51 protein-coding genes and 1 tRNA gene (1 of these 52 only partly in view) are annotated in these 54954 nt (G+C 66.8%); 22 read left to right on the top strand and 30 right to left on the bottom strand.

Going from position 1 to position 54954, the window contains the following annotated elements; genetic code table 11:
* Positions 1-230: 230 nt before the first annotated feature.
* From AC6RIC_RS21905 to AC6RIC_RS21895, 3 genes are read left to right on the top strand one after another with little or no spacing between them, the layout of a single operon-like run.
* Positions 231-824 (top strand): ankyrin repeat domain-containing protein, encoded by a 594-nt coding sequence (locus tag AC6RIC_RS21905; RefSeq protein ID WP_499733902.1) that lies wholly within the window; start codon positions 231-233, stop codon positions 822-824.
* A gap of 14 nt (positions 825-838) precedes the next feature.
* Positions 839-1312, top strand: coding sequence for a nucleoside deaminase (locus AC6RIC_RS21900; RefSeq protein WP_499733901.1), 474 nt, complete (start codon positions 839-841; stop codon positions 1310-1312).
* Positions 1313-1316: 4 nt separating this feature from the next.
* Complete coding sequence (locus AC6RIC_RS21895) at positions 1317-2534, top strand: cyanate transporter (RefSeq protein ID WP_499733900.1); 1218 nt, start codon at positions 1317-1319, stop codon at positions 2532-2534.
* Here AC6RIC_RS21895 and AC6RIC_RS21890 read toward each other — a convergent pair.
* Positions 2513-2902 (bottom strand): RidA family protein, encoded by a 390-nt coding sequence (locus AC6RIC_RS21890; protein WP_499733899.1) that lies wholly within the window; start codon positions 2900-2902, stop codon positions 2513-2515. The genes AC6RIC_RS21895 and AC6RIC_RS21890 overlap by 22 nt on opposite strands.
* 263 nt (positions 2903-3165) lie before the next feature.
* Here AC6RIC_RS21890 and AC6RIC_RS21885 point away from each other — a divergent pair, with 263 nt between their 5' ends.
* Positions 3166-4290, top strand: a complete 1125-nt coding sequence (locus tag AC6RIC_RS21885; RefSeq protein ID WP_499733898.1) for a helix-turn-helix transcriptional regulator — start codon at positions 3166-3168, stop codon at positions 4288-4290.
* A 345-nt stretch (positions 4291-4635) separates the two neighbouring features.
* Here the strand turns inward: AC6RIC_RS21885 and AC6RIC_RS21880 are convergent.
* The 4 genes from AC6RIC_RS21880 to AC6RIC_RS21865 all read right to left on the bottom strand — a co-directional run bounded on the left by AC6RIC_RS21880 (position 4636) and on the right by AC6RIC_RS21865 (position 9211).
* Positions 4636-4710: transfer RNA gene (locus tag AC6RIC_RS21880), tRNA-Thr, on the bottom strand.
* 111 nt (positions 4711-4821) lie between these two features.
* Positions 4822-5484: a ligase-associated DNA damage response endonuclease PdeM gene (gene pdeM / locus AC6RIC_RS21875; RefSeq protein ID WP_499736643.1), complete on the bottom strand. Its 663-nt coding sequence runs from the start codon at positions 5482-5484 to the stop codon at positions 4822-4824.
* 53 nt (positions 5485-5537) lie between these two features.
* The gene (locus AC6RIC_RS21870; RefSeq protein ID WP_499733897.1) at positions 5538-8042 is read right to left on the bottom strand and encodes a ligase-associated DNA damage response DEXH box helicase; all 2505 of its coding nucleotides are present in this window, start codon (positions 8040-8042) and stop codon (positions 5538-5540) included.
* A 230-nt stretch (positions 8043-8272) separates the two neighbouring features.
* Entirely contained in the window at positions 8273-9211 is a 939-nt protein-coding gene (locus AC6RIC_RS21865; RefSeq protein WP_499733896.1) for a class I SAM-dependent methyltransferase, read from the bottom strand.
* A 137-nt stretch (positions 9212-9348) separates the two neighbouring features.
* On the opposite strand from AC6RIC_RS21865, the gene AC6RIC_RS21860 reads away from it, so the two are divergent.
* Positions 9349-10419: a ligase-associated DNA damage response exonuclease gene (locus tag AC6RIC_RS21860; protein WP_499733895.1), complete on the top strand. Its 1071-nt coding sequence runs from the start codon at positions 9349-9351 to the stop codon at positions 10417-10419.
* 7 nt (positions 10420-10426) lie between these two features.
* Here the strand turns inward: AC6RIC_RS21860 and AC6RIC_RS21855 are convergent, their stop codons facing one another.
* On the bottom strand, positions 10427-11197 hold the full coding sequence (locus AC6RIC_RS21855) for an SGNH/GDSL hydrolase family protein (RefSeq protein WP_499733894.1): 771 nt from the start codon (positions 11195-11197) through the stop codon (positions 10427-10429).
* Positions 11198-11310: 113 nt separating this feature from the next.
* Here AC6RIC_RS21855 and AC6RIC_RS21850 point away from each other — a divergent pair, with 113 nt between their 5' ends.
* The 3 genes from AC6RIC_RS21850 (at position 11311) to AC6RIC_RS21840 (ending at position 14312) form a co-directional block, all read left to right on the top strand.
* Positions 11311-12948, top strand: a complete 1638-nt coding sequence (locus AC6RIC_RS21850) for a cisplatin damage response ATP-dependent DNA ligase (RefSeq protein ID WP_499733893.1) — start codon at positions 11311-11313, stop codon at positions 12946-12948.
* Positions 12949-13095: 147 nt separating this feature from the next.
* Positions 13096-13776: a response regulator transcription factor gene (locus AC6RIC_RS21845; RefSeq protein WP_499733892.1), complete on the top strand. Its 681-nt coding sequence runs from the start codon at positions 13096-13098 to the stop codon at positions 13774-13776.
* Between the two features lie 281 nt (positions 13777-14057).
* Positions 14058-14312, top strand: a complete 255-nt coding sequence (locus AC6RIC_RS21840) for a DUF6460 domain-containing protein (protein ID WP_244638997.1) — start codon at positions 14058-14060, stop codon at positions 14310-14312.
* A gap of 3 nt (positions 14313-14315) precedes the next feature.
* Here AC6RIC_RS21840 and AC6RIC_RS21835 read toward each other — a convergent pair whose 3' ends face one another.
* Complete coding sequence (locus AC6RIC_RS21835; protein WP_499733891.1) at positions 14316-15404, bottom strand: quinone-dependent dihydroorotate dehydrogenase; 1089 nt, start codon at positions 15402-15404, stop codon at positions 14316-14318.
* A complete protein-coding gene (locus tag AC6RIC_RS21830) occupies positions 15401-15745 on the bottom strand; it encodes a DUF952 domain-containing protein (RefSeq protein WP_499733890.1) in 345 nt (114 codons plus the stop codon). The genes AC6RIC_RS21835 and AC6RIC_RS21830 overlap by 4 nt, the downstream gene beginning before the upstream one ends.
* Positions 15746-15911: 166 nt before the next feature.
* Between AC6RIC_RS21830 and AC6RIC_RS21825 the strand changes: the two genes are divergently transcribed.
* Positions 15912-16541, top strand: coding sequence for a S24 family peptidase (locus AC6RIC_RS21825; RefSeq protein WP_454658112.1), 630 nt, complete (start codon positions 15912-15914; stop codon positions 16539-16541).
* A 256-nt stretch (positions 16542-16797) separates the two neighbouring features.
* Here the strand turns inward: AC6RIC_RS21825 and AC6RIC_RS21820 are convergent, their stop codons facing one another.
* The 4 genes from AC6RIC_RS21820 to AC6RIC_RS21805 all read right to left on the bottom strand — a co-directional run bounded on the left by AC6RIC_RS21820 (position 16798) and on the right by AC6RIC_RS21805 (position 23240).
* Positions 16798-18246 (bottom strand): sensor histidine kinase, encoded by a 1449-nt coding sequence (locus AC6RIC_RS21820; protein WP_454658111.1) that lies wholly within the window; start codon positions 18244-18246, stop codon positions 16798-16800.
* Between the two features lie 11 nt (positions 18247-18257).
* Complete coding sequence (locus tag AC6RIC_RS21815; RefSeq protein WP_499733889.1) at positions 18258-19703, bottom strand: FAD-dependent oxidoreductase; 1446 nt, start codon at positions 19701-19703, stop codon at positions 18258-18260.
* A 105-nt stretch (positions 19704-19808) separates the two neighbouring features.
* Positions 19809-22145 carry a putative bifunctional diguanylate cyclase/phosphodiesterase gene (locus tag AC6RIC_RS21810; protein ID WP_499733888.1) on the bottom strand — a complete coding sequence of 779 codons (2337 nt, stop codon included), beginning with the start codon at positions 22143-22145 and terminating at the stop codon, positions 19809-19811.
* Between the two features lie 153 nt (positions 22146-22298).
* Positions 22299-23240 (bottom strand): enoyl-CoA hydratase-related protein, encoded by a 942-nt coding sequence (locus AC6RIC_RS21805; RefSeq protein ID WP_454658108.1) that lies wholly within the window; start codon positions 23238-23240, stop codon positions 22299-22301.
* 648 nt (positions 23241-23888) lie between these two features.
* On the opposite strand from AC6RIC_RS21805, the gene murA reads away from it, so the two are divergent.
* The 5 genes from murA (at position 23889) to AC6RIC_RS21780 (ending at position 28143) form a co-directional block, all read left to right on the top strand.
* Positions 23889-25178, top strand: a complete 1290-nt coding sequence (gene murA / locus AC6RIC_RS21800) for a UDP-N-acetylglucosamine 1-carboxyvinyltransferase (RefSeq protein ID WP_499733887.1) — start codon at positions 23889-23891, stop codon at positions 25176-25178.
* A gap of 45 nt (positions 25179-25223) precedes the next feature.
* Positions 25224-25670 carry a DUF2948 family protein gene (locus AC6RIC_RS21795; RefSeq protein WP_499733886.1) on the top strand — a complete coding sequence of 149 codons (447 nt, stop codon included), beginning with the start codon at positions 25224-25226 and terminating at the stop codon, positions 25668-25670.
* 207 nt (positions 25671-25877) lie between these two features.
* Positions 25878-27170: a histidinol dehydrogenase gene (hisD, locus tag AC6RIC_RS21790; RefSeq protein ID WP_499733885.1), complete on the top strand. Its 1293-nt coding sequence runs from the start codon at positions 25878-25880 to the stop codon at positions 27168-27170.
* A 38-nt stretch (positions 27171-27208) separates the two neighbouring features.
* Complete coding sequence (locus AC6RIC_RS21785; protein ID WP_454658104.1) at positions 27209-27697, top strand: UPF0262 family protein; 489 nt, start codon at positions 27209-27211, stop codon at positions 27695-27697.
* Positions 27698-27738: 41 nt separating this feature from the next.
* Positions 27739-28143 (top strand): arsenate-mycothiol transferase ArsC, encoded by a 405-nt coding sequence (locus tag AC6RIC_RS21780; protein WP_257733984.1) that lies wholly within the window; start codon positions 27739-27741, stop codon positions 28141-28143.
* Positions 28144-28149: 6 nt separating this feature from the next.
* Here the strand turns inward: AC6RIC_RS21780 and AC6RIC_RS21775 are convergent, their stop codons facing one another.
* Entirely contained in the window at positions 28150-28317 is a 168-nt protein-coding gene (locus AC6RIC_RS21775) for a hypothetical protein (RefSeq protein ID WP_454658103.1), read from the bottom strand.
* Positions 28318-28389: 72 nt separating this feature from the next.
* On the bottom strand, positions 28390-28776 hold the full coding sequence (locus AC6RIC_RS21770) for a TadE/TadG family type IV pilus assembly protein (RefSeq protein ID WP_499733884.1): 387 nt from the start codon (positions 28774-28776) through the stop codon (positions 28390-28392).
* Between the two features lie 177 nt (positions 28777-28953).
* Here AC6RIC_RS21770 and AC6RIC_RS21765 point away from each other — a divergent pair, with 177 nt between their 5' ends.
* The gene (locus AC6RIC_RS21765; protein WP_499733883.1) at positions 28954-29328 is read left to right on the top strand and encodes a hypothetical protein; all 375 of its coding nucleotides are present in this window, start codon (positions 28954-28956) and stop codon (positions 29326-29328) included.
* A complete protein-coding gene (locus AC6RIC_RS21760) occupies positions 29325-30782 on the top strand; it encodes a methyl-accepting chemotaxis protein (protein WP_499733882.1) in 1458 nt (485 codons plus the stop codon). Before AC6RIC_RS21765 ends, AC6RIC_RS21760 begins: the two co-directional genes overlap by 4 nt.
* A 3-nt stretch (positions 30783-30785) precedes the next feature.
* On the opposite strand, the gene AC6RIC_RS21755 is transcribed toward AC6RIC_RS21760, so the two are convergent.
* From AC6RIC_RS21755 to AC6RIC_RS21730, 6 genes are all read right to left on the bottom strand, one after another.
* The gene (locus tag AC6RIC_RS21755; protein ID WP_499733881.1) at positions 30786-32003 is read right to left on the bottom strand and encodes a phosphopentomutase; all 1218 of its coding nucleotides are present in this window, start codon (positions 32001-32003) and stop codon (positions 30786-30788) included.
* Between the two features lie 2 nt (positions 32004-32005).
* The gene (locus AC6RIC_RS21750) at positions 32006-33634 is read right to left on the bottom strand and encodes an ABC transporter ATP-binding protein (RefSeq protein WP_499733880.1); all 1629 of its coding nucleotides are present in this window, start codon (positions 33632-33634) and stop codon (positions 32006-32008) included.
* Complete coding sequence (locus AC6RIC_RS21745) at positions 33631-34803, bottom strand: ABC transporter permease (protein WP_499733879.1); 1173 nt, start codon at positions 34801-34803, stop codon at positions 33631-33633. The genes AC6RIC_RS21750 and AC6RIC_RS21745 overlap by 4 nt, the downstream gene beginning before the upstream one ends.
* 2 nt (positions 34804-34805) lie before the next feature.
* Positions 34806-35894: a microcin C ABC transporter permease YejB gene (locus AC6RIC_RS21740; RefSeq protein ID WP_499733878.1), complete on the bottom strand. Its 1089-nt coding sequence runs from the start codon at positions 35892-35894 to the stop codon at positions 34806-34808.
* A 7-nt stretch (positions 35895-35901) separates the two neighbouring features.
* Entirely contained in the window at positions 35902-37770 is a 1869-nt protein-coding gene (locus tag AC6RIC_RS21735) for an extracellular solute-binding protein (protein WP_499733877.1), read from the bottom strand.
* 177 nt (positions 37771-37947) lie between these two features.
* On the bottom strand, positions 37948-38487 hold the full coding sequence (locus tag AC6RIC_RS21730; protein ID WP_499733876.1) for a c-type cytochrome: 540 nt from the start codon (positions 38485-38487) through the stop codon (positions 37948-37950).
* Positions 38488-38690: 203 nt separating this feature from the next.
* Between AC6RIC_RS21730 and AC6RIC_RS21725 the strand changes: the two genes are divergently transcribed.
* Both AC6RIC_RS21725 and AC6RIC_RS21720 read left to right on the top strand, forming a co-directional pair.
* On the top strand, positions 38691-39425 hold the full coding sequence (locus AC6RIC_RS21725) for a 3-deoxy-manno-octulosonate cytidylyltransferase (protein WP_499733875.1): 735 nt from the start codon (positions 38691-38693) through the stop codon (positions 39423-39425).
* A 322-nt stretch (positions 39426-39747) separates the two neighbouring features.
* Complete coding sequence (locus AC6RIC_RS21720; RefSeq protein ID WP_499733874.1) at positions 39748-40602, top strand: prephenate dehydratase; 855 nt, start codon at positions 39748-39750, stop codon at positions 40600-40602.
* A 191-nt stretch (positions 40603-40793) separates the two neighbouring features.
* On the opposite strand, the gene AC6RIC_RS21715 is transcribed toward AC6RIC_RS21720, so the two are convergent.
* The 6 genes from AC6RIC_RS21715 to AC6RIC_RS21690 form a co-directional block, all read right to left on the bottom strand.
* Positions 40794-41240 (bottom strand): PaaI family thioesterase, encoded by a 447-nt coding sequence (locus AC6RIC_RS21715; RefSeq protein WP_499733873.1) that lies wholly within the window; start codon positions 41238-41240, stop codon positions 40794-40796.
* 27 nt (positions 41241-41267) lie between these two features.
* Positions 41268-42224 carry an NAD(+) diphosphatase gene (gene nudC, locus AC6RIC_RS21710; protein ID WP_499733872.1) on the bottom strand — a complete coding sequence of 319 codons (957 nt, stop codon included), beginning with the start codon at positions 42222-42224 and terminating at the stop codon, positions 41268-41270.
* A 43-nt stretch (positions 42225-42267) separates the two neighbouring features.
* Entirely contained in the window at positions 42268-43155 is an 888-nt protein-coding gene (gene mmsB, locus AC6RIC_RS21705) for a 3-hydroxyisobutyrate dehydrogenase (RefSeq protein ID WP_499733871.1), read from the bottom strand.
* A gap of 115 nt (positions 43156-43270) precedes the next feature.
* Positions 43271-44380, bottom strand: coding sequence for an isobutyryl-CoA dehydrogenase (locus AC6RIC_RS21700; protein WP_499736642.1), 1110 nt, complete (start codon positions 44378-44380; stop codon positions 43271-43273).
* Positions 44381-44421: 41 nt separating this feature from the next.
* Positions 44422-44964 (bottom strand): hypothetical protein, encoded by a 543-nt coding sequence (locus tag AC6RIC_RS21695; RefSeq protein WP_499733870.1) that lies wholly within the window; start codon positions 44962-44964, stop codon positions 44422-44424.
* A 22-nt stretch (positions 44965-44986) separates the two neighbouring features.
* Positions 44987-46483: a CoA-acylating methylmalonate-semialdehyde dehydrogenase gene (locus AC6RIC_RS21690; protein ID WP_499733869.1), complete on the bottom strand. Its 1497-nt coding sequence runs from the start codon at positions 46481-46483 to the stop codon at positions 44987-44989.
* A gap of 122 nt (positions 46484-46605) precedes the next feature.
* On the opposite strand from AC6RIC_RS21690, the gene AC6RIC_RS21685 reads away from it, so the two are divergent.
* Positions 46606-47535, top strand: a complete 930-nt coding sequence (locus tag AC6RIC_RS21685) for a LysR family transcriptional regulator (RefSeq protein WP_499733868.1) — start codon at positions 46606-46608, stop codon at positions 47533-47535.
* Positions 47536-47550: 15 nt separating this feature from the next.
* On the opposite strand, the gene AC6RIC_RS21680 is transcribed toward AC6RIC_RS21685, so the two are convergent.
* Positions 47551-48189, bottom strand: coding sequence for a MarR family winged helix-turn-helix transcriptional regulator (locus AC6RIC_RS21680; RefSeq protein ID WP_499733867.1), 639 nt, complete (start codon positions 48187-48189; stop codon positions 47551-47553).
* Here AC6RIC_RS21680 and AC6RIC_RS21675 point away from each other — a divergent pair.
* A complete protein-coding gene (locus AC6RIC_RS21675) occupies positions 48188-48985 on the top strand; it encodes an SDR family NAD(P)-dependent oxidoreductase (protein ID WP_499733866.1) in 798 nt (265 codons plus the stop codon). The two genes, AC6RIC_RS21680 and AC6RIC_RS21675, sit on opposite strands and share 2 nt — an antisense overlap.
* A 51-nt stretch (positions 48986-49036) precedes the next feature.
* Here AC6RIC_RS21675 and AC6RIC_RS21670 read toward each other — a convergent pair whose 3' ends face one another.
* From AC6RIC_RS21670 to AC6RIC_RS21660, 3 genes are all read right to left on the bottom strand, one after another.
* On the bottom strand, positions 49037-50335 hold the full coding sequence (locus AC6RIC_RS21670) for a GGDEF domain-containing response regulator (protein WP_499733865.1): 1299 nt from the start codon (positions 50333-50335) through the stop codon (positions 49037-49039).
* A 68-nt stretch (positions 50336-50403) separates the two neighbouring features.
* Positions 50404-52155 carry an ABC transporter permease gene (locus AC6RIC_RS21665; protein WP_499733864.1) on the bottom strand — a complete coding sequence of 584 codons (1752 nt, stop codon included), beginning with the start codon at positions 52153-52155 and terminating at the stop codon, positions 50404-50406.
* A 31-nt stretch (positions 52156-52186) separates the two neighbouring features.
* Positions 52187-53167, bottom strand: coding sequence for an ABC transporter substrate-binding protein (locus AC6RIC_RS21660; protein ID WP_499733863.1), 981 nt, complete (start codon positions 53165-53167; stop codon positions 52187-52189).
* 233 nt (positions 53168-53400) lie between these two features.
* Here AC6RIC_RS21660 and AC6RIC_RS21655 point away from each other — a divergent pair, with 233 nt between their 5' ends.
* Both AC6RIC_RS21655 and AC6RIC_RS21650 read left to right on the top strand, forming a co-directional pair.
* Complete coding sequence (locus AC6RIC_RS21655) at positions 53401-54783, top strand: ABC transporter substrate-binding protein (RefSeq protein WP_454658080.1); 1383 nt, start codon at positions 53401-53403, stop codon at positions 54781-54783.
* A gap of 118 nt (positions 54784-54901) precedes the next feature.
* Positions 54902-54954, top strand: the start of a protein-coding gene (locus AC6RIC_RS21650; protein ID WP_454659041.1) for a carbohydrate ABC transporter permease. 823 nt of this gene lie beyond the right edge of the window; 53 of the gene's 876 nt are visible here — the first part of the coding sequence; its start codon is at positions 54902-54904; the stop codon falls past the right edge of the window.

Below are 54954 nucleotides of genomic sequence, written 5' to 3'. Positions count from 1 at the left end.
ATATTCGCAGGGCCACTGGACGATATCCAGATATTTAATTTTCAGATGGACACCGAGACCTTTATTCAGGGACCAAGGCAAGCTTGCCTTGCCTGATCGACGGGGTGCCGCCGCGCCGGCCGATGCCGCCCGCGCGTCCCAAGGAGACGGAATTGACTCGATTTTCGCCGATCCTTGCCTTCGTTCTTCTCCTACTGGCCTTCGGCCCGCAGACAGCCTTCGGACAAGCCATGACCGACACCAGATTGCATGCCGCCGCCGCCAAGGATGATGTCGCCACGATCAAGCGGCTCCTCGTCGAGGGCGTCGCCGTCGACGGCCGCGACAGCCGGGCTCAGACCGCCCTCCTGGTCGCGACCCACGAGAACCGCGTCAATGCCGCCCGCGCCCTGATCGAGGCCGGCGCCGACGTCAACGCCAAGGACGGGATGAACGACAGCCCCTATCTCTATGCCGGGGCGCGCGGTCACCTCGCCATCCTCAAGCTGACGCTCGAACACGGCGCCGACCTGAAGAGTACCAATCGCTATGGCGGCACGGCGCTGATCCCGGCCTGCGAGCGCGGCCATGTCGAGACGGTCCGCACGCTGATCGCGGCTGGCGTCAAGGTCGATCACGTCAACAATCTCGGCTGGACCGGCCTGCTGGAGGCGATCATCCTCAGCGATGGCGGCGAGAAGCATCAGCAGATCGTCAAGGACCTGCTCGCGGCGGGCGCCGATGTGAACCTCGCCGATCGCGACGGCGTGACCCCGCTCCAGCATGCCCGCAGCCGCGGCCAGACGAAGATGCAGCAGATTCTGCAGGCTGCCGGCGGCCGTTGAACGGGGTGACGATCATGAGCCAGGCACAGCGTTTCCTTTGTGAGGCCATCGAGCTCGCTCAAACCAACATGGAGCACGGTGGCCGGCCTTTCGGCGCCGTGGTCGTCAAGGACAGCGAGGTCGTTGCGACCGGCGTCAACGAGATCGTCACGACCAACGACCCGACCGCCCATGCCGAGATGACGGCCTTGCGCGCGGCGAGCCGCAAGCTCGCTTCACCGAACCTCGCCGGCTGCGCGGTCTATGCCAGCGGCCATCCCTGCCCGATGTGCATGGCGGCGATGCGGCTCTCCGGCGTCAGCGAGGTCTATTACGCCTATTCCAACGATGACGGCGCCCCCTTCGGCCTGTCGACGGCGGCGATCTATGCCGATCTGGCGAAACCGTTCGCCGAGCAGTCGATGAAGATCGCTTATGTGCCGGTTCGCCTCGAATCCGGGCCCGATCTCTATGCCGAGTGGAAGCGACGCCAGCCTAAGTCGGCTTGAGCCTATGACACCTGAACGACCCGGCGCTTCGCGCGTGTTGCTGCTTGCGGCTGTGGTGCTGGTCGGCCTGAACCTGCGCCCGTTCCTGACCGGCATTGGCCCGCTCGCGGCGGAAATCCAGGCCGCGACGGGCTTGGGTTTTGGCAGCCTCTCGCTGTTCACGCTGGTGCCGATGCTGCTGATGGGCGTGTGCGCGTTCGCCGGGCCGTGGCTCCAGCGTGTGCTCGGCGCAAGGATGGCCGTGGTCGGCGCGCTCTGCGTCCTTTGCGCAGCCGCGGCTCTGCGGCTGGTCACGACGAGTGGCGAGGGGCTGATCGCGACGGCCGCCTTGTGCGGGCTTGGTGTTGCGGTGGTGCAGTCGGTCTTTCCCGGCATCGTCAAGGCCGAGTTTCCCGGTCGGGTCGCGGTGGTGATGGGGCTCTACTCGGCGATGCTGATGGGCGGCGGCGCCCTGGGCGCGCAGCTCTCGCCGGTGATCGCCGAACGTTTCGGGAGCTGGCATCTCGGCCTCGGCTGGATCGCGTTGCCGGCCGCCCTGGCGGCGCTGGTCTCGGCTGTGGCTCTGCCTTCAGGACGTGCGGGGCAGCGCGGCGGGCTGTCGACGTTTGCTCTGTTGCGCCGTCCGCGCAGCTGGCTCCTGATGGTCTGTTTCGGACTGGTGAATGGCGGCTATGCCTCGGTGGTCGCCTGGCTTGCGCCTGCCTATCAGGCGATGGGCTGGTCGGGGGCGCAGAGTGGCGGTTTGCTGGCTGTAATGGCCGCAAGCCAGGCCGTGGCGGCGCTCGGTATTCCCGCATTGGCGGCGCGCAATCCCGACCGCCGCTTCTGGATCTGGCTCGCGCTGGCTTGTCAGATCGCCGGCTTTGCCGGCTTGGCGTGGTGGCCGCTCGCGGCGCCGACCGGCTGGGCGGTGGCGATCGGTGTCGGGCTTGGCGCCGGCTTCGCGTTGTTCCTGATCGTGGCGCTCGACCATATCGACAATCCCGCCAATGCCGGCGCCTTGTCGGCGCTGATGCAGGGCGGCGGCTTCCTGATCTCCGCCATTCCGCCGGGGATCGTCGCGCTGCTGCGCGATGCCGGCGGCAGCTTCACCGCCGGCTGGCTGATGCATCTGACCTGCGCGGTGCTGGCCGGTTTGATGGCGCTGCGTTTCGCACCGCGCGGCTATGCCCGCGCGATGCGGCTGGCGCCGGAGGCCGATCAGGCCTTGTCGCCGAGATAGGCGGTCGCGTCGATCTCGACGATGCAGTTCGGAGAACCGAGTCCGTTGACGATGCAGGAGACGCGATGCGGCGTCGCCTCGGCGAAATTGGCGAAATAGACCTCGTTCATCGGCTCCCAATAGGCGCGGTCGGTGACGTAGACCGTGCACTTCACGACATCGTCGAGGCTGCCGCCGGCCTCTTCGAGCAGCGCCTTGATATTGTCGATGCATTGCTGGGTCTGGGCGCGGGGATCGCCGACGGCGAGCTTGCCGTCCTTGTCGGTCCCGACGCAGCAGACGAACATGAAGCCGCCGGCGACCGTCGCCTGGGCAAAGGGCAGGCGGCCCTTGTGGATGCGGTCCGAGGTGATGATGCGCTTGGGCATGGTAGGCTCCGTCAACGGGCGGTCACCCTAGCGGCCGGGCGCGCCCGGCGGAATGCGGCGTTCGGGAAACGGTGTAAGTCTCGTTGTTGCACCCGTACCCTGTCGTCACCGCAAGATTCCGCAATCTCTCTTCTCTCATGCGCTTAAATGACTAATCTGGAGGCGGGCCGGGCTGATCAACCATGGCAAGGTCACCACTGCCGAGGGCTTGGGACGCATCGGGAATGGGATGGGTATCGCTGGACGCCTATGACGAGGACCGCGTGTCGGTCATCAGCCGGAAGCTGGCGGCGGCTATCGATGCCGCGACATTCGGCGAGGGATCATGGGGCGAGGTGCCGGCGATCCTGAGCGAGGCCTTCCCCGGTTCCTGGGGTGGGCTCGCCAATGTGAGCTTCCCCGAAAACCGTCTTAACTTCCTGTCGCTCCAGAATATGGAACCGGCCTTCATGGCCGCCTACGCGGAGCATTTCGCATACGTCAATCCTTGGAATGCGTATTGGGGGCGCATCAAGGGAACCACGATTGCGGCCTCGGAGGAGGTCTCCCCGGCGCAGAACTTCATCAAGACCGAGTTTTACAACGATTGGCTGCTTCCCCAGAACCGCGCGGTGGCGGCCGCCGCCATGAAGCTCGTCGGCGAGAGCGGCGAGGTCGTGAACCTCCTTGTGCATTACCCTCTCTCGAAATCCGGCGTCTACGACAGGGCGGCGGTGAAGGTCCTGGCCGGTATCCGCGGCAATCTCGATCGTTCGCTCAATCTGGCCCGCCTCCTGCGCGCGGATCTGGAAACGGCGGTCGCCGAAGCGGCCCTTGTGGAACGCAGCCGCTGCGCGGCCTTCATCGTCGATGGCGACCGTTGCCTGCGCGAGGCAAACCGGCTTGCGGAACGTCTCTTCGCTTCGGGGCATGGCGTGACTGTTCGACATGGCCGCTGCCATCTTGCGGATGCGGCTGCGGATGCCCGCTTCGCGATGGCTCTGGGGAAGCTGTCCCGAGGAGAGCCGACGCCGATCTCGCGGATCGGTTTCCGCACCGCGGCCGGTGCATGGCAGGTATCGCTTGCCACGTTGCCGATCGCGCAGCCGCCCGGGCGATCGCGTCTTGCCTTGCTTCCGCTCCGGCGCATGGTCCTGGTGCTGGCCGTCGATCTCGGCTCAAGGGCATCGAACGCCGGCAGCCTCGAGGCGCTCGGCGGAGGCTTCGGCCTGACGCAGTCGGAGATCGCCTTCTGCAAGCGCCTGCTGCTGGGCGAAACGATCGCCGAGGCGGCAGAGAAGCTGGGCATTACCCAGGGAACCGCCCGGACGCGCTTGAAGGCGATCTTCCAGAAGACCGGCACGTCGCGGCAAGCGGAGCTGATGCTGCTGCTGGTCAGTATGAGCTGATCGGGCAGGGTGCGCTGGAGCTTCGATTTCCTCCCCGACACGACCAGCGGTGATCGTGGCTGCAAGGGGCTCGCCATCGTCGATCGTGGACGCCGGCCGACCAGTCATTGGCCGGTGCCAGGCAACTCGTCTCAGCACAGAGCGAACTCGTCTCTTTAACTTAACCGCCAAGCTATTTGGAAAATCCAGCATCGGCCTTCAGAGACAAAGGCCCTGATGGCCGCACGCTCAGCCGCTCGACGCCCCTCCAATGGGGCTTTCTGCGGGTGGGATAAACGACAAGCCGCGCCAATTGCGCACCAATTTCGTCGTCGCTGGAAATTCGCGGGTTGTCCGGGAGATGGCTGGTGCTGCGAGAGAGGATTGAACTCTCGACCTCTCCATTACCAATGGAGTGCTCTACCACTGAGCTACCGCAGCAGGTCCGGCAGCCGATGCGTTCGCGGTTGCTCTGAGGCGGTTGCGGGCGCTGGCGTCGTTCCGAAGCGGCGCCCTGATGCCACAACCTTGTGACGGACGCAACCCGCTCGATCAATCCGGCAACAATAACCGTGGATCGATCCGGAAGAGCCGGCCGTCGCCAAGCAGATGGGCGCTCAATCCTTCGCGGAACAACGGCCGGAAAGCGGCGTCGCGCAGGTTGAGGCCGCCGGCATAAGCACCCATCGCCGGCATCACACAGCGCTGCGCCGACAAGGCGAAACAGCGCCGCCGGATCGCTCGCCCGCGCATCCTGACCTTGGCGGCCGGATGCAGATGCCCGGCGATTTCGTAGCCGCCCTCGCAAGCGGCAGGCTCGTGGCGCAAGGTCACGTTGGCAATCACGATCTCCGCCATGCTCTCGCCACCCATGGCGCGGCTGATCGCCGGGTCATGATTGCCGGTGATCCAGACCCAGTCGCGGCCCTGCTGCATCGCAGTGAGTCCGGCCCGCATCTCCGGCGCGAGACGGTTTTCCGCATCGCGGTCATGAAAGGAATCGCCCAGCGCGATTACGCGGGCCGGCTGGTGGCGCCGGATCGCGGCGGCAAGCGCCGCAAGCGTCGCGGTCGAATCATAGGGCGGCAACATCACGCCGCGCGCCGCATAGGCCGAGCCTTTCTCCAGATGCAGGTCCGCGACGACGAGCGTGCGTTCCTCCGGCAGCCAGAGCGCGGCGGAGAGATCGGGCACGAGCGCGAGCCGGCCCAGCATGAAGGCCTCGCCCGTCTCCCCAGGCCCTTTGGCCGGCACTGCGGCTGCAACCGTCACGCCATCGCCTCTTCCGTCAACATCGCCTCTGCTTCTGCCAGGATCTCGTCCGCCGCTTCGCCGAAGACTGCCTCGCGCCCGATCTCGAGCATCACGGAGACGCCGAGCGGCGAGACATGGTCGAGCGGCTGATGCACGATTCGGCCGCTGATCCGTGTCAGCATCTCACCAAGTCGGCGAATGTCGAGCAGGCCCGTCGCCGCATCGGCCCGCGCCGCCTTGAGCAGGATATGGTCGGGCTCGTGCCGGCGCAGCACATCGTAGACGAGGTCGGTCGAGATCGTCACCTGTCGGCCGCTCTTCTCCTGGCCGGGGAAGCGGCGCTCGATCAGCCCGCCGATGATGGCGCAGGAGCGGAAGGTGCGCTTCATCAGCGCCGATTCCGCCATCCAGTCCTCGAGATCGTCGCCGAGCATGTCCTGCGCGAACAAGTCGTCGAGATTGAGTGCGCCGCGGGCGATCGCGGCCGTCATGTCGCCGAGCGTCCAGCAAGCCATGCCGTAATCGTTGCAGACGAAGCCGAGCGGGCGCATCCGGGCGCGCTCCAGGCGTCGCGTCAGCAGCATGCCCAGCGTCTGATGCGCGAGGCGGCCCTCGAAGGGGTAGGCGGCGAGATAGAAGCGCCCGCCGCGTGGAAAGGTCTCGACCAGGAGCTCACCGGGCTGCGGCAGACGCGATATCCGCTTCTGCGCGTGCAGCCAGGCGGAGACTTCCTCCGGAAGCGTATGCCAGAGGCTGGGCGAGGCCAGGATGGCGCGGACGCGGGCGGCGAGGAAGGTGGAGAGCGGGAACTTGCCGCCGTCATAGGACGGGATCTTCGGATCGGTGCCGGCGGCGGCGCGCGAGCAGACCGCCTCGTTCTCGACGATGCCCTCGAAGCGCAGCACCTCGCCGGCGAAGATGAAGGTGTCGCCCGACACCATCGTCTCGGCGAAATACTCCTCGATCTCGCCGAGCACGCGCCCGCCGCGCGTAATCATGCCGGCAACCTTTGGCGTTGAAGAACTGCCGGGCTTTCCGGCCCGCGCCCGGCCGAGCCGCACCTTCAGCATCGTCGCCTCGACGATGGTGCCGACATTCATGCGGTATTGCTGGATGACGCGCGCGTTGCTCGCCCGCCACAGCCCGGCCTTGTCCTGCCGAAGCTTGGCGAAGCGCTCATAGCTCTTCAGCGCATAGCCGCCGGTCGCGACGAAATTGACGACGGCGTCGAAATCCGCGCGGGTGAGATCGGCGTAAGGCGAGGCGGTCCGAATCTCCTCATAGAGCGCATCGGCCTGAAACCCGTCGGAGCAGGCGACGCCGAGGACATGCTGGGCGAGGACATCGAGCGCGCCGATGCGTGGCGGCGGCGTGTCCTGCGCGGCCTCGTGGACGGCTTCGAGCGCGGCGCGGCACTCCAGCAGCTCGAACCGGTTGGAGGGCACCAGCAGCGCCTCCGAGGGCTCGTCCATGCGGTGGTTGGAGCGGCCGATGCGCTGGATCAGCCGGCTCGCCCCCTTGGGCGCGCCGAGATTGACGACGAGATCGACATCGCCCCAGTCGATGCCGAGATCGAGTGTCGCGGTGCAGACCACGGCCTTGAGCCGGCCATCGGCCATCGCCGCCTCGACCTTGCGGCGCTGCTGGGCATCGAGCGAGCCGTGATGCAGCGCGATCGGCAGGTTGTCGTCATTGAGGTCCCACAAGGCCTGGAACGCGAATTCCGCCTGCATGCGCGTGTTGACGAAGACCAGCGTCAGTTTGTGCGTGCGGATGGCCTCATAGACTTCGGCCATCGCATGCCGCGTTGTGTGGCCGGCGATCGGCAGGCGGCGCTCGGTGTCGAGAATGCCGATGCGCGGCTTGGCCCCGCCTGCGACGGTGACGAGTCCCGCCGGTGTCCCGGCGCCGCCGAGATAGCGTTGCAGGTCGGCCGGCTCACGCACCGTGGCGGAGAGCCCAACGGCCGAGACCTGCGGCGCCAGCGCCTTCAGTCGCGCGAGACCGAGCGCCAGCAGGTCGCCGCGCTTGGAGGTCACCAGCGCATGCAGTTCGTCGAGCACGATGCGGCGCAAGGATGAGAAGAACGGCGCTGCATCGCGATGCGAGACCAGCAGCGCGAGCTGCTCCGGCGTCGTCAGCAGGATATCGGGCGGGCGCTGGATCTGGCGCGTGCGCTTGGCGGCGGAGGTATCGCCGGTACGCGTCTCGATCGTGATGGGCAGTCCCATCTCGCGTACGGGCGCTTCGAGATTGCGGGCGATATCGACGGCGAGCGCCTTCAGCGGCGAGATATAAAGGGTGTGTAACCCGTCATGCCGGCCCTTGCGCTCGGCCAGCTCGACCAGCGAGGGCAGGAAGCCGGCGAGTGTCTTGCCGGCGCCGGTCGGTGCGACCAGCAGCGTCGAGCGTCCGGCGCGGGCCTCCTCCAGCAGCGCGAGCTGATGCGGCCGCACGCTCCAGCCGCGACCAGCGAACCAGGCCTCGAAGGCAGGAGGGAGCGGGGAGGGGGCGGCCATGCCGGCCGAAGATAGGGGGAGACGGGGGAGAACGAAAGGGGAATAAAGCCATCGCTTCAATTGGTCGCCTCAAAGTGTCAGCGTGTGGCTGTCACCATGCATCCAAAGGCGCAGTCGCAGCGTATACACTGCGAGGTGTGGCCCCGCCTCAACGCCGCATCTGGGGCTGGCCCGGTCGCGACCCCCCCTTGCGGCCGGGTCTTATTTTTCGTTGCCGAGGCGGATGGTTTTCACCGCTTCTCCGCCACGACCAGCAGCCCCGGCACGGGGGCGCCCCGATCCTGCCGCGTACTGGCGGGCTCGACGAGTACGGGGGTGAGCCCGGCTTCGACCAGCCGCTCCCTCAGCCAGCCCTCCGCATGTGCGAACCGCCTGTCTTCTCCGACCACCACGCCTTCGGCGTCATGGCTCTGCACCGTGAAGGCCAGCAGCCCATCCGGCTCCAGCACGCGCGCGCTCTGGGCGAAGCAGGGGGCGAGATCGCCGAGATAGACGAAGACATCGGCCGCGACGACGAGATCGGCGGAAGCGTCCGGCCGGCTGGCGAGGAAGCTCGTCAGGCCGGCAACCGCAAGCTTGTCGTAGAGCGGCGTGCCGTCCGGCGCCATCTTGGCCCGGGCCCGCTCGATCATGCGCGGCGAGAGATCGCAGCCGGCGATGAAGCCGCTCTGCTCGTGGATCGCCTCGCCCATCAATCCGGTGCCGCAGCCGAGATCGTAGACGATGTCGAACCGGAAGGGCCGGCCGGCGTTGCTGCAGCAGCGGACGAGAGCCTCCTTCAGCAGGTCGGGCGCGTTGTAATGCAGGGTTTTTGTGAGATGGCTGTCGAAGCGGTCGGCATAGGCGTCGAACAGCGCGCCGGAGAAGTTCTCCGAGGTTGCCTGCTCGGCCGGCAAGGCGCCGATGCGGGCAAGGTCGAGCCGCGCGCCGAAATGGTCGTTGGGGTCGAGGTCGAGGCATTGCCGCCAGGCGGTTGCCGCATCCTCCCTGTGGCCGAGCGCTTCCTGCGCCAGCCCGTAGAGGTGCCAGGCGGCTGTGAAGTGGTAGGCTTGCGCCACGGTTTGGTCGAGGATGTCTACCGCGGCTTGTGGATCGCCATCTTCCAGCGCGGCTTTGGCTCGGCCGTAACGGCGGTCGAGCACCGGGTCGCCGGAGCTGGCAAAATGCATGGGCGAATCCTCGGATGTGGGGGAGGCGGGTCTAGAGCAACGCAACGCGAAGCTAAATCCGCCTTTCGAAGCAGTCCAATGCCGATTTCGGGTGGCGGGCGGCCATGCGCCCGCATCGCAACGCTGCACGGAGGAACATGACGCTGGCCAGACAAGGCGCGCGCTGGCGCCCCTCCGAACTGCTGCTGCCGACGCCGGCCGGGCTTTATTGCCCGCCCGCCGACATCCATATCGACCCGGTCCGGCCCGTGGCGCGAGCGCTGATCACGCATGGCCATTCCGACCATGCCCGCGCTGGCCATGGCGCCGTGCTGGCGACGCGGGAGACGCTGGCGATCATGGCGCTGCGCTACGGCGAGGGCTTTGCGGGCTCGCAGCAGGTCGCGGTGCCCGGCGAAGCGACCCGCATTGGCGAGGTCGATTTCACCTTCGTGCCGGCTGGTCATGTTCTCGGCTCCGCCCAGATTGCGGTCGAAAGCCGGGGCCTGCGCATCGTCGCCTCCGGCGACTACAAGCGCGAGCGCGACCCGACCTGCGCCGGTTTCGAGCCGGTGCTGTGTGACGTCTTCATCACCGAGGCGACCTTCGGCCTGCCGGTCTTCCGCCATCCGTCTGCGGCAGCAGAAGTGGCCAAGCTCGTCGAATCCGTCAGGCTCTTCCCGGAGCGAGCCCATATCGTCGGCGCCTATTCGCTGGGCAAGGCGCAGCGCGTCATGGCTCTGATCCGCGAGGCCGGCTACAACAGGCCGATCTACATCCATGGCGCCGTCGAGAAGATCACGGCCTTCTACGAAGCCGAGGGCATTCCGCTCGGCGAGATCAGGCTGGTTGCCGACACCGACCGCAAGACGCTGGGCGGCGAGATCGTCATCTGCCCGCCGAGCGCGACGCAGGATCTGTGGGCGCGCCGCTTTCCCGATCCGGTCACGGCCTTCGCCTCGGGCTGGATGCGGATCAGGGCACGGGCTCGCCAGAAGGGCGTCGAGCTGCCGCTCGTCATCTCCGACCATGCCGATTGGGACGATCTGCTGGCGACGATCAAGGAGGTCCAGGCCGGCGAGATCTGGGTGACCCATGGCGAGGCCGATGCGCTCGTCCATTGGTGCGGCACGGCGGGCCTCAAGGCCAGGCCGCTGCATCTCGTCGGCTATGGCGACGAGGGCGAGGCCGATCCCGTAGGGGAGGCGGCCGATGTGGCTTCTGTCTAGGCTCCGGTCAGCGCGAGGCGGCGACGACCGGGCGCGACGGCGCGGCCATGCCGAGCATGGCATTGGCCATGTCGCGGGCGAGGCAGTCATAACCGGCATCGCTCATGTGGAAGCCATCGGTCCAGAGCGCGGCCTTGAAGGCCTCGGCATCGTTGCGGTGCCATTCGCGCATCGCGTCGTAGCGGCCGAAGACCGGCACGGCCTCGCGACGGGCGACTTCGCCGACCGCTTCGACATATTGGCCGTAGCGCTGCGGATCGTGCACGGCGGGGAAGAACTGCGGGTCGAGGATGGTCAGCGCCGGGCCGGCCTCGCGGACGAGCGAAATGCCTTCGCCGATCATCGCCTTGAAGGCGTCGAGATCGCCGCCTCGGACGGCGTCGTTGGTGCCGACCTGCCAGATCACGAGGTCGTAGGGACGCGCGGCCATCGCAGCCTTCATGCGCGCGAGCGTCTGCGGCGCGGTCTCGCCGCCGATGCCGGCATTGACGATCTCGACCTGCGACTTCGGCCAGGACTTGGCGAGCAGGGCCTGCAGGCGGGCGGGATAGGTCTTGTCCTTGGCGCTGGCACCGACGCCTTCGGTCGAGGACGAGCCGATGGCGAGGATCGTCAGGGCCTTGCCCTGCGAGACCTTGGCGGAGAGCGGCGCAAGCGCAGCGTTCGAGCGCACGATCGGCGTCTCGCGGCAGGAGAAGCTCGCCGCTTGCGCGGGGGCTCCGACCGACACCATTGCAGCGATGACAGGCAAGGCAAGGAACCGCATCGCGGCACGCATCGGCGTCTCTCTCCCAGCTACTCCATTGCCGTTAAGGTTTGCTTCATGAACGGTATCTGAACGATGCGGTGCAACAGAAACGAACCGGCGCGGTGTGGCGCGGAGGCGACAGCATGAACCGCTTCGCCTGGCTGCTCGATCGCCTGGCCTATGAGCCGCGCCGCAACGCCAAGATTGCGCTGATCGCCGATTACCTGCGCACGACGCCCGATCCCGATCGCGGCTACGCGCTGGCTGCGATGACGGGCGGGCTCGTCTTCCGCAACGCCAAGGCCGGACTGATCCGTGCGCTGATCGCCGAGCGCACCGACCCGGTGCTCTTCGCGCTGTCCTATGACTATGTCGGCGATCTCTCGGAGACGGTCGCGCTGATGTGGCCGGCCCGGCATGGCTCCAACGCGGTGCCGCATCTGCCGGAGGTGGTCGAGAGCCTGCGCGAGGCCGGCAAGACCGATCTGCCGCGTCTCGTCGCCGGCTGGCTCGATGCGCTCGACGAGACCGGCCGCTGGGCGCTGCTGAAGCTCATCACCGGGGCCTTGCGCATCGGTGTCTCCGCCCGCCTGGCCAAGACGGCCGCGGCCAGCCTCGGTGGCGTTCCGCCCGACGAGGTCGAGCAGGTCTGGCACGGGCTGGAGCCGCCTTATGCCGAACTCTTCGCCTGGCTGGAGGGCAAGGGCGCACGGCCCGAGGCGCGCGATCCCGCGCCGTTCCGTCCGGTCATGCTCTCGCATCCGATCGAGGACGGCGATTTCGACAAGCTCGACCCGGCCGAGTTCTCCGCCGAATGGAAATGGGACGGCATCCGCGTTCAGGCGGTGAGCGGCCGCAAGGCCGACGGCACGCGCCTGACGCGGCTCTATTCGCGCACCGGCGAGGACATTGCCGCCGCCTTCCCCGATCTTATTGAGGAACTGACGATAGACGGCGCGCTCGACGGCGAATTGCTGGTGATGCGGGAGAGCACGGTCCAGAGTTTCAACACGCTCCAGCAAAGGCTCAACCGCAAGACTGTCACCGCCAAGATGCTGGGCGAGTTCCCCGCCCATATCCGCGTCTACGATCTGCTCGTCGATGGCGAGGAGGATATCCGCCACCTGCCCCTGGAAGAGCGGCGCCAGCGGCTGGAGGCTTTCCTCTCGCGCCTCGCCAGCATCCGCTTCGATCTCTCGCCGGTGATCCCTTTCGCCTCATGGGAGGAATTGACCGCTGCGCGCGCCGATCCGGCCGGTGCAGGGGCGGGCGCTGATGCGGAGGCGGTCGAGGGCTGCATGATCAAGCGCCGCGATTCGCCTTACCTGCCCGGCCGCCCGAAGGGCTACTGGTGGAAATGGAAGCGCGATGCCCGGCTTGTCGACTGCGTGCTGATGTATGCCCAGCGCGGCCACGGCAAGCGCTCGTCCTTCTACTCCGACTACACCTTCGGCGTCTGGCGCGTGGGCGAGGATGGCGGTGAGGAATTGGTCCCGGTCGGCAAGGCCTATTTCGGCTTCACCGACGAGGAGCTGATCGAGATCGACAAATATGTCCGCAAGAACACGCTGAATCGCTTCGGCCCGGTGCGTGAGGTTACGCATGAGGCTGGGTCCGGCCTTGTCTTCGAGGTCGCCTTCGAGGGCCTGCAGCGCTCGACCCGGCACAAATCCGGCCTCGCCATGCGTTTCCCCCGGATCAACCGCATCCGCTGGGACAAGCCGCCTGTTGAGGCCGACCATATCGAGGTACTGGAAGCGCTGTTGCCGACCAATGGTTGAGTCGGAATGGGTTGCAGCCTTGCGCTTGCAATGCTTGTGATGCGCGGCCTGCCTGAGGCAAAATGCCCGGGTCGGACAAATGCATCGGCCCGAAGCGGATAACGTGGCTTTCGGGCGGGGGCGGTGCAGGCTTTAAGGAGTGGGGCGATGAGCAAGCAGCCTTCGACGCGGATCGTCATCGCGGACGACCATCCGCTGTTTCGCGGTGCGCTGCGTCAGGCGGTGTCGAGCGCCATCGGTGGGGCCGAGGTCAGCGAAGTCGGCTCGCTGGAAGCTCTGACGGAGGCGCTGGCGAGCGGCGGCGATGCCGATCTCGTCCTGCTCGATTTGACCATGCCGGGTGTGCAGGGCTTCTCGGGCCTGCTTTTTCTGCGGGCCGACCACCCGGAGATCCCGGTCATCGTCGTCTCCGCCAATGACGATCCGGCGGTGATTCGCCGTTGCATCGAGTTCGGCGCGCTCGGCTTCCTGCCTAAGACGGCCGATGTCGCGCAGATGGGCGAGGCGATCCGTGCGGTGCTCGACGGCAGCGTCTGGACCCCGCCCGGCGTCGATCTCTCGGCCCCCGTGGATGCCGAGATCGCCGATATGGTCCGCCGCCTGTCGACGCTGACGCCGCAGCAGGTGCGCGTGCTGATGATGCTGTCGGAGGGACTTCTCAACAAGCAGATCGCCTATGAGCTCGGCGTCTCCGAGGCGACGGTGAAGGCGCATGTCTCGGCGATCCTGACCAAGCTCGACGTCGACAGCCGCACGCAGGCCGTGATCGCGGCCTCGAAGATCGCCGGCACCGCCTGGGCGACGACGGGCGCCGCGGCGACGGCCTGACGATCGTTGCCTGACAGCTGAGCTGCCTTCGAAAACCTGGCGAGGTCATCCCGGGCTTGACCCGGGATCCATGCCTGAGCGTTTCCAGAAAAGGTTCGGGCATGGATCCCGGATCTCCGCTTCGCTGCGTCCGGGATGACCCGCGCTTTATGCGGGCAGTTTGGTCTATGAGAAATCGAAGGCGGCGTTCAGTCCCCGTTCAAGCGCGGCCTGTTTCAGGGTAAGACAGCGCGGAAGCGCCCCGGATCGACTTGGGGTGCAACAGGATGACGATGGCTTCCATGGAACGGTTTCTCGGCGGCTCGCCCCTCAGCGTCCTCGTCCGCCTGATCTTCATCTCGCTTCTGGTCGGCGCGGCGATGGCTTTCCTCGGCCTCTCCCCGCAGAGCCTCTATGAGGCCGCCGCGCGCTTCCTGCGCTCGATCACCGGGCTCGGCTTCGGCGCGGTGCGCGAGGTCGGGCAATGGGTCATCGCCGGCGCCCTGATCGTCGTCCCGCTTTGGCTGCTGATGCGGCTCTTCGCGGCGCGGAAGTAAGCCTTACAGCCCTTCGCCGCGCGCGATCGCCGCCGCATCGCGCCCGATCAGGGCGGTCAGGCGTGTCAGCCCGGCGCGCCGTGCCCGCGTGGCGAGGCCGGTCTTGATCTCCTTGGCGAGGCCCGGCCCCTTGAACACCATCGCCGAGTAGAACTGTACCAGCGTGGCGCCGGCACGGATCTTGGCGAAGGCCGTCTCGGCCGAATCGACGCCGCCGACGCCGACCAGCGGGAACTGCCCTTCGACGCGCAGGAAGGCCTCGGCCAGGATGCGGGTAGAGGCCGTGAAGAGCGGCTTGCCGGAAAGCCCGCCGGTCTCGGCCTTGCTGGCGCTGCGCAGGCTCTCCGGGCGCGCGATCGTGGTGTTCGAGACGATCAGCCCGTCGACATGGCGCTTGCGCGCGACGGCGATCATGCCGTCGAGCTCGGGCAGGGTGAGATCCGGCGCGATCTTGATCAGGATCGGCGTGCGCTTGCCGCTGGCCGCGACCTCGTCCCGCGCGGCGAGCGTGCGTGCGACGAGATCGTCGAGCGCGCTTTCCGCCTGCAGGTCGCGCAGGCCCGGCGTGTTCGGCGAGGAAACGTTGATCGTCAGGAAATCGGCGAGCGGGGCGAGCCGGCGCGCCAGCGTGGCGTAGTCGGCCGCGCGGTCGGCCGATTCCTTGTTGGCGCCGAGATTGACGCCGACGAGCCCACTGCGGCCCCGGCGCGCCTCGAGCCGCTTCGCCACGGCCTCCATGCCCTCGCTGTTGAGGCCGTAGCGGTTGATGACGGCCTCGTCCTCCAGCAGGCGGAAGACGCGCGGGCGCGGGTTGCCGGGCTGCGGCAGCGGCGTTACGCCGCCGACCTCGACGAAGCCGAAGCCGAGCCCCAGCGCGCCGTCGATCGCCTCGGCATTCTTGTCGAAGCCGGCCGCGAGGCCGACCGGGTTGGAGAAGGACAGCCCGAACGCCTCGGTCGCGAGCGCGGGATCGTCGGCTCCAGGCTTCAATGCCGGTGCCGTGGCGAGCGCGGTGACGGTCAGCCGGTGCGCCGTCTCCGCATCCATGCGGTGGATCAGCGGGCGGGCGAGGTTGAACAGGCCGCCGATCATGCGAGCGTCTCCGGAAGAATGTGGCTGCCGTCGGTCTTCAGCGGCATGGGGGCGATCCAGCGGACAACCTTCGGATCGAGCGGGGCATAAAGATGCGGGAAGAGCGCGCCGCCGCGCGAGGTCTCGTAGCGTAGGGCCGGGCCGAGGCGTTCGTCCTCGATGGCGATGAGCAGGAGCCCGTCCTGTCCGGCGAAATGCTTCGCCGCGGTCTCGGCGACCTGGGCGCCCATGGAGAAATGGATATAGCCGTCGGCGAGGTCGACCGGGGCGCCGTCGAAACGGCCCTTGGCCTCGGCTTCCGACCAGAGCGCGGCAGGGCATATCTTGTAGATCAGGGGCACCGGAAGTCTCGCGCGGACATGTCGGGCACCGGCTTAAACGCTGGCAGGAGGATTCCGCAAGCCGTTGTCTGATTGTGGCGAGATTCGGATTGAAATCTTATACGATAGGGGATATTTCCTATCTTCAATCCCCGCCCCACGGCAAGAGCGAAGCGAGGCCTGCGCGATGCTGTCACATGACCAGATCTGGGGGGCGATCGACACGCTCGCCCAGCGCTACGGTTTCACCGCCTCGGGGCTGGCGCGCAAGGCCGGGCTCGATGCCACCACCTTCAATCGCTCCAAGCGCGTCGCTCCGGATGGGCGTGAGCGTTGGCCCTCGACCGAATCGATCTCCAAGATCCTGGTCGCGACCGGCGCGTCTTTCGATGAGTTCATGAGCGTGGTGCTGCGCCGGGAGCCCGCGCCGGCGCGTACGATTCCCTTGATCGGCTTCGCCCAGGCAGGCTCGGGCGGCTTCTTCGACGATGGCGGTTTCCCCGCCGGCACGGGCTGGGAGGAGGTCGCCTTCCCCGGCGTCGCCGACGAAAAGGCCTATGCGCTGGAGATATCAGGCGATTCGATGCTGCCGCTCTATCGCGACGGCGACACCATCATCGTCTCGCCGACCGCGACGGTGAGGCGCGGCGACCGGGTCGTGGTCAAGACGGTGGAGGGCGAGGTGCTGGCCAAGCAGCTCAAGCGCCAGACGGCCAAGACGGTCGAGTTGGCCTCGCTCAACCCGGAGCATGCCGACCGCGTGCTGAACAATGCCGAGATCGCCTTCATGGCGCGGGTGATCTGGGCGAGCCAGTAGGTACGCTTCTCACTCGTTGTCATTCCGGGGCGACCCGTAGGGTCGAGCCCGGAACCCATGAACACACCATTTCCGTCATGGTCGGGCTTGTCCCGACCATCCACGTCTTCCTGTCTGCAATGCGGTGCTCAAGACGTGGATGCTCGCCACAAGGGCGAGCATGACGAAAACTGGAACAAGGTTGCGGTCATGGGTTCCGGGCTCTTCGCTGCGCGAAGCCCCGGAATGACGGCGTAGTTTCGTCAAGCACAGCGCCTTAATGCCCGTTGGCGCGCCGCGCCGGCAGCATAACCGCGAAGATCGCGCCCGTGCTCGAAGGTTCCAGCGCGATCGAGCCGCCATGGAGCCGGACCAGCTCGGCTGCGACCGCCAGCCCGAGGCCGGTGCCGCCGGGCGTCACCGAGCCGCGGAAGGCCTGGAACAGGTTGGCCCGCGCCCGCTCCGGCACGCCGGGGCCGTTGTCGATGATGCGTAGCGCCACCGAGCCGTTCTCCGGCCCACCCGTCACCGTCAGGACCGGCAGGTTTCCGGCCTCCGCCCCGGCCCGCGTCAGCGCCTGGATCGCGTTGCGCATCAGGTTGGTCAGCACGCGCGCCATCTGGTCGGGGTCGCAGGGCGCCGACAATTCGGGGGGGACGCGGTTCTCGAAGCGCGGCTGCTTGCCCTCGCCGAGGCCGAGCATCTCCGCTTGTTCGGCGACGAGCTGCCTCAGCGGGACGTCGCGGATCGCGGGTGTCGCCTCGGCGGCGCGGCCATAGGCGAGGGTCGCCTGGCAGAAATCGATGGCGCGGCCGAGCGTCGCGATCAGGCGCGGCGCGAACCGGCGGATCTTGGCGTCGCGGGTCTCGATCAACTGGTCGGACATGAGCTGCGCCGCCGCCAGCATGTTGCGCAGGTCGTGATTGATCTTGGAGACGGCGAGGCCGAGTTCGGCGAGATGCTTCTTGGTGCGCAGCTCATCGGCCAGCGTCGCCTCCATGCGGGCGAGCGCGCGCTCCGCCTCGCCGATCTCGTCGGCGCGCAGCGAGGGCTCGATGATCCGCCGGGGGTTCTCGGGATCGGCCTCGAACTCCATGACATTGGCCGCCAGATGCCGGATCGGCCCGATGATCAGCGCATTGAGCGCGATATAGACGGCAAGCGCGGTCAAGCCGGTGAGCAGCAGCGAGATCAGCAGCAGGCTCCAGGAGAATTTCAGCATCGCCCGGCGCAGCGGCGCCTCGTCGATGACGATCTCGACGAAATCGGCACCGCCGACCGCTTCGCCGACCACGCGGATCGGCATGGTCGCCGGCGAGACGAGCACGGCCAGTGCTTCGTTGATCGCGCTCAGCCAGCTCAGGTTGCGCAGGTCGACCGCGCGCGAGACCTCCGGCGGTGGCATTGAATCGAGGCTGAGCAGGCGCCGCGCTCCGCCGACGCGGGCGGCGATGGCGCGGGCGCCGACGCCCATCAGCAGGCGGTTTTCGCTGCCCTCCGGCAGGCCGTCTTCGGGCGCACCTTCGAGCACCAGCGCGGCGACCTGCGCGGCGGCGATCCGGTCATTCAGCCAGTTGCGCCGGAAGTTCGCGATGGAGGGCAGGTAGATCAGCACCTCCGCCAGCATGACGAAGAGCACGGTGACGAGCAGCAGCTTGGCCGAGAGGCCGAGGCGCGTGAGGCCGCGCGGCTGGCTGACCGACAAGGCTGGCTTGGGTGCATGCATCGTCGGTGATCTTAGCCGAAACGACGCAGAAAGCCGATGAGGCGGCGCAAGGCCGGCCGTGTCGTCAAAGCCGCATGGAAAGAGAGCGCGGCGCGACGCGAGGCGTCGGAGCGGGAGCTGAATGGCAACGGCATGCCGGCGACCGAGCCGATGCTGAGCCCGGCGCGCATCGCGACGCACCACGGTGCGATCAGTTCGCCCGCGTCTTCACCGACGATGGTGACGCCGAGGATATGGCCCTTGCGATCGACGATCGCCTTGACGAAGCCTTCGGTCTCGCCGTCGGCCTGCGCGGCGGCGGTCTCGGAGAATGGCCAGCGCAGTACCCGGATTGACCCGGCTGTCGTGCGAGCCGCCGTCTCCGAGAGCCCGATCGAGGCGACCTGCGGCTGGCTCCAGACGACGCGCGGCTCGCTTTCCTGATCGATTTTTACGGGCTGGCGGAACAGGATGCCGCGCAGCACGAGTCCGACATGGTCGTTGCCGGCGCGATCGGAGGGAGCCGCCGCCGCCCCGCCGGCGCAGGCCCCCAGGGCGTAGACGCGGCGATTGCTCGTCCGCAGGCTCCGATCGACCATGATGCCGGAGGCGTCATGGCGGATACCGCCGAATTCGAGGTCGAGCGTATCGATCGCGGGCTGGCGCGGGCCGCAAAGGATGAGATGCGAGCCCTCGATCGTCGCTTCGTCCGAGGGCGAGGTCAGGACGAGGCGAAATCCCGAGCGCGTGCGCTCGACCCGCAGCGGCTCGTTGCCCTCATGAAGCGCCAGCCCCTCGCGCAGCAGGCGGCGGCGCAGGATCGTCGCGGCTTCCTCGTCATGGCCCGCCAGAAGGCCCTGAGGTGCGACGAGGGTCGCGGCGCAGCCGAGCCGGCGCAGGGCCTGGGCCAGGGCGGTGCCCGCGCCGCCAAGGACGATCGGCCGTTCCGGCAGTCGAGTCAGGCCGGCAAGATCGGCCTCCCGAAGAACCGGTATCGAATCGAGCCCCGGTATCGCGGGCGGGACGGTGCGCGCGCCGGTGGCGACGACGAAGCGGCGCGCCTTGATCGGCTGCCCCTCGACGGTGACCGTGCTACGGCTGGTGAAGCGGGCTTCGCCCCGGATGACGGTGATGCCGAGCGTGGCCAACCGCTCGGCCGAATGATTGGCCCGGTCGGCCGCCGAGGCGCGCTGGATATGGTCGTGGATCTGGGCCGGGTTCGGCTGCGGTTCGGTTGCGGTGAGGCCGAAACGCCCGGCATCGCTCAGGGCTTGCGCACGGGCTCCGATCTTGATCAGCGCGCGGGCGGCGAGCGGCCCTCGGTCTCCGCCGATGGCGTCTCGCTCGACCAGGACGACGGGGACGCCGAAGGCCGCCGCGGCAATCGCCAGCGCGCTGCCGTTTCCGCCCGCGCCGATGACGCAGATGTCAGGTGTCAACGCGGCTGGTTTCGCCGCCTTGGCCGTGCCGTCGCCCACCGGATGTCCCGTCTCGCTGGCTTTCCCTATCGCTGATGCGTTGCCGGGCCGGCGGAATCAAGGCCCGGGAGCAGCCGGCAGAGAAAAAGAGCGCGTTACCCGTGCTCAGGCGACGCTGCGATTGCCGTTGCCGTTGCGGTCCTTGATGCTGGCCAGCGCTTCCGGGCGGCCGAACAGGAAGCCCTGGGCGCGGTGGGCGCCCAGCAGCTGGACGGCGATGCGCTGCTGCTCGGTCTCGATGCCTTCGACCACGACATTCATCTGGAGCCGGCGCGCCAATTGGCAGACCGCTTCGATGACGGCCTTGGAGGCCTCGTTGGTATGGACCTCGCGCGCGAAGCTCTGGTCGATCTTCACCTGCGCGAACGGGTAGGTCGAGAGGTAGGCGAGCGAGGAATAGCCGGTTCCGAAATCGTCGAGCGCGAAGGTCACGCCCAGCGCCCGCAATTCGTCGAGCACCGAAAGCGCCAGCTTGTCGTCCTCGATCAGCAGCGATTCCGTGACTTCGAGCATCAGGCGCCGCGATTCGAGCTGCGAGGCGAGGAGGGCGCCCTTGACCGTCTCGACGATCCGGCGCGGCTCGCGGAACTGCAGCGGCGAAACGTTGACGGAGACGCCGATGCCCGGCTCCCAGCTCGCGGCATCGCGGCAGGCCTGACGGATCGCCCAGTCGCCCATGCCGGCGATCAGGCCGGATTGTTCGGCGATCGGGATGAACACGCTGGGCGGCACCATGCCGCGTGTGGGATGGCGCCAGCGCATCAGCGCCTCGCGCGAGACGACCTTCTGGGTCTTCAGGTCGATGATCGGCTGGTAGTAGAGTTCGAGCGAACCATCGATGCAGGCCTTGCGCAGATCGACCTCGATCTCGTGCCGCTCCATCATCTCCTCGGCCATGGCCGGATTGAAGAATGTCAGCTTGTTCCGGCCGGCGGACTTGGCCTTGTAGAGCGCCGTGTCGGCATGGCGGAGCAGGTCGGCCGGATTGGCGCCGTCGAGCGGCGCCATGGCAATGCCGATGCTGGCGGTGACGTAGACGGTCTTGCCCTCGACATCGAAGGCCCGCGCCATCACGTCGATCATGCGCTGGGCGATGGCGGTGACGACGAGATGGTCTGCGGACGGCAGGATCAGCAGGAACTCGTCGCCGCCGAAGCGGGCGAGCATGTCGTTGCTGCGGATCGCGCTGCGCAGGCGGCTCGCGGTCTCCATCAGCACATGGTCGCCGATATCGTGGCCCAGGCTGTCATTGACCTGCTTGAAGCCGTCGAGATCGAGATAGAGCAGCGCGAAGCCCTCGCCCGTGCGCTCCAGCTTGGCGAAGGTTTCCGTGATCTGGGTGGTGTATTCGAAGCGGTTCGCCAGCCCTGTCAATTCGTCGAAGCGTGCCATCTGCTCGATGCGCGCCTCGGTCGCCTTGCGTTCGGTGGCGTCCTCGGTGAGCATCAGGATGCCGCCCTCGGCCGCCGGCGCGAGCGTCACGACCAGTACGAGCCCGCCGCGCGTCACAAGCTCCCTGCTGGTGGCCTGCTGGGTCGACTGTACCTCGGTCAATGCCGTGCGGATGTCGCGCAACTGCTCCTGGCTGATCACCTGCCGTTCGACCAGGAAGCGCGCGATCGCCGTCAATGGCGTGCCGGGCAGGGCGAGCGTCTCCGGCAGGCCGTAGAGCGTGCTGTGGGGCGCATTGCTGACCGCGAGCTTGAGGCTGCGATCGAACATCGCCAGCCCGTCGATCATGGTGTTGAGCGCGGCGTCGAGCGTCAGGTTCTGCGAATGCAGGGCGGAGGCGAGCGCCTTGGACTGCTTGTTGGCGTCGCTGAGCGCGAGCAGGTTCCGGTGCAGCGAATTGGTGATCGCGATATTGGCCGCCACGTACAGGAAGGCGAAATAGCCGATATAGCGATAATAGGGGTTATGGGCGCCGATCAGCCCGATCGCCATCGGGATGCAGAAGGTCAGGAGCTGTACCGCGACGAATTTCGGCCGGCCGGCATTGCGTGCGACATAGCCCGAGGCCAGCGCGATGGTCGAGGCGACCGAGGTGATGTGCGCGGCAGGATCGTCCGTCTGGACCAGCGCGACATAGCAGCTGTAGCCGAGGACGGCGCTGAACACCGTGGCGCCGAGGAAATAGTCGCGGTCCCAGCGCCGGGTCTCGGCGTAGCTGTCCTGGGCGTGGTTGCGCCGGCGATAGGCCACGACCGTCATGATGCGCAGGATGACGATGAGCGTCACCAGGATGGTGAGGCTCATGAAGATGTCCATGCCGGTGGAGATCCAGCACAGGAAAGGCGTCAGGATGCCGGCGATGCCGCCGGGAATGATCGAGGCCGGCGAGGAGAACAGCGAACTGACCAGCAGCGTATAGCCGGTCAGGTCGATGGTCTCGCCCTGCTCGCGCCCGCCAGCCGTTACCAGTCGCTTGAGCGCGCCTGCCATCTACTCCTGCCTTTGCCGCCCCACGCGGTACGACGTGCGGTTCCCGCACGTCGTGCATCATGCCAGTGGGTTGTACGAGAGCAGAGGTAAATGCTTCGTGTGGTTTTCCGGGGGCGTGCTCCGGACAAGGGGTGGCGAGTGCCGCGCCCCCGGTCAGACCGGGGCGAGGTGGCGCTGGTAGACGCGCGCCAGCATCCGGTCTTGCGTCTGGGCGATGCGCTGCAGCTTCGAGATCGCGCTCGGGCTCAGGCGCAGCATGCAGTCCGTCCAGATCTGGCCGAGATGGCCGAGCTCTTCGCGCAGGTCGCCATGGCGACGGTTGAACGCCGAGAACAGGGCGGTCTTGGCCGCATGGATCGGCAGCGAGTCCGCGCAGTATTTGCGGATCCAGCTTTCGCCCGTGCCGGTCGGGACCACGGCCTCGAGGCCGCCTGCCGCCATGAACTCCTGGGCGCTCATCTCCTCGCCGGAGAGCAGCATCTGCTCGGCGGCGCGCTGGCCCATGCGCCGTGACAGGATGGCCACCGCCGTGATCGGGAAGTGGTTGAACTTGATTTCCGGGTAGACGAACGAGGCCTGCTCCTCGGCGATCATGACATTGCATGAGCGCGGCGCGTCGATGCCGCCGCCGATCGCCTTGGCGTGGATCGTCGAGAGCGTCACCACGAGGCCGTTGAGGCCGCCGGAGTTCCAGATCGCGCCCTCCGCCGAGAGGCGGGCATATTCCGCCAGCGACGCGCGGTCGTTCTTGGCCAGACAGTCCAGATAGAAATCGAGATCGCCGCCGAGTGTGAAGAACGGCCCTGCGCCGCGGAAGGCGAGGAAGCGCACGGGAGCGCGGTGATACTGATCCGGAGCTCCCCATAGCGCGACGATCGCGCTCTGAATCTTCACCAGGCTGTCGAGCAGCTGGAGCGTGAAGACGGGCTTCAGCTCCGGCCGGATCGTGACCCAGAGCGTCTTGATGTCCGGCTCATACGCGATCTCCACCTCCGGCAGGAAGCCTGCGTTGTAGCGGATCGCATCGATGACTTCGCAGCTCTCCAGCAGGGTCGGCGCGAGGTTTCCTGTTCCCAACTTCAAGGACTGCAACATGACGCTACTCCACAAACTCCTTGATGCCGGGCAGCGTAAACGTTCTTAACGAAGTGTAAACGAAATCTCCCGGAAATGGTTAATAGCATTAAGGATTTTTACCTTACCAATCGTCATGGTGGGTGTGTGCCGCCGCCTTGGGCCCCTGCGAGGCAAGAGCCGCGCCGCGGCCGCTCGGGCGAAAATTTCGCGCCGATGGCGTGATCGGGAAACAATTGGAATGCTGCGGCGGGAGATTGGAGAAGGATCGTCCGATGCCGGAAAGCGCGGTCCCGGGCTGACTTGCTTCGGCACGATTCCGCCCTGCTGCTGGGCAGTGCCGTGCCGTCATCGTCGTGCTTGTCCGGCGGCGGCTCAGGGTCTAACGATACCGCCGCGAATTCGCCGCGTTCCCGCGTTCAAACACCCCATCCAGAGCTGATGCCGTGACCCGCCAGACAGCCGAAGACGAGAAGCAGGCGCGCCTTGCCGCCGCGCTCCGCGAGAATCTGAAGCGCCGTAAGGCCCAGGCTCGCGCTCGCCGTTCGGACGAAGCGCAAGCGCGTGAGCCGGAGCCGCCCTCTCAGGCCGATTCCTCCCGGACCTGAATTTCCTTATTCTCCCACGCGCCGCCGGCCCTGAGTCCGGCCGGCCGAGCAGGACCCGACGATGGACAAGATCCGCATCACCGGCGGCCAGCGCCTCAATGGCGCCATTCCGATTTCCGGCGCGAAGAACGCCGCCTTGCCGCTGATGATCGCGAGCCTGCTGACCGACGAGACGCTGACGCTGACCAATGTTCCGCGCCTCTCGGACGTGACGGCGCTCTCGCGCATCCTGTCCAACCAGGGCGTCGATCGTACCGTCGCCGGCAAGCGCATCGGCCAGTCGGCCGAGACAGGCCAGACCATCTCGCTGACCGCCCGCCAGATCGTCGATACCTGCGCGCCCTATGAGCTGGTCTCGACCATGCGGGCGAGCTTCTGGGTGATCGCGCCGATCCTGGCCCGCATGGGCGAGGCCAAGGTCTCGCTGCCCGGCGGCTGCGCCATCGGCACGCGCCCGGTCGATCTTTTGCTGATGGCGCTGGAGAAGCTCGGCGCCGAGATCGTGATCGAGAACGGCTATGCGCTGGCGCGCGCGCCCAGGGGACTGAAGGGCGGCGAGATCGTCTTCCCGAAGGTGACGGTCGGCGGCACCCACACGGCGCTGATGGCTGCGGTTCTGGCCCAGGGCACGACGGTGATCGAGAACGCCGCCTGCGAGCCGGAGGTCACCGACCTCGCCGCCTGCCTCGTCAAGATGGGCGCCAAGATCGAGGGCGCGGGCACCCCGCGCATCGTCGTGACCGGTGTTGCGCGCCTCGGCGGTGCGCATCATGCCGTTCTGCCGGATCGCATCGAGGCCGGTACCTATGCGATGGCCGTGGCGATGACCGGCGGCGACGTGATGCTGGAAGGCGCGCGGCCGGAATTGCTGCAATCGGCGCTCGACGTGCTCACCAAGGCCGGCGTCGATATCGACTCGACCAATGAGGGCATCCGTGTGCGCCGCAACGGACAGGGCCTGACCGCAGTCGATATCGACACCGATCCCTTCCCCGGCTTCCCGACCGACCTGCAGGCGCAGTTCATGGCGCTGATGACCCGGGCCAAGGGCACCTCGCGCATCCGCGAGACCATTTTCGAGAACCGCTTCATGCATGTGCAGGAGCTCGCCCGCCTCGGCGCGAAGATCCGGCTGGACGGCGATGTCGCCCTTGTCGAGGGCGTCGAGAAGCTGACCGGCGCGCCGGTGATGGCGACGGACCTGCGTGCCTCGGTCTCGCTGGTCATCGGCGGGCTTGCCGCCGAGGGCGACACCACGATCAATCGCGTCTACCATCTCGATCGCGGTTTCGAGGCGCTGGAAGCCAAGCTCAGCCGCTGTGGCGCGCTGGTCGAGCGCATCAGCGGTTGATTATCGACTGTTGATTTTCTTGGGGCGGCTCGTCAGAACAAGATCATGTCAGACGATGCCGCCGACCCGCTGAAGCTCATCGCGCTCGACGCGGATGACCTCGCGATTGTCTCAGCCCATCTCCAGGATGCGGTGCTGAAGGCAGCCGACCTCGTCTATCTGCCGCGCGAGCAGCGCTTCGCGCTCGCGCTGCGTCGCTTCGATTGGGAGGGCGCCCAGCACGGCCAGCGCAGGCGCCGCCTGACTGCGCTGCATTTCGACCGCGTCCAGTCCGTGCGCAGCGCCAAGCTGAACAAGAACGATCCCGACAAGGTCCTGAACCTGCTCGCCGTTACCTTCGATCTGAGCGAGGAGCCGGCCGGCGAGGTGACCCTGCATTTCTCGGAAGGGGCGGCGATCCGCCTCTCGGTCGAATGCATCGAGGCCCAGATGAAGGATCTCGGCCCGGTCTGGGAAGCCATGGCGACGCCCGGCCATCCCGACGGCACCTGAGCCCGTGAGGTCGGCGCAGCTTTTCAGCCGTCGCCCGCTTCAACCTTACATACCCTTCGTCTAAGAACGCGCCGTCATCCCGGACAAGCCGCGAAGCGGCGCCGATCCGGGATCCATCGAAGGGGCTGTGCTCTACGATGGATTCCGGGTCTTCGCTGCGCTACGCCCGGAATGACGATTTAGAGTTCGAATTCCCCGAGGATACCCATGCCGATCAGGCTCGACGACAGGGATGCCCGCTTCGCTGAGGACTTCATGGCGCTGCTCTCCGCCAAGCGCGAGGTCTCCGAAGAGGTCGATCGCATCGCCGCCGACATCATTGCGGATGTCCGCGAGAAGGGCGATGCGGCGCTGATCGACTACACATCCCGCTTCGACGCGCTCGACCTGACCCCTGAGGCATTACGCGTCTCCGAGGCCGAGATCGACGCGGCCGTCGCCGCCTGTTCGCCCGAACTGCTGACCGCGCTGGAGACGGCGCGCGCGCGCATCGAAGCCTATCATCGCCGCCAGAAGCCGGCCGATTCCTGGGTCGAGGACGCGGCTGGCGTCGGCGCCGGCTGGCGCTGGAGTGCGATCGAGGCGGTCGGGCTCTATGTGCCCGGGGGTACCGCGAGCTACCCGTCCTCGGTGCTGATGAATGCGATCCCGGCGAAGGTCGCCGGCGTGCCGCGCATCGTCATGGTCGCTCCCACACCGCGGGGCGAAACCAATCCGCTGGTGCTCGCCGCCGCCCGGCTCGCTGGCGTCGACGAGGTCTATCGCATCGGCGGCGCGCAGGCCGTCGCGGCGCTCGCCTATGGCACGGCCACGATCGCGCCGGTCGCCAAGATCGTCGGCCCCGGCAATGCCTATGTCGCCGCTGCCAAGCGCCGCGTCTTCGGCCAGGTCGGCATCGACATGATCGCCGGTCCCTCCGAAGTGCTGGTGATCGCCGATCGCAGCGCCAATCCAGACTGGATCGCCGCCGACCTGCTGGCGCAGGCCGAGCATGACGTCTCCGCCCAATCGATCCTGATGACTGACGACGTGGCGCTCGCCGCCGAGGTCGAGAAGGCGGTGATGGCGCAGCTCGCGACGTTGCCACGGGCGGAGATCGCCGGCCGCAGCTGGCAGGAATTCGGCGCGATCCTGCTCGTCGCCGATCTCGAAGCCGCCGTGCCGCTGGTCGACCGGCTCGCGCCCGAGCATCTCGAGATCATGACCGCCGATCCGGACCGGCTCGCAGGGCTGATCCGCAATGCCGGGGCGATCTTCCTCGGAGGCCATACGCCCGAGGCGATCGGCGACTATGTCGGCGGTCCCAACCACGTCCTGCCGACGGCCCGCTCGGCCCGCTTCTCGTCGGGCCTCGGCGTCGGTGATTTCATGAAGCGAACCTCGCTCCTGAAATGCGGCCCCGAGGGCCTGCGCGCGCTGGCTTCTGCTGCGACGCAATTGGCCGAAGCCGAGGGCTTGCAGGCGCACGGCCGATCCGTGACGATCAGGTTGAATCTCTAGAGCTCCGTCCGACAGGCGGCGCCATGGCCGGAGGAGTGATGTCCGACGTCTCGACTGCCACCAACCAGCGCCTGGTCGGCCTGACCCTCGACGAGAATTCCCTCGGCCGGGGCACGCCCGATCAGGAGCATGAGCGCGCCGTCGCGATCTACGACCTGATCGAGCGCAACAGCTTCGCCGTTCCCGAGCATGACGGCGGACCGTATCTCGCGCATCTCGCCATGGTCGAGCGGCGCCTCGTCTTCGAGATCAAGGCGGCGGACGGCGCGCCGGTGGTGACGCATCATCTCTCGCTCAGCCCGTTCCGGCGCATCATCAAGGACTACGAACTGGTCTGCGACAGCTATTACGCAGCGATCCGGACCGCGACGCCGACACAGATCGAGGCGATCGACATGGGCCGGCGCGGCCTGCATGACGAGGCCGCCGGCATTCTGGCGGAGCGGCTGGCCAACAAGGTCGAGGTCGATTTCGATACGGCCCGCCGCCTGTTCACATTGATCTACGCTCTGCACTGGAAAGGCTGACGCGCTTGGAGGCCCCGCGCAAGGTCCAGAGCGTGCTGTTCATGTGCGCGATGAACGCCGTGCGCTCGCCCATGGCCGAGGCTCTGGCCAAGCATTTCTTCGGCAAGTCGATCTATGTCCAGTCGGCCGGCGCCCGCAAAGGCGAGCCGGACGGCTTCGTGCACGCGATCCTTGACGAGATCGGCATCGATCTCAGCAAGCACAAGCCGAAATCGATCGAGGAACTGGAGGAGTGGGAAGGGCTCAATTTCGACCTGATCATCACGCTCTCGCCCGAGGCCCATCACAAGGCGTTGGACCTGACGCGGACCCATGCCGCCGAGGTCGAGTACTGGCCGACCGTCGATCCCACCGTGTTCCAGGGCTCGCGCGAGCAGAAGCTCGATGCCTATCGTGACGTCAGGGACGGGCTGATCAAGCGGATCAAGCAACGCCTTCAGAGCTGACGAAGCTCACCGTACCAGCACCGCTCCGCCGCAGCGGACGCCGCTGCCCCAGCTATCGGCCTGGCCGAGCCCGATGCAGAGCGTGCCGAACCCGACCAGCACGGTGGCAGAGATCGCGAAGAGGATCGCGGCGCCGCCCCGCTGATTCCCGGCGAAGTTCCTGAGCCTGAGCATGCGTGTCCGCCCCTTTGCCTCGAGATCGCGGAAGCCGTTCAATATCCACTGCGCTGGGCGATTGCCCGACGCTCAATCATGGGTTGTAGCGGCGAGGCCGGTCGGCGGAAGGTTGCCATAGACCGAGCCGCTCATGTCATAGGCGACGGCAACCTCGAAGCTCCGCATATGCGGGCCGGTCTGGCCGGTACGGACTCTCAGCTTGGTCGGGTCGATGAAGGTGTAGGACCGGGCATGGGCGGCGATGAAATCGCGGGCGATCCGGGAGCGTTCGGCGTCGTTGAGGCCGGATACCGACGAGCGCGCCGCCTCGGCTGCGATCTGCTGGATGCTGTGGTCGATGCCGAAGACGTAGTCCATGATGCCGAAGAGCAGCAGCAGGATCGGCGCGACGAAGGCGAACTCGACTGCGCGAGTGACGCGCTGATTTCGGGGGAAACGTGACAAGGCAGGCAGCATGGCCGTTCCTCGACAAGTATATGCAACTAAAGGTTGCAAATCTCTCCTCTTTATGAAAATTAAACACGTTCTCGGACGAGCAAGCGCCGTTCAACCCGAGTGAAAGGCTTAAGCAAAATTTTACGCAGCTACGGTTGCTTCGCTTGTATGCCGCCTTTGCCCCGAGTGATGCCCCCGATGCCTTCGATATCTCCAGCGGAACCCGCTGCGGCTCGCGCGGAGCGACTGTCGCCCGGTGGCGGTCTTCTGGTCGGGTTGGTCTGCCTGCTGGTCAGCTTCGGAGCCCTCGCCAGCCTGCCGCGGCCGACCGACGGCACCGAGCCGGTCGCGATCGTCTTCCCGCCCTGGACCGAGGGCGCGGAAGCCGTGGCGTTGAGCTTCGCTGCCGGTCATCGCGTGTTGCGCAGTGGCCGTTTGAGCGCGGTCGTCATCGTGGCGCCGACGCTGAACGGACAGGCGCCATCCCTGCCGAAAGGCGCGTGGTTCTCCCTCGTCCTGGCGGGTCTTGCCGGATGCCTCGATAGTCCCGGCCGAACGGAGGCATCGTCATGATCTGGACCCTGTCAGCGGTACGCCAGAGGGTCGCGCAGGCCCTGCTCGCACTCGGGCTGTTCCATGTGCCGCTCCTCGCGCTCGGCTTCTGGGCTAACGGCACATCAGGCACCGTGCCGGTCGCGATGGCGGCGCTGGCCGCGCTCGCAGCCGTGCTGGTCTATCGCCTGGTCGGCCCGGCCATCGTGACGCAGCTCATCATTGCGGCCGTGCTGATCGGGCAGGTCTCCATCCTGGTGTTCAGCTTTGCCGGCCATCCCTGGCAGCCGGACATCCACATGTACTATTTCGCGGTGCTGGCGCTGCTGGCCGGCTTCTGCGACTGGCGGCCGATCCTGATGGGCGCGACGTTGACTGCCGCGCACCATCTCGTGCTGCAATACGCCTTGCCGGCCGCCGTCTTCTACCAGGGTGGCAGCCTGCTACGGGTGCTGCTCCATGCGGTGATCGTCATCATCGAGACGACGTTCCTTGCGATCTTCGCCGTCGTGCTGCAGCGCATGTTCGCCGTGAACGAGCAGAATCTCGCGCGAGCGCAGGAAGTGGCCGAGCGCGAGCGCATCGCCGGCGACAAGGAGCGCAACCTTGCCGAGGAGCTCGGCCGGCGTGCCGAAATGCTGCGCGACGTCGTCGCCGGCTTCCGCGCGCAGATGGACCAGGCGATGGCCGTGCTGGACCATTCTGCCGCGGCGATGAACACCGAGGCCGGGGCGCTGACCGAAACCTCCGACCATGTCCGTCGCCAGACCGCGATGGTCTCCGATTCCGCCGCCGGCACGATGGACAGCATCGATCATCTCTCGGCGGCCAGCACCGAGCTCGTCGCTTCCATCGGCGAGATCGGCCGCAATGCCGGTCAATCGGCCGACGGCTCGAAGGTGGCCGCCGATCTGGCTCGTCGCGCCAGCGCCGAGATCGAGCACCTCGCCCAGAGCAGCGAGAATGTCGGTGCCGTCGTCGAGATCATCCGCGGCATTGCCGCCCAGACCAGCATGCTCGCGCTCAATGCCACGATCGAGGCGGCGCGCGCCGGTGAGATGGGCCGCGGCTTCGCCGTCGTTGCCAGCGAGGTCAAGACGCTCTCGGCCCAGACGGCCAAGGCGACCGACGAGGTCTCGCTCCAGATCGGCACGATGCAGCAGGCCTCGCAACGCTCGCTCAAGGCGATCCGCGACATCGTCGAGGCGATCGGCGATGTCGAGAGCATCGCCAATGCGATCGCGCTCTCCGTCGACGAGCAGAGCCGCGCCACCGCGGAGATCGCGCATCAGGTTCGGCTGTCCTTCGAGGGTGCGCAGCGCAGCGCCGACGTCGCCGGCGGCTTCGAGGTCATGACCCGCCAGACCCATGGCGCCGCCCAGCAATTGCAGAGTGCCGCCAGCACGCTCGCGCAGCAGGCGCAGGAGATCCGTCAGGAGGTCGCGAGCTTCTGTGGGCAGGTCGCGACGGCCTGACGGCTACCAGGGGCGGCCGGGGCCGACCGGTCCGATGCCGAGGAAGGTGCCCAGGCTCGCCGCGATATCGGCGAAGCTGCCGCGGCGCCCGAGCGGCTCTGCACCTATGCCGGGACCAAAGGCAATGATCGGCACATGCTCGCGAGTATGGTCGCTGCCGGGCCAGCTCGGATCATTGCCATGGTCGGCGGTGACGACGGCGATGTCGCCCGGCCGCAACGCGGCTTCGATATGGGGCAGGTGGCGGTCGAAGGCTTCGAGTGCGGCAGCGTAGCCGGGAATGTCGCGCCGGTGACCGAATTCGGTGTCGAAATCGACGAGATTCACGAAGCAGAAGCCGCCGTCGGGCAGGCCGTCCCAGGCTTCCAGCGCTGCGTCGAGCATGGCCGCATTGCCGAAGGGCTTGATCTCGGTGCCGGTCGACCGATGGGCGAAGATATCGCCGATCTTGCCGACAGTGACGACCGTCCGCCCTCGGCTCGTCAGCCGGTCCAGGATCGTCTCGTCCGGCGGCGGGATGGCGAAATCCTTGCGGTTGCCGGTGCGGGTGAAGCCTTCCTCCGGCGAGCCGACGAAGGGCCGCGCGATGACGCGGCCGATCCGCAGGGGATCGACGAGCCCGCGCGTGACCTTGCAGAGCGCATAGAGTCGCTCGAGCCCGAAATGCTCCTCATGCGCCGCGATCTGCAGCACGGAATCGACCGAGGTGTAGCAGATCGGCTTGCCCGTCCGGATATGCTCCGGTCCGAGTTCGTCGATGATCGCGGTGCCCGAGGCATGCTTGTTGCCGAGGATGCCGGGAAGGGCACCTTCCTTGATGATGCCGGCGACGAGCTCCGGCGGGAAGGAGTTCTCCAGATCGGTGAAATAACCCCACTGGAACGGCACCGGGCAGCCGGCGATCTCCCAATGGCCGGACGGGGTGTCCTTGCCCTGGCTGATTTCGACGCCGTAACCCCAGCGCCCTTCGGGCCTGGCCGGCTTCGCGACGCCGGCGAGCGGCCGGCCGGTCGAGGCCTCGCAGGCATGGGCGAGGCCGAGCCGCACGAGGTTCGGCAGTCTGAGCGGCCCGCTGCGCAAGCCTTCGCGGTCGCCGCGCCCATCGGCGCAGGCCTCCGCGATATGGCCGAGCGTGTCGGAGCCCGCATCGCCATAGGCCGCCGCATCGGCTGCGCCGCCGCAGCCGACCGAGTCCAGCACGATCAGGAGCGCGCGCGCCATGCTCAGTCCCTCACCGCGGTGGTTCTGGCGGTATCGAGGTTGAGCGCGGCGGCGAGTAGGGCCTGGGTATAGGCTTCGCGCGGCTCAGCGAAGATCGCCTCGGCCGGACCTTCCTCGACCACCTTGCCGTTCTGCATCACCACCACCCGATGCGACAGCGCCCTGACGACCTTGAGGTCGTGGCTGATGAAGAGATAGCCCAGCTTGCGCTTCGCTTGCAGCCCGCGCAGCAGTTCGACGATCTGCGCCTGCACGGACATGTCGAGCGCCGAGGTCGGCTCGTCCAGCACCACGAATTTCGGATCGAGCGCCATGGCCCGCGCGATCGCGATGCGCTGGCGCTGGCCGCCCGAGAACTCGTGAGGGTAGCGGTCCATCGCCGCCGGATCCAAGCCCACATCGATCAGCGCCTGCGCGACGATCTCGCGGCGTTGCGGATAGGTCAGGTTCGGCTGCTGGATGGCGAGCCCCTCCGCCACGATCTCGGCCACCGACATGCGCGGCGAGAGCGAGCCATAGGGGTCCTGGAAGACGACCTGCAGATCCTTGCGCTTGGGCCGGACCTGCTTGCTGGAGAGCCCGTCGATCCGGTCGCCGAGGAAGACGATCGGCCCTTCCGAGGCGATCAGCCGGAGGATCGCCAGGCCGAGCGTGGTCTTGCCTGAGCCGGACTCGCCGACGACGCCCAGCGTCTCGCCCTCGCGCACCGTGACCGAGATGCCGTCCACTGCCTTCACATGGCCGCTGACGCGGCGCAGCAGGCCGGACTTGATCGGGAACCAGACCTTGACCGGCCCTGCCTCCAGCAGCGTTGCCGCATCGCTCGGGACCGGGGCAGGGCGGCCTTTCGGCTCGGCGGCGAGCAGGCGCTTGGTATAGTCGTGCTGCGGGTTGGCGAAGATCTCGGCCACGGGGCCGTGCTCGACGATCTTGCCCTTCAGCATCACGCAGACCCGGTCGGCGATCCGCCGGACGATGCCTAGGTCATGGGTGATGAACAGCATCGCCATGCCGAGCTTTTCCTGCAGCTCCTTGAGCAGCTTCAGGATCTGCGCCTGCACAGTGACGTCGAGCGCGGTCGTCGGCTCGTCGGCGACCAGCAGTTCCGGCTCGTTGGCGAGCGCCATCGCGATCATCACGCGCTGGCGCTGCCCGCCCGAGAGCTGGTGCGGATAGGCGTCGAGCCGGCTCGCGGCGTCGCGGATGCCGACGAGATCGAGCAGCTCCAGCGTGCGGGCGCGAGCCTTCTCGCCGCGCAAGCCCTTGTGCAGTTCTAGAATCTCGCCGATCTGCCGCTCGATCGTATGCAGCGGGTTCAGCGAGGTCATCGGCTCCTGGAACACCATGGTGATGTCGTTGCCGCGCACCTTGCGCATCGCGTCCTCGTCGGCCGCGATCAGGTCTTGCCCGTTGAACAGCACCTTGCCGGACGGATGATGCGCCGCCGGATAGTTCAGGAGCTTGAGGATCGACAGCGCCGAAACGGACTTGCCCGAGCCGGATTCACCGACCAGCGCCAGGGTCTCGCCTTTGGCGATCGAGAAAGAAACGCGGTCGACGGCCAGCGTTTCCCGCCCGCCCTGGCGGAAGGCGACGGAGAGGTCTTCGACGGAGAGAAGCGGCGCGGTCATGCGAAGGTCTTCCGCGGGTCGAAGGCGTCGCGCACTGCTTCGCCGATGAAGATCAGCAGCGACAGCATCAGCGCGATCACGATGAAGCCGGAGAGGCCGAGCCAGGGCGCCTGGAGGTTCGCCTTGCCCTGCGCCAGCAATTCGCCGAGCGAGGGCGAGCCCGGCGGCAGACCGAAGCCGAGGAAGTCGAGCGAGGTCAGCGTGGTGATCGAGCCGTTCAGGATGAAGGGCAGGAAGGTCAGTGTCGCGACCATCGCGTTGGGCAGCAGGTGCCGGACCATGATGGTGCGGTTGGAGAGGCCGAGCGCACGCGCCGCCCGGACATACTCGAAATTGCGTGCCCGCAGGAACTCGGCGCGTACGACGCCGACCAGCGCCACCCAGGAGAACAGCAGGAGGATGCCAAGCAGCACGAAGAAGCTCGGCGTGATGATCGCTGCGACGATGATCAGCAGGTAGAGCGCCGGGATCGAGGTCCAGATCTCGATCAGTCGCTGGAAGATCAGGTCGGTCCAGCCGCCGAAATAGCCCTGGATGGCACCGGCCGTAATGCCGATCACCGAGGAGAAGGCGCAGAGGATCAGCCCGAACAGCACGGAGATGCGGAAGCCGTAGATCAGCCGCGCCACCACGTCGCGGCCCTGGTCGTCGGTGCCGAGCCAGTTCCATTCGAGGTCGCGGCAGGTCGATCCGCCGATGCGCTCCGCGATCGTCTTGCACTGCTCGTCCTTGAGCAGCCAGGTCGGCGGGGCAGGAGCCGGGACGGGAAGGTCGAGATTATGCGTGCGGTAGGAGTAGCGGACCAGCGGCCAGATCGCGAAGCCGTTGGCCGCGATCTCCTTGGCGATGACCGGGTCGCGGTAATCGGTGGTGGCAAGGAAGCCGCCGAATTTCTCCTCCGGGTAGTTCACCGCGACCGGGAACAACCACTCGTCCTTGTAGCGCACGACGAGCGGCCGGTCGTTGGCGATGAACTCGGCGAAGAGCGAGAGCACGAACAGCGCGAGGAAGAGCCAGAGCGACCACCAGCCGCGCTTGTTGGCCTTGAAGTTGTTGAACCGGCGCCGGTTGATCGGCGAGAGCTTGAGCCAGCCCTGTTTGGCCTCGGCCGGCGCGAGGGGTGCGTCGCTGCGCAGGGCAGGCGGGGGAGCGTCGATCAGCGTGTCCATGCTCACGCCTCCCGGCTCTCGAAATCGATGCGGGGATCGACCCAGCTATAGGTCAGGTCGGTGATCAGGTGCACGACGAGGCCGATCAGGGAGAAGATGAAGAGATTGGCGAAGACCACGGGATAGTCGCGGTTGACGATCGCCTCGAAGGAGAGAAGGCCGAGCCCGTCGAGCGAGAAGATCGTCTCGATCAGCAGCGAGCCCGCGAAGAGTGCATGCACGAAGGCGCCGGGGAAGCCGGCGATGACGATCAGCATCGCATTGCGGAAGACATGGCCGTAGAGCACGCCGCGCTCGCTGAGGCCCTTCATCCGCGCGGTCAGGACATATTGCTTCCTGATCTCGTCGAGGAAGGAGTTCTTGGTCAGCAGCGTCGAGGTCGCGAAGGCGCCGAGCGCCATCGCCAGAACCGGCAGCGTGATGTGCCAGAGATAGTCCTTCGCCTTGCCGAACAGGCTGAGCTCCGCCCAGTTGTCGGAGGTCAGGCCCCGCAGTGGGAAGATCTGCCAGAACGAGCCGCCGGCAAAGAGCACGATCAGCAGGATCGCGAACAGGAAGCTCGGGATGGCATAGCCGACGATGACGACCGCGCTCGTCCAGGTGTCGAAGCGCGAGCCTTCCTTCACCGCCTTGCGGATGCCGAGCGGGATCGAGATCGCATAGGAGATCAGCGTCATCCACAGCCCGAGCGTGATCGAGACCGGCAGCTTCTCCTTGATGAGCTGAAGAACCGGCGCGTCGCGGAAATAGGAGCGGCCGAAATCGAACCGGGCATAGTCCCCGAGCATCTTCAGGAAGCGCTCATGCGCCGGCTTGTCGAAGCCGAACTGCTTCTCCAGCTCCTTGATGAAAGCGGGGTCGAGCCCCTGCGCGCCGCGATAGGCTGAGCCGTCGCCCTGCGCACCGGCATCGCCCATCTGCCCGCCGCCGACGCGGTCGGCCGCGCCACCGCTGTTCGGGTTCTGGAGCTGCGAGATCACGCGCTCGACCGGCCCGCCCGGCGCGAATTGCACGATGACGAAGGAGACGAGCAGGATGCCGAACAGCGTCGGCACCATCAGCGCGAGGCGCCGGGCGATATAGCTCAGCATGCCCCGCTCACGCCTTTCCGATCCGCTTGGCCTTCTCGGCGTCGTACCACCAGATGCCCGGCGCGCCGGACGAGTATTTCGGCTTGGTCGCCGGCCGGTCGTACATGTCCCAGTAGGCCAGCCATTCCTCGTCGTTCCACCACATCGGAATCCAGTAGCGCCCGGCGCGCAGCAGGCGGTCGAGGCATTTCGCGGCGACGATGCACTCGGCATAGGTCTTGGCCTGGCCGATAGACTGGATCATCGCGTCGATGGCGGGATGGCTGATGCCGCCGACATTGCGCGAGCCCCTGGTCTTCGCCGCTTCCGAACCATAGACGATGCTGAGCGTGTCGCTCGGGATCGATCCGCCCGAGAGCGCCCGGCTGATGATGTCGAAATCGAATTCGTCGAGGCGGCGCTGATACTGCGCGGGGTCGACGAGGCGCGAGGTGGCGTTGATGCCGAGCCGCTTCAGATTGGCCTGGAAGGGCTGCGTATGCGGCTGCAGGGCCGGGTTTGAATCGAGGAACTCGATCTCGAAGGGCTGGCCGTTCGGCAGCTTCATCACATTGCCGTCGCGCTTGCAGCCGGCGGCACGCAGCATCTCGTCGGCCTTGCGCAGCAGGTTGCGGTCGCTGCCCGAGCCGTCCGATACCGGCGGCAGGAAGGGCTCGCCGAAGACCTCGTCCGGTACCTTCCCGCGCCAGGGCTCCAGCAGCTTCAGTTCTTCAGGTGAAGGCTTGCCGACCGCCTTCGAATCCGAATTCTCGAAATAGGAGGTCATGCGCTCGAAGGAGCCGAACATGATGTTCTTGCGCGTCCACTCGAAATCGAAGGCCAGGCCCAGCGCCTCGCGGATCCGCGGATCGGCGAATTTCTCGCGCCTTGTGTTGTAGACCCAGCCCTGCGAGCCGACCGGCTCGGTCTTGGGCAGGGTCTCCTTCTTGACTTTGCCCTCGTGCACGGCCGGGAAATCGTAGCCCGTCGCCCAGATGCGCGAGGTGAACTCCTCCTGGAAGGTGATGGCGCCGCCCTTGAAGGCCTCGAACGCCACCTGCCGGTCGCGGAAATACTCCCAGCGCACCCGATCGAAATTATTGGTGCCGATATTCACCGGCAGATCCTTGGCCCAATAGTCCGGCACGCGCTCGAATTCGATGAAGCGGCCCTGCTCGAGGCGCCCGACCTTGTAGGCCCCGGAGCCGAGCGGCGGCTCCAGCGTCGAGGCGCCAAAATCGCGCGTTGACCAGTATTTTTCCGAGAAGACCGGCAGGCCGGCGACGACGAGATGCAGGTCGCGCCCGCGCTTCGGCGAGAACTTCGCAACGAAGATGTCGTCGCCCTCTGCCTCCGCCGTAACGAGCTCGTTGAGAAGCAGGCGGTAGGACGGGTGCCCTTTCGCCTTCAGGATGTTCATCGAGAAGGCGACGTCGCGGGCCGTCACCCGCGAGCCGTCATGGAATTTCGCTTCGGGCCGCAGGCGGAACCGATAGGTCAGCTTGTCCGCGGAAACAGTGACGCTCCGCGCCAGCAAGCCGTAGGCCGAGCCCGGCTCGTCGCCGGAGCCGGCCATCAGGCTGTCGAAGCAGGCATCCATGCCGGCCGCGCCATCGCCCTGCAGCACATAGGTGTTGAGCGTGTTGAAGGTGTCGAAGCTCTGGTTGCCGCCGCCGCGCTTGATCTGGACGGTCAGCAGGCCGCCCTTCGGCGCCTTTGGGTTCACATAGGCGAAATGCGGAAAGTCGGGCGGCAGGGCGAGCTCGCCGAAGGTCGAGAGCCCATGCGATTCGGCATCCTGCGCCAGCGCCGCCTGGGGAAGCTGGGGCAGCGCACCCGCGACGGTCGCGGCCCCCGCGGCTTCCAGCAATCTGCGGCGTGTGATGCGCATCGCCATCGTTTCGCGTCTCCGTCTGATTCGCCCTTGTCCTGTGTCGCCTGCGCGCAAGGTTCCGGCAATGGCTGGCAGGAGGCGGATTGTGCGGGCACGTGCGAGGCGGGAGCAAGGCGCTGAAACGAAAAAGCCGGGCAAAGCCCGGCTTCGTGATCGCAGATCGGCCGTTCGCCTCTGGCCTCAGGGCTTCGGCAGCGGCTTCGGCGCGTCGGCCAGCGTGTTTAGGTAGGCGACGACGTCGGCGCGGGTATCCGGCTTGGCGATGCCGGCGAAGGCCATGATCGTGCCGGGCACATAGGCCTTCGGGCTCTTCAGGAAGTGATCGAGCGCATCGGCGTCCCAGGTCTTGTCGGCGCGGCCCTTCATCGCGGCCGAGTAGCCGAAGCCGGCGACCGAGCCCTCGTTGCGGCCATAGACGTCGAAGAGATGCGGACCGACCTTGTTGGCGCCGCCCTTCTCGAAGGTGTGGCAGGCCTTGCAGGCGGCGGTGGCCTTCTCGCCCTTGGCGATGTCGGCCTTGGCGAGGCGCGCCGCGATCGGCTCCTCGGCGGCGGGAGCGGCGGCTGCTCCGCCCGCGGCCGGCTCCTCGCTCGGCAGCTCGAAGCCCGGCACCGCCGGCTTCTTCGGCGCAAACACGATACCGGCCGTCATGTTGAGGCCCAGCACGACGAGCAGCGTGGAGAGAACCGCGCCTGCGATCTTGTTGGCTTCGATGTTCATCGTATCCGAACCCTGGGTGCCCTCCGTGGCCGAGGCCCGGGAGACGAGATAGCGCTTGGCCGGAGTCTTGAAAGGCTCCAGCTTCCGCCGTTGCTTAACCGCTTTGCGCGCTTCATTGCAACTCGTATAAGCACGCACCGTTTGAGACTTTTTGCCGCCGCCGGCTTTTGCCAGTGGCAGCCCAGCCGAGCACGCTTCAGAAAATGGCCCATCCGCTGATCCTGATCCCGGCCCGCATGCAGGCGACGCGCCTGCCCGGCAAGCCGCTTGCCGACATCCATGGCGAGCCGATGATCGTCCATGTCTGGCGCCGTGCGGTCGAATCCGGCGCCGGAGACGTCGCGGTGGCGACCGATGCGCCTGAAATCGCGGCTGCGATCGAGGCCGCCGGCGGCAAGGCGGTGATGACCAGCGCCGACCATCAGACCGGCTCGGACCGGATCAAGGAAGCCGCCGATCTCCTCGACCCTGACAGGCATTACGACATCATCGTCAATGTGCAGGGCGATTTCCCGACCCTGGCGCCTTCGGCAATCGCCGCTGCGGTGAAGCCGCTCGCCGATCCGGCTGTGGATATCGCGACGCTGGCCGGCGTGATCGACGACGAGGACGAGAAGACGGCGCCGAGCGTCGTGAAGCTCATCGGCAGCGAGATCGCGCCCGGCCATATGCGCGCGCTTTATTTCACGCGCGCCACGGCGCCTTACGGCGAGGGGCCGCTCTATCACCATGTCGGCCTCTACGCCTATCGCCGGGCCGCGCTCGACCGTTTCGTCAGCCTGCCGCAATCGCCGCTGGAGCTGCGCGAGAAGCTGGAGCAGCTGCGGGCGCTGGAAGACGGCATGCGCATCGACGTCATGGTCATCGACCACGTGCCGCGCGGCGTCGACACCCCCCCTGATCTCGATCGCGCCCGCGCGATCCTGAAAGCGCGCTGAGGCTAGGGGCTGTCCTCATTATGAACATTGTTTTGATCGGGCCAAAACGGCCGATAGCTGCGTCGGTCCCTTGCCCGATACCTGGGGTATCGGGCTGCGGGCTCCTCCTTGCTCTCGGCCGTTTTGGCCCGACCCCGAAGGGGCGCGGGCCTTTTGGGCGGCTGGTGCGTCGCGTGGCCTTGCAAACCGGGCGGTTTGCTGCGCCCACGCTCCTGCCAGCCGACCAAAATGCCTCGCGTCAAAACAACGTTCATAATGAGTACAGACCCTAGACCAGCCAAACCGCGTCATAACAAGAAGCCGAGGAGCCTGAAGTCGTCCCATGTCCTTCGTCGTGTCTTATCAGGGTGAGCCCGGAGCCTTCTCCTCGCAGGCGGCCCTCCAGGTGTTTCCGGACTGCGAGCTTCTGCCTTGCGCCACCTTTGAGGACGCGCTCTCGGCCGTCAGTGACGGGACCGCTCGCTACGGCATGATCCCGATCGACAATTCGATCGCCGGCCGCGTCGCCGATATCCATCATCTGCTGCCGCGCTCGGGCCTGCACATCATCGGCGAGCATTTCCTGCCGATCCGCTTCCACCTGATGGCGGCGAAGGGCGCGACGCTCGCCACGATCCAGATCGTCCAGAGCCATATCCACGCGCTCGGCCAGTGCCGGAAGATCATCCGCAAGCTCGGCCTCAAGGCCGAGGTCGCTGCCGATACAGCCGGCTCCGCCCGTCAGGTCGCCGAGGTCAATGACATGACGCGCGCCGCCATCGCTCCGCGCATCGCGGCCGAGGTCTATGGTCTCGACATCCTGATGGAGGATATCGAGGACGAGAAGCACAACACCACGCGCTTCGTCGTGCTCTCGAAATATCCGGAATATGCCCGGCAGGGTGCGGGCCGGACCGTGACGACGCTGATGTTCCGCGTCCGCAACATTCCGGCCGCGCTCTACAAGGCGATGGGCGGCTTCGCCACCAACGGCATCAACATGACCAAGCTGGAAAGCTACATGGTCGACGGCCATTTCTCGGCGACGATGTTCTATGCCGATGTCGAGGGGCATCCCGACGATCCGGCGCTGCGCCGCGCGCTCGACGAGCTCTCCTATTTTTCCAAGGAGATGAAGATCATGGGCGTCTACCCCGCCAATGACTTCCGCTCGACGATCGAGGAACCCGGCGAGTAAGGCGCGTCCGGCGCATTTCGCTTCGCCAGGCAGAATGTTCCCTCGGACTCACGCCGTCATCCCGGGCTTGACCCGGGATCCATCGGAGGGCTCAGGCGCTCTACGATGGATCCCGGATCGGCGCCGCTTCGCGGCTTGTCCGGGATGACGTCGCGGTTCCGTCGATGGCATGAGTGCGGTGGATAAGGGCGTCAGTCGCTGACGCCTTCCTGGCCCTCGATGGCCATCAGCGTCGCGGTCAGTAGGGCGACGAGCTTCTCTTTCCCGCCGGCTTCGGCGAACACCTTGGCCTGAGCCAGCGTCAGTGTGCGGCCGCTCTTCACGACCTCGCCGCGCGCGATGATCCGCTCGCCGATGGCAGGCGCGACGAGGTTGATCTTGAACTCCGTCGTGAGCACGCCGCGTCCGGGCGGCATCAGGCTCAAGCCCGCATAGCCCGCAGCGGAATCGGCGATGGCGCTGACGGCGCCGGCATGCACGAAGCCGTGCTGCTGCGAAACGGCCGGACCCGGTATCAGGACGATCTCGACTTTACCCGGTTCGACGGAGCCGAGGTTGGCCCCCAGCGTCGCCATCAGGCCTTGCTTGGCGAAGCTCGACCGGATGCGTTCCTCGATAGCATGCTGCTCGGAGGTCATGTCCGGCTCTCCATAGGAGGAATCAGGCTAGATGCGCTCGCCTTCCAGCGCCCAGGCCCGCACCAGCGTGTTGGCGATGGCGATATGCTGCGGGCAGGCGAGGCCGTCGGGATGCTTGCCTTCCAGCATCTGCAGCACCTCCTCACGCGGGAACCAGCGGCCTTCTTCCAACTCGGTCATGTCGAGCGTGATCTCGTCGCCGAGCGCCTCGGCGATGCAGCCCATCATGATCGAGGAAGGGAAGGGCCAGGGCTGTGAGGCGAGGTAGCGGACATTGCCGACCCTCAAGCCCGCCTCTTCCCAGCTCTCGCGACGCACGGCGTCCTCAAGCGTCTCGCCGGGCTCGACGAAGCCGGCGATGCAGGAATACATGCCCGGCGCGAACCGGGCCTGACGCGCCAGCAGGCAGGCATCGCCGCGCGTCACCAGCATGATCACGACCGGGTCGGTGCGTGGGAAATGCAGCGCGCCGCAAGATGTGCATTCGCGCCGCCAGCCTGAGGCGCCGGCAACGGTCGGCCCGCCGCACTGGGCGCAGAAGCGGTGGCGGGCATGCCAGTCGAGCACGGCCTTCGCTTCGCCGAGCGGCCCGACTTCGTCCTCCGGCACGATGCGCTTCAGCGCGACCGAGCGCAGGTCGGTGACGAACAGCTCGGACCGCTCCTTCAGCGGCTCGGCCAGGGCCTTGTCGAGCAGGCGCCCGAAGCGGGGCGTGCCGTCCTCGGCCATCCCCATGAAGATTTCCTCGGCCGCAGGGCCGAGCATCTCGGTCTCGCCATGGCTGAACCAGACCGTCAGCGCCTCGCCGTCGAGGCGCTTCAGGATCGGCGTCTCGCCGGCGACGACCGCGATCCGCGTATCCGAGCGGTGGCGCAGGGCCGTCACCGCATCGGGCTTGTTGCGCAGGTCTTCGCGCCGGTCGAGCCGGTTGATCGCGAAGCCGGTGAGGGAGGAGCGTTCGCGGCGAGGCAGGGCGTCGTTCATGCTTCGGGTCTAGACCCGCGACGCCATGCCGCGCAAGCGCGTCTCACGCCTCCCCGCGTCCCCGCAGAAGATGGATGATGCCGGAGAAATCCGTGCCGCCTTCGCCCCAGGCATTGTGCAGCCCGAAGAGCTGCGCGGCGGCCGCGCCGAGCGGGGTCGAGGCTCCCGCCGCCTGCGCCGCCTCCTGCGCCAATTTCAGGTCCTTCAGCATCAGCGCCGAGGCGAAGCCCGGCTTGTACTCGTTATTGGCCGGCGAGGTCGGCACCGGGCCAGGCACCGGGCAATAGGTCGTCAACGACCAGCACTGGCCGGACGAGGTCGAGGCGACGTCGAACAGCGCCTGATGCGAGAGGCCGAGCTTCTCGCCGAGCACGAAGGCCTCGGAGACGCCGATCATCGAGATGCCCAGGATCATATTGTTGCAGATCTTGGCGGCCTGGCCGTTGCCGGCGCCGCCGCAATGCACGATCTTGCGGCCCATCTTGGCGAGGATCGGCTCGCCCTTGCCGAAGGCATCCTCCGTGCCGCCGACCATGAAGGTCAGTGTCGCAGCCTTGGCGCCGCCGGTGCCGCCCGAGACCGGCGCGTCGAGCGAGAGGCAGCCGCGCTCGGCCGCCAGTGCATGGGCCTTGCGGGCGCTTTCGACATCGATGGTCGAGGAATCGATCAAGAGCGTGCCGGGCTTCACCGCCGGCAGGATGTCGGCCCAGACGGCGAGGACATGCTTGCCCGCCGGCAGCATCGTCACCACGACTTCCGCCTCGGCCACGGCCTCCTTGGCCGAGCCGGCGATGCCGACGCCCATCTCGGCCGCGGCATCCTTCGAGGCCTGCGCGAGATCGAAGGCTTTGACGCTATGGCCGGCCTTGACGAGGTTCCCGGCCATCGGGCCGCCCATGTTGCCGAGGCCAATGAAGGCGATGTTGGTCATGCTGCGGTTCCTCTCGTCGTTCTTGGTGTCATCCCGGGTTGCTCGAAGAGCAGGCCAGGGATCGTCATCGGAAAAGGCGCTGTCTCGTCTCGCGGTCGGGGATCGCTGGTCGCCGTCAGTTCCCCTTGGCCCGGCCGACCAGCCCGCGCGCGACGATCATGCGCATCACCTCGTTGGTGCCTTCGAGGATCTGGTGGACGCGCAGGTCCCGGACGATCTTCTCGATGCCGTAATCGGCGAGATAGCCGTAGCCGCCATGGATCTGGAGGGCGTGATTGGCGACATCGAAGCCGGTATCGGTGGCGATGCGCTTGGCCATCGCGCAGAGCTTGGTCGCGTCGGGCGTCTTGGCGTCGAGCGCGGCTGCCGCGCGCCAGAGCAAGCTGCGGGCCGCCTCCAGCTCCGTGGCCATGTCGGCGAGCTTGAACTGCAGGGCCTGGAAATCCGCGATGGCGCTGCCGAAGGCCTTGCGCTCCCTGGCGTAGGCGATCGACCGGTCGAGCGCGCCTTGCGCCCCGCCGAGCGAGCAGGCGCCGATATTGAGCCGGCCGCCGTCCAGGCCGGCCATCGCGATCTTGAAGCCGATGCCCTCAGGGCCGAGACGGTTGGCGACGGGCACGCGGCAGTTCTCGAGGATCACGGCGCGCGTCGGCTGGGCGTTCCAGCCCATCTTCTTCTCGTTGGCGCCGAAGGACAGGCCGGGCGTGTCTTTCTCGACGACGATGGTCGAGATGCCTCCGGGGCCGGCCTCGCCGGTGCGCGCCATCACGACATAGATGTCGGAGACACCGGCGCCCGAGATGAACTGCTTCTGCCCGTCGAGGACGTAATGGTCGCCGTCCAGCACGGCCCTGGTCTTCAGCGCAGCGGCGTCGGAGCCGGCGCCCGGCTCGGTCAGGCAGTAGCTTGCCAGGTGCTCCATCGTGCAGAGCTTCGGCAGGAAGCGCTGGCGCTGCTCGTCATCGCCGTAGCGGTCGATCATCCAGGCGCACATGTTGTGAATCGAGATATAGGCGGCAACCGTCGGGCAGCCCGTCGAGAGCGCCTCGAAGATCAAGGCGGCATCGAGTCGGGTCAGGCCGGAGCCGCCGACATCGTCGCGGATATAGATGCCGCCCATGCCGAGCGCCGCGGCGGCGCGCATCTCCTCGACCGGGAAATGCTTCTCCTCGTCCCAGCGTGCGGCGTGAGGCGCGAGCGTCTCCGCTGCGAAATCCTGCGCCATGTCGCGGATGGCGATCTGGTCCTCGGTCAGGGAAAACGGGCTCAAGGCTTGCGCTCCTGCTGGGTGGGGGCGTCGGGCCGCGGCTTCGCGGCCTGAGATCGTCCGGGCTGCGGGTAGGCCCCGTCATAGGCCCCGGCACGGCTGCGATGGGGAGATCGGGCGGAGTCGAGCGCCACGAAATCCTGCGCCGTGGCCGGTTCCCCGGTCTTGCCGACGAAGACGCGCGGTCCCTTGTCGGTCACCACCACGTCGCCATAGGCGACGTCGCCGGTGCTGATGAAGGTTTCGACGGTCACCGGCGCGGCCGAGCGTGGCGCCCGGCTGGCCGTTGCGGCGCGCTGCTGCTCCCTGTCCGCGACCGCCTGCTCGTGGAACAGCCGGCTTCGTTCCCGCGCCGCCTGCAACCGCTCCTGCCAGAGCTGGCGGCAGCGGGCGAGCTGCGTCTCGGTGAGGGGCACGTTCTCGGATGCGCCCGGCTCACAGAGCGCATCCTCGACCGGGGGAGCGGGGCCGGTCGCGAGGACCGGCCCCATGCCGCAGAGGAGGGCGAGCGACGTTGCGATGATGCGCAGCGATCGCTCCATGGCCCTCTCCGTCGGTGGCGCCTCAGTTCATCGTCGGGATGACGAAGCTCGCACCGTCCTTGATACCGCTCGGCCAGCGCGCCGTCACCGTCTTGGTCTTGGTGTAGAAGCGGATCGAGTCCGGGCCGTGCTGGTTGAGGTCGCCGAAGGAGGAGCGCTTCCAGCCGCCGAAGGTGTAATAGGCCAGCGGAACCGGGATCGGCAGGTTGATGCCGACCATGCCGACCTGGACCTTCGAGGCGAAGTCGCGCGCCGCATCGCCGTCGCGGGTGAAGATCGCGGTGCCGTTGCCGTATTCGTGGTCGTTGGTCAGCTTCAGCGCCTCTTCATAGGTGTCGGCGCGCAGCACCGAGAGCACCGGCCCGAAGATCTCTTCCTTGTAGATGCGCATGTCCTTGGTGACGTTGTCGAACAGGCAGCCGCCGACATAGAAGCCGTTCTCGTAGCCCTGCATCTTGAAGTCGCGGCCGTCGACCAGGAGCTTGGCGCCTTCCTGGACGCCGACATCGACGTACTGCTTGATCTTCTCCATCGCCGCCTTGGTGACGACCGGGCCGTAATCGGCGTTGACGTCGGTCGAGGGGCCGATCTTCAGGCTCTCGACGCGCGGGATCAGGCGCTTGACCAGCTCGTCGGCCGTGGCCTTTCCGACGGGGACGGCGACCGAGATCGCCATGCAGCGCTCGCCGGCGGAGCCGTAACCGGCGCCGATCAGGGCATCGACCGTCTGGTCCATGTCGGCGTCGGGCATGATGATCATGTGGTTCTTGGCGCCGCCGAAGCACTGCACGCGCTTACCGTTCGCGCAGCCGCGGCTGTAGATATATTCCGCGATCGGGGTCGAACCGACGAAGCCGACTGCCTTGATCTCGGGATTGTCGAGGATGGCGTCGACCGATTCCTTGTCGCCGTTGACGACGTTCAGGATGCCGGGAGGGCCACCAGCCTCGATGAACAGCTCGGCAAGGCGCATCGGCACGCCCGGGTCACGCTCGGACGGCTTCAGGATGAAGGCGTTGCCGCAGGCGATCGCGGGGCCGAGCTTCCAGAGCGGGATCATCGCCGGGAAGTTGAACGGCGTGATGCCGGCGCAGACGCCGAGCGGCTGGCGCATCGAGTAGATGTCGATGCCGGGGCCGGCGCCGTCGGTGAACTCGCCCTTCATCAGGCCGGGCACGCCGAGCGAATACTCGATCACCTCGACACCACGCTGGATGTCGCCCTTGGCATCGGGAATGGTCTTGCCGTGCTCGCGGGCGAGCAGCTCGGCGAGCTCGTCATTGTTCTGCGCGATCAGGTCGAGGAACTTCATCAGCACGCGGGCGCGGCGCTGCGGGTTGGTCGCGGCCCATTTCGGCTGCGCCTCGGCGGCGTTCTGCACGGCGGCGTCGAGTTCGGCAGCCGAGGCGAGTGCGACCTTGCCGATGATGGTGCCGTCCATCGGCTGGTAGATGTCTGCCGTGCGGCCCGACGTGCCCGCGACATGCTTGCCGCCGATGAAATGCCCAACCTGACGCATCGCGCCCTCCCTACGAATTGGTGGTGTGTTGATCTTGCCATCTCCCTACCATTCTCGTTTGCGCACGGCTATAGCGAGTGTGAAACGCAGGCCGTGCGTAAACACAAATACGGGAGAGAGCCTTGGAGCGCTTCGACTGGGACGACCTCCGCTTCTTTCTGGCCGTGGCGCGTTCGGGCCGCTTGACCGCCGCCGCACGCAGGCTCGGTGCGGATCACGCCACCGTCTCGCGCCGCATCACCTCGCTGGAGGAGGCGCTGAAGGCCAAGCTCTTCGAACGCCGCCCGCAAGGCTACACGCTGACCGCCCATGGCGAGCGGCTGCTGGCCAAGGCCGAGAGCATGGAGACCGAGGCGCTGGCGATCCAGAGCGATATCGGTGGCGCCGATATGGCGCTGTCCGGCACGGTCAGGATCGGCGCGCCTGATGGTTTCGGTACGTCCTTCCTGGCGCCGCGGCTGGCGCTCTTCGCGAAGTCCTATCCGGGTCTGGAAATCCAGCTCATCGCCATGCCGCGCCTGCTCTCGCTGTCCAAGCGCGAGGCCGATGTCGCGATCACGCTGGCGCCGCCCAAGGAAGGCAAGGTCGTCGCCCGCAAGCTCTCGGACTATCGGCTCGGGCTCTACGCCTCGCCGGAATACCTCGCCGCGATGCCGCCGGTGACCAAGCCTGAGGATCTCTTCGAGCATCGCATCATCGGCTATATCGACGACCTCATCTTCTCGCCCGAGCTCGACTATCTCGACGAGGTCGCCAAGGGCCTGCGCGCCCATGTCCAGAGTTCGAGCGTCATCGCCCAGATGAATGCCGTGACGGCCGGCGCCGGCATCGGCGTGATCCATCATTTCATGGCGGAAGGGGAGAAGCGGCTCGTGCCCGTCCTGCCGGAGACGGTCTCGATCACGCGCTCATTCTGGCTGCTCGTCCATGCCGACCTGAAAGACGTGGCGCGGGTGCGCGCCATCGTTGATTTCGTCGTCCGCGAGGTGAAGGCCTCGCGCGCCCTGCTGATGGGCGAGCACAGACCAGAGCCGCGCATCGCGGCCGAGTAGCGCGGGGGCGAAGCCTTATGGCTTGAGCGGTAGCCCGCCGTGATAGGCGGCAAGGAAGCGCTCGGACGATATCAGGTCGGCAAGAGCTCGCAGGTTTCCGGCAACAGTCGGGCCGAGCGTCGTCTCGATACGGCCATTGGCATCGGCCCAGCGGGAGATGGCCTGCTGCATGAGGCTTCGGCCGGCAGGGGTGAGCGTCGCCCGCTTGCTGCGCCGGTCTTCCAGGTCGGGATGGAGCGCGACGAGCCCATCCCGAACCAGCGGGCGCAACGCATGGGTTAACGCCGAGATCTGGACAAGCTGGTGCGTCGCGATCTCGTTGAGCGTCGGCCCCTTGTCCTGTGCGCTAAGCCCGTTGATGGCGACGAGCAGCCCGAACTGGGTCGCCTTGAGGCCGAGCGGCGAGATGGCGTCGTCATAAAGCTGGCCGAGGCGCCGCGTCGCGCGGCGCAGGGCGGTGTTTGTGCAGGCAAGCGCGAGGCCGGCTTCCGTGACGATGCCGGGAGCGGTGCAGCCATCCGTCTCATTGGCCGGAATCTGATCCATGCCACTAAAATAGTTGAGCCCCGCACTATTGAAAGAGGGGTAGCGCATCCCATTTGATTGAGCGCTCAACAAAAAAGTTGAGTGCTCAATCAACAAGGTTTTCATCATGAGCACGCTTTCCCACCGCAAGCTCGCCGTCATCACCGGCGCGTCCGCCGGCATCGGCGCTGTCTATGCCGATCGCCTCGCGGCCCGCGGCTATGATCTGCTGTTGATCGCGCGCCGGCGCGATCGGCTTCAGGAGGTCGCCGACCGCATCGTCTCAGCCCATGGCCGCAAGGTCGCGATTCTGGTCGCCGATCTCGCGAACGAGTCCGATCTCGCACGCGTCGAAAAGGATCTCGCCGCGCGGGGCGATATCGAGCTGTTCGTCAACAATGCCGGCATCGCCCGCTTCGCGCCGATCGCCAAGGCTCCAGCCGCCGATTCGATTGCGCAGATCGCCCTGAACGTCACGGCGCTGACCTGGCTGACCCATGCGGTCTTGCCGGGCCTCGTCGCCCGCAACCGTGGTACGATCGTCAATATCGCGTCGATTCTTAGTCTCCACACGCTGCCGCATAGCGCGGTCTACAGCGCGACGAAGGCGTTCGTGCTGGCGTTCTCGCGCGGCCTGCAGGCGGAAGTCGAGGGGACGGGCGTGAAGGTTCAGAGCGTGCATCCCCCGGCGACGGCGACCGACATCTGGGAGCTTGCGGGCGTGCCGCTCGAAAGCTTCGACCCCGAGAAGGTCATGGTTGTGGATGAACTCGTCGATGCGGCACTGGCCGGGCTCGATCGAGGCGAGACCATCACCTGGCCGTCGGTCGCGGACGAAGGGCTCTGGGCCGGCTTCGAGCAGGCTCGTGGTGCGATCATCGCGGCATCGCAGACCCGCAGGCCGGCACCCCGTTACATCGCCTGAGAAGAATGGCCCGAAGGCAAGTCGCTTCGCCGAGAGGCGGCTTGCCTTGGCTCAGGCGGCGGTGCGGACCCTGTCGCGCCCATCCTGCTTCGCGACGTAGAGCGCCTCGTCCGCCTGGCCGAGGCAGGTTTCGAGCATGGCATCGGGCATGAGCGCGGCGACGCCGATTGACACCGTGAGCGGCAAGGTTTCCCCGTTGATGACGAGCGGCGCGCCGGCAATGGCCGCGCGGATGTCGCCGCACAGGCGCTCGGCCTCGTCGAGGTCGGCACCCGGGAAGATGATGGCGAACTCCTCGCCGCCGATGCGGGCGAGCAGGTTGAAGCCGCGCTCCGCCATGACACCGAGCGTCCGGGCGACAGCCGTCAGCGCCTTGTCGCCGCCGTCATGGCCGTGCCGGTCGTTGAGCCGCTTGAAATGATCGATGTCGAGGATGGCGACCGAGATCGGCAGGCCCATCTCGCGGGCTTCGCTGACAAGCTGCCGGCCACGGGCGAAGAAGTGGCGGCGGTTGAACAGGCCAGTGAGGAAATCGCGGGCGGCAAGGTCCTGCAATTGCCTGAGTTGCTCAAGCACCTCGACATTGGAGGCGATGCGGCATTGCAGCTCCTCCAGCACGAAGGGGCGCGAGACGAAATCATGCGCGCCGGCCTTGAGGAAGCCGGCCGAGGTCTGGCGGTCGGTCGATGAGGAGATGCCGAGGACGCGCACGTCCGGACGCTGGCGGCGGATGCGCCGCGCCAGCTCGAACCCGTCCATGTCGGGCATGTAGTAGTCGCTGACGACAAGCTGGATATCGGAATTGCTCTCCAGGATGGTCAGAGCCTCCTGCCCGGACCCGGCCTCGACCACGGCATATTGCTGAATCGACAGCATCCGCGCGAGCACCTTGCGGGTCGTGCGGGTATCGTCGACGACGAGGATACGGGTGTTGCGGTTGTTCAGCGCCCGCTTGACCGTGCCGACGATATTGGGAAGGGCGAACTCGTTGTCCTTCAGGACGTAGTCGATGACCTCCCGCTCCATGATCCGGCCGCGCGTGGCAAGATCAAAGGTGGCGGTGAAGACGACCGAGGGGATGCCGTGCGTCACGGTCCAGTCGAGCGCTTCGCCGCGCGGCGCATCGGGAAGGTTGAGATCGACCACGGCGATCGCATAGGCGCCAGGCGCTGCGACGATCAGGTCGCTGACCTCCTTCAGCGAGGCGCAGGTCGTCACCGGCAGCCCGGTCTCGGCCTGAAGAAGCTGCCGCAGCGCGAGCGAGAAGGTCCGCGAATCCTCGATGACGAGGATCTGGCGATCGTCCGGTACGGGCTCCGGCCTGGCCTGCAATGTCTGATGGGCACCCATGCTCCATCTAGGGCGCCCGCAAGTTTAATTTTCCGTCACGTCTGCCGTCAAAGGCCGCTTGGACTACGTCAAATCCGCCACGGCAGGATATTGTGCTGTCGGTTGCGACCGATCAGGTCGAGCGCCAGCATCACGATGAGGATGACCACGCAGGCGCTGATCGCCACCGCCGCCGCCTCGCCGGCGAGACCCGCTTCCTTGAGGCTGAACAGGACGACTCCGAGCGTCTCCGTGCCCGAGGACCAGAGCAGCGCCGAGACCGTCAGCTCGTTGAAGGCGACGAGGAAGACCATCAGCGCCGAGACGGCAGCAGCTGGCGCCAGGATCGGGGCGACGATGAAGCGCAGCATCTGCGTGAGACCGGCGCCGTCGAGCTTCGCAGCATCCTCGTGATGCGCCTCGATCTGCGCCATCGCCGCGACCGGCGCCTTCAGCGCCAGCGGCAGGAAGCGGGCGAGATAGGCGAAGAGGATAATGAAGGGCGTGCCGTAAATGCTGACACCGATCAGCGGCAGCGGCTTCAGGAAGATCAGGATGCAGGTGATGGCGAGCACGATGCCGGGCAGGGCATAGGGCAATTCGATCATCAATTCGACGGCGCGCCTGAGCTTGCCGAGCCGCCTTTCCAGCGCATAGGCGAAGACGATCGCGAGGATGGCGAGGATCAGCGCGGCGCTGCCGGCGAAGAAGAGCGAGTTGCGGAACGCGCGCATGGTCACGGCCTGCCGGAACAGAACTTCCGTGAACTTGTCGAAGGTCAGCGTCTGCCAGGAAAGCGCTACACCTAGCGCCGGCGTCAGTGCCTCGCTGAGCAGGGCGAGCAGCGGGAGCCCGAGTTTCAGCGTGAGCAGCAGCCACAGACCGGCGGCGACAAAGGTGCGGACGGGGCCGAGCAGCCAGTACGGCTCGAGCGGTCGCTCGATCTCGACCTTGCCGCGCTGGTTGCGCGCGGCGAGCGCTGCCGCGACGATGCCGAGCGCTGCGACCACGCCGACCAGCACGGCGAGAGCCGCCGTCTCGCCGAGGCTCGACGGGCCGAAGCTCGATAGCCGGCGATAGATCAGCGTCGGCAGCGTCAGGTAGTTCACGGGCAGGCCGAGCAGGGCCGGAATGCCGAAATTGCCGACGCCCGCGACGAAGGCAATCAGCCCGGCGGCGATGATCTGCGGCCGCAGCACCGGGATGATGATTCTGGTGGTGATGGTCGCGGGCGCTGCTCCTTCCATCTGCGCTGCTTCGACCAGCGATTGCGGGATGCTGCGCAGCCCGGTCCAGAGCGTGATCGCGACGAGCGGCGCATGATGCAGCGCCATGACGAGGATGATGCCGCCGCGTCCGAGCAGCGGGTTCGGCGTGCCCGGCGGCGGCGCGAGGCCGATCAGCGACAGGATTGGCGAGTTCGGTGCGAGCAGGCTGAGGAAAGCGAGTGCCGCCACCTGCGGCGCGATCATCATCGAGAACACGAAGGCGAAGGCGAGGGGGCGCTTGCCCCTGACATCGGTAACGCCGAGCGCCAGCGCGACGATGCCGCCGACGAAGAGCGCGCCGAGCGCCGAGAGCGAGGCCGTCTCCAACGTATGCCAGGTCGCGGTGACAGCCGCGCGGCTCGTCATCTCGGCGAAGGCTTCGCCCGGCGCGAACTGCCAGCCGGGCGCGAAGGCAGCCGCGACCAATCGGAAGAAGGGCAGGCCGCCGAGCAGCAGCGCGACTGCGACGACGAGCGCCGGCAGGCCCCAGCCTTCTGGCAGGCGCAAACGTGGAGCCGGCGGGGCCGCGATCGCGGGCTCCCGCTGGCTGTTTCGGGCAAGGGCCAGCGTCATCGTGCCGGCCACTGCGAGAGCAAGGCCATGATCACTCGAAGATCGAACCGAAGCGCTTGCGGGCGGCGGTCTCGTCAGCCAGCGCCTTGGCGGCGTCGAAGGCCATCAGTTTGATCGCGCTGCGGGCGGGATAGCCGGCCGGCAGGGCGACATCCGGATGGGCGGCGACATAGCCCTGCTTCAGCGCGAGCTCCTGGCCCTCCTTCGAGAGCAGGAAGTCGATGAAGGCCTTGGCGGCTTCGGGGTTCTTGCTGGTCTTGAGGATCGCGACCGGCTCGCTGACGGCGGAGACGCCCTCGCTCGGGAAGACGAACTCGACCGGCGCGCCCTTGGCCTTCTCGCGGATTGGCATGAAGTCGACGATCATGCCGTAGAGCTTCTCGCCGGTGGCGACCTGGCGCAGGATGTCGCCATTGGCGCCGGCGGCCAGCGTGCCGTTCTCCTTGAGCTTCTCGTAGAAGCCCCAACCGTCCCGAAGATTGCTGGTCAGCGTGATCGTGTGGATCAGCGCTGCGCCCGAGTTCAGCGGGCTCGGCATGGCCAGTTGGTTCTTTGCTTCCGGCTTGACGAGGTCCGTCCAGCTCGCGGGCTTCATCGCGGCCTTGGTGTTGTAGACGATGCCGGTGGTGATCAGCTTGGTCGCGAACCACATCCTCTGGGGGTCGTGGATGCCGGCCGGATAGGCGCCGAGATCGGCCTTGTTATGGGCGAGCAGGCGCCCGTCCTTCTTCAGGCCTTCCATGGTCACGGCATCGGCGATGAGCAGCACGTCGGCCTGCGGGGCGCCAGCCTCGAACTCGGCCTTCAGCTTCGCCATCACGCGTGGCGTGCCGTCGCGGACGAAGGAGACTTCGACCTTGGGATACTTCGCCTTGAAGGCGTCGATGGTCTGCTGGGCGTCGGTATTGGGCTGGCTGGTATAGAGCACCAGCTTGCCCTCGGCTGCGAGGACCTGCGGCGCGGCGGCGAGGCCGGCGGCGAGGATGAAGGCGCTCAGGGCCTTGCGCTGCATGTCGGTACTCCATCTCTTGATCGCTGTTGCGAGATGGCGCTGCCGGTAGACCCGTCACATGACAGTTCCATGAAGCGGCCGAATGTTTCTCCAGTGGAACGGTTGTACAGCCTGCAATTAGAAATACTTTTTGAGCGAGCGCCCCCGCTTGTTTCGTGCGGGGCTTTTCGATTAGGGTCGCGGCAAGACGACTATAAGGTCGCTTTAAAACGGTTTAAACGGGAGGATATCGGATGAAGCTTGTACGGCATTTTGCCATGGGAACCGCTGTCGCGGCGGTGGTCGCGGGCTGGTCCGGCGCCGCCATGGCGCAGGAGACGCTGACGGCCTGGTTCACCAAGGGATTCTACAAGGGCGAGGACGATGCGCTGCTCGCCGTCGTCGACAAGTTCCAGAAGGCCACGGGCGTCAAGGTCGAACTCTCGCTCTACGCGACCGAGGACTGCGTCACCAAATCGGTCGGCGCGGTCGATGCCGGCACGCCGCCGGATGTCGGCTTCTGCACCACCTACGATTTCCGCACCACCGGCAAATGGGCCTATGACGGCAAGCTCGAGGACGTCTCGGACGTGATCGAGCCGCTGAAGGGCGAGTTCCAGCCGATGGCGCTCTCGACCACCTTCCTGATGAACGGCAAGGCGGGCAAGAAGTCATACTATGCCTTCCCGGTCGAGCAGCAGATGATGCACATCACCTACTGGAAGGACATGCTGGAGGAGGCGGGCTTCAAGGAAGCCGATATCCCGAAGACCTGGAACGGCTACTGGGATTTCTGGTGCGACAAGGTCCAGGGCGCGATGCGCGCCAAGGGCAAGCGCGTCTACGGCATCGGCCACCCGATGGGCGTCGCGGCGTCAGACACCTTCTATTCCTTCCTGACCTTCGCCAACGCCTATAACGCCAAGGTCGTCGACGAGAACGGCAAGATCGTGCTCGATCAGCCCGAGAACAAGAAGGCGATGGTCGAGGCTGTGAAGTCCTACGCCAACGTCTTCCAGCGCGGCTGCTCGCCGCCGTCTTCGGTGAACTGGCTGGACCCCGACAACAACGTCGCCTTCCACAACCGCACCACCGTCGCCACGCACAACGCCACGATCTCGATCGCCGGCAAGCACATGGACGACATGAACAACCAGGCGCTGACCGCCGAGCAGCGGGCGACGGCCAAGAAGAACTACGAGGACAACATCCGCACCGCCGAATTCCCGCTCAAGGCGGACGGCAGCAAGATGACCAACCTCGCCGCCGTCAAGACCGCGGTGATCTTCGCCGATGCCAAGAACAAGAAGCGCGCCAAGGAGTTCATGGCCTTCTTCATGAAGGACGAGAACCTGCGGCCCTTCGTCGAGGGCTCGGCCGGCCGCTGGGTGCCGACGACGCTGAAGGCGATCGACGCGCCGTTCTGGTCCGATGGCAAGGACCCGCATCGCGCGGTGGTCTACAAGCAGTACAAGGACGGCACCGTGCCGTTCCAGTTCGTCTACAACTACAATTTCACGACCGTGAACGCCGAGAACGTCTGGGCCAAGGCCGTGAACCGCGTGGTTCAGGACAAGATCCCGGCCGAGCAGGCCGTGGACGAGATGATCGCCCGCATCAAGCAGATCGCCGGCTGACACGCGCCTTCGTTGCGCTTGCGTCAACGACCCGCCGCGGCAAGGATTGCCGCGGCGTATCTTTCACAGGGTGACAAGAACCTCTGACAAATCCGGAGAGTCCATGAGCACAGCCGCCATGACCGCGCCGCTAGCGGCGCCGCGCGATGACGCATCGGGGTTCACGCGGGA

Source organism: Allobosea sp. TBD101, assembly GCF_059817965.1.
Note: the sequence above shows the minus strand (reverse complement) of the source record. Positions and strands in the feature narration are given on the sequence as shown.

What these genes read in the sequence shown, in the direction of transcription:
- AC6RIC_RS21835 (WP_499733891.1), bottom strand. Translation starts at nt 15,404, where the DNA reads ATGATCGGCGGCCTGTTCAACCTCGCCCGCCCGCTGATCCACCGCATG.
- AC6RIC_RS21820 (WP_454658111.1), bottom strand. Translation starts at nt 18,246, where the DNA reads ATGCATGCACCCAAGCCAGCCTTGTCGGTCAGCCAGCCGCGCGGCCTC.
- AC6RIC_RS21765 (WP_499733883.1), top strand. Translation starts at nt 28,954, where the DNA reads ATGCCTTCGATATCTCCAGCGGAACCCGCTGCGGCTCGCGCGGAGCGA.
- AC6RIC_RS21855 (WP_499733894.1), bottom strand. Translation starts at nt 11,197, where the DNA reads ATGCGTGCCGCGATGCGGTTCCTTGCCTTGCCTGTCATCGCTGCAATG.
- AC6RIC_RS21865 (WP_499733896.1), bottom strand. Translation starts at nt 9,211, where the DNA reads ATGCATTTTGCCAGCTCCGGCGACCCGGTGCTCGACCGCCGTTACGGC.
- AC6RIC_RS21795 (WP_499733886.1), top strand. Translation starts at nt 25,224, where the DNA reads ATGTCAGACGATGCCGCCGACCCGCTGAAGCTCATCGCGCTCGACGCG.
- AC6RIC_RS21660 (WP_499733863.1), bottom strand. Translation starts at nt 53,167, where the DNA reads ATGCAGCGCAAGGCCCTGAGCGCCTTCATCCTCGCCGCCGGCCTCGCC.
- pdeM (WP_499736643.1), bottom strand. Translation starts at nt 5,484, where the DNA reads ATGCTGGGCCGGCTCGCGCTCGTGCCCGATCTCTCCGCCGCGCTCTGG.
- AC6RIC_RS21890 (WP_499733899.1), bottom strand. Translation starts at nt 2,902, where the DNA reads ATGCCCAAGCGCATCATCACCTCGGACCGCATCCACAAGGGCCGCCTG.
- AC6RIC_RS21665 (WP_499733864.1), bottom strand. Translation starts at nt 52,155, where the DNA reads ATGACGCTGGCCCTTGCCCGAAACAGCCAGCGGGAGCCCGCGATCGCG.
- AC6RIC_RS21655 (WP_454658080.1), top strand. Translation starts at nt 53,401, where the DNA reads ATGAAGCTTGTACGGCATTTTGCCATGGGAACCGCTGTCGCGGCGGTG.
- AC6RIC_RS21755 (WP_499733881.1), bottom strand. Translation starts at nt 32,003, where the DNA reads ATGGCGCGCGCGCTCCTGATCGTGCTGGACTCGGTCGGCTGCGGCGGC.
- AC6RIC_RS21870 (WP_499733897.1), bottom strand. Translation starts at nt 8,042, where the DNA reads ATGGCCGCCCCCTCCCCGCTCCCTCCTGCCTTCGAGGCCTGGTTCGCT.
- AC6RIC_RS21750 (WP_499733880.1), bottom strand. Translation starts at nt 33,634, where the DNA reads ATGACCGCGCCGCTTCTCTCCGTCGAAGACCTCTCCGTCGCCTTCCGC.
- AC6RIC_RS21905 (WP_499733902.1), top strand. Translation starts at nt 231, where the DNA reads ATGACCGACACCAGATTGCATGCCGCCGCCGCCAAGGATGATGTCGCC.
- AC6RIC_RS21845 (WP_499733892.1), top strand. Translation starts at nt 13,096, where the DNA reads ATGAGCAAGCAGCCTTCGACGCGGATCGTCATCGCGGACGACCATCCG.
- AC6RIC_RS21730 (WP_499733876.1), bottom strand. Translation starts at nt 38,487, where the DNA reads ATGAACATCGAAGCCAACAAGATCGCAGGCGCGGTTCTCTCCACGCTG.
- AC6RIC_RS21760 (WP_499733882.1), top strand. Translation starts at nt 29,325, where the DNA reads ATGATCTGGACCCTGTCAGCGGTACGCCAGAGGGTCGCGCAGGCCCTG.
- AC6RIC_RS21900 (WP_499733901.1), top strand. Translation starts at nt 839, where the DNA reads ATGAGCCAGGCACAGCGTTTCCTTTGTGAGGCCATCGAGCTCGCTCAA.
- AC6RIC_RS21840 (WP_244638997.1), top strand. Translation starts at nt 14,058, where the DNA reads ATGGAACGGTTTCTCGGCGGCTCGCCCCTCAGCGTCCTCGTCCGCCTG.
- AC6RIC_RS21715 (WP_499733873.1), bottom strand. Translation starts at nt 41,240, where the DNA reads ATGACCTCCGAGCAGCATGCTATCGAGGAACGCATCCGGTCGAGCTTC.
- hisD (WP_499733885.1), top strand. Translation starts at nt 25,878, where the DNA reads ATGCCGATCAGGCTCGACGACAGGGATGCCCGCTTCGCTGAGGACTTC.
- AC6RIC_RS21680 (WP_499733867.1), bottom strand. Translation starts at nt 48,189, where the DNA reads ATGATGAAAACCTTGTTGATTGAGCACTCAACTTTTTTGTTGAGCGCT.
- AC6RIC_RS21700 (WP_499736642.1), bottom strand. Translation starts at nt 44,380, where the DNA reads ATGGCGCAGGATTTCGCAGCGGAGACGCTCGCGCCTCACGCCGCACGC.
- AC6RIC_RS21670 (WP_499733865.1), bottom strand. Translation starts at nt 50,335, where the DNA reads ATGGGTGCCCATCAGACATTGCAGGCCAGGCCGGAGCCCGTACCGGAC.
- AC6RIC_RS21860 (WP_499733895.1), top strand. Translation starts at nt 9,349, where the DNA reads ATGACGCTGGCCAGACAAGGCGCGCGCTGGCGCCCCTCCGAACTGCTG.
- AC6RIC_RS21785 (WP_454658104.1), top strand. Translation starts at nt 27,209, where the DNA reads ATGTCCGACGTCTCGACTGCCACCAACCAGCGCCTGGTCGGCCTGACC.
- AC6RIC_RS21720 (WP_499733874.1), top strand. Translation starts at nt 39,748, where the DNA reads ATGTCCTTCGTCGTGTCTTATCAGGGTGAGCCCGGAGCCTTCTCCTCG.
- AC6RIC_RS21735 (WP_499733877.1), bottom strand. Translation starts at nt 37,770, where the DNA reads ATGGCGATGCGCATCACACGCCGCAGATTGCTGGAAGCCGCGGGGGCC.
- AC6RIC_RS21770 (WP_499733884.1), bottom strand. Translation starts at nt 28,776, where the DNA reads ATGCTGCCTGCCTTGTCACGTTTCCCCCGAAATCAGCGCGTCACTCGC.
- mmsB (WP_499733871.1), bottom strand. Translation starts at nt 43,155, where the DNA reads ATGACCAACATCGCCTTCATTGGCCTCGGCAACATGGGCGGCCCGATG.
- nudC (WP_499733872.1), bottom strand. Translation starts at nt 42,224, where the DNA reads ATGAACGACGCCCTGCCTCGCCGCGAACGCTCCTCCCTCACCGGCTTC.
- AC6RIC_RS21690 (WP_499733869.1), bottom strand. Translation starts at nt 46,483, where the DNA reads ATGCGTCAGGTTGGGCATTTCATCGGCGGCAAGCATGTCGCGGGCACG.
- AC6RIC_RS21810 (WP_499733888.1), bottom strand. Translation starts at nt 22,145, where the DNA reads ATGGCAGGCGCGCTCAAGCGACTGGTAACGGCTGGCGGGCGCGAGCAG.
- AC6RIC_RS21725 (WP_499733875.1), top strand. Translation starts at nt 38,691, where the DNA reads ATGGCCCATCCGCTGATCCTGATCCCGGCCCGCATGCAGGCGACGCGC.
- AC6RIC_RS21745 (WP_499733879.1), bottom strand. Translation starts at nt 34,803, where the DNA reads ATGGACACGCTGATCGACGCTCCCCCGCCTGCCCTGCGCAGCGACGCA.
- AC6RIC_RS21895 (WP_499733900.1), top strand. Translation starts at nt 1,317, where the DNA reads ATGACACCTGAACGACCCGGCGCTTCGCGCGTGTTGCTGCTTGCGGCT.
- murA (WP_499733887.1), top strand. Translation starts at nt 23,889, where the DNA reads ATGGACAAGATCCGCATCACCGGCGGCCAGCGCCTCAATGGCGCCATT.
- AC6RIC_RS21775 (WP_454658103.1), bottom strand. Translation starts at nt 28,317, where the DNA reads ATGCTCAGGCTCAGGAACTTCGCCGGGAATCAGCGGGGCGGCGCCGCG.
- AC6RIC_RS21825 (WP_454658112.1), top strand. Translation starts at nt 15,912, where the DNA reads ATGCTGTCACATGACCAGATCTGGGGGGCGATCGACACGCTCGCCCAG.
- AC6RIC_RS21675 (WP_499733866.1), top strand. Translation starts at nt 48,188, where the DNA reads ATGAGCACGCTTTCCCACCGCAAGCTCGCCGTCATCACCGGCGCGTCC.
- AC6RIC_RS21695 (WP_499733870.1), bottom strand. Translation starts at nt 44,964, where the DNA reads ATGGAGCGATCGCTGCGCATCATCGCAACGTCGCTCGCCCTCCTCTGC.
- AC6RIC_RS21805 (WP_454658108.1), bottom strand. Translation starts at nt 23,240, where the DNA reads ATGTTGCAGTCCTTGAAGTTGGGAACAGGAAACCTCGCGCCGACCCTG.
- AC6RIC_RS21780 (WP_257733984.1), top strand. Translation starts at nt 27,739, where the DNA reads ATGTGCGCGATGAACGCCGTGCGCTCGCCCATGGCCGAGGCTCTGGCC.
- AC6RIC_RS21850 (WP_499733893.1), top strand. Translation starts at nt 11,311, where the DNA reads ATGAACCGCTTCGCCTGGCTGCTCGATCGCCTGGCCTATGAGCCGCGC.
- AC6RIC_RS21740 (WP_499733878.1), bottom strand. Translation starts at nt 35,894, where the DNA reads ATGCTGAGCTATATCGCCCGGCGCCTCGCGCTGATGGTGCCGACGCTG.